The following is a 57,137-nucleotide window of genomic DNA, read 5'->3' as shown; positions in this document are numbered from 1 at the left end:
GGCGACCTGTCCGGCACGAGGGACACGCTGGCCCGGATCGTCCGGATCGAGGAACGCACGTCGGTGCTGCGGCGCACGGCCGACGACGACGACCCGTACGAGCGGGTGGTCGTGGCGAACGCGGACCAGCTGGCGATCGTCACGGCCCTGGCCGACCCGGAGCCCCGGCCCCGTCTGATCGACCGCTGTCTCGTCGCGGCCTTCGACGGCGGTCTGGAACCGCTGCTGGTGATGACCAAGTCGGACCTGGCCCCACCGGACAAGATGCTGGAGCTGTACGGCGCGCTCGACATCCCGTACGTCGTCACCAGCCGCGAGGAACTGGAGAACGGGGACGCGGCGGACCGGGTACGCGAGTACCTGGACGGCAGGGTCACCGCGTTCGTGGGTCACTCGGGCGTCGGCAAGACGACCCTCGTCAACGCGCTGGTGCCGCACGAGCGCCGGCGTATCACGGGCCATGTGAACGCGGTGACGGGCCGCGGCCGCCACACCACGACGTCCGCCCTCGCCCTGCCCCTGTCCGATGCGGACGGCTGGGTCATCGACACCCCCGGCGTCCGCTCCTTCGGCCTGGCGCACGTCGACCCCTCGCGCGTGATCCACGCCTTCCCGGACCTCGAACCCGGCACGGAGGGCTGCCCGCGCGCGTGCAGCCACGACGAGCCGGACTGCGCGCTGGACGCCTGGACCGAGGAGGGCCACGCGGATCCGGCGCGGCTGTACTCGCTGCGCCGGCTGCTGTCCACCCGGGAGCGCAGGGAAGGCGACTGACCTCCGCGTTGTTTGGCCGGGTGGGAGGCCGGTAAGTGCATAATCGCACCGAGCCGGAGATCCGGATCAACGGGAGGACAGCACATGGCGTGGCTGCTGGTCATGGTGGCCGGAGTTCTGGAGACCGGTTTCGCCGTGTGCCTGAAGCTCTCGCACGGCTTCACGCGCCTCTGGCCGACGATCGCCTTCGCCTCCTTCGCCCTCGGCAGCTTCGGCCTGCTGACCCTGTCCCTGAAGAAGCTCGACGTCGGCCCCGCGTACGCGGTGTGGACCGGCATCGGCGCGGCCGGCACCGCGATCTACGGCATGGTCTTCCTGGGCGACCTGGTGTCCACCCTGAAGATCGTCTCGATCAGCCTGGTCATCATCGGCGTGATCGGGCTGCAGTTGTCGGGCTCGGCACACTAGACAGGGCCCAAGCCCTGTAGCGGGCAGTCGTGCCGCGTCCGGAACCGGCAGCCGTCGTAGCGGCGGGCCGGGCTCGGTGGATCGCCGGGCCGGACTCCGGGTGGACTGCGCAGGAAACCGGGCAGCCCGGCGTCCCCGGCGTCCGGAACCGCCCGCGATCACACCGTCTGGTGCGGGACCACCGCTCGGACCAGTTCCGCCACGCCGCCCTCGCCCGGTGGGGCCGCGACGCAGGACAGGGCGAGACGTACGACCAGTTCGCAGGGGCGGGCCAGTTCGGCGGTGTCGGCGGGGGTGGCGGTGGGGCCCGCCAGAGCGCTGACCGCTCGGTCCCGCACGATCCGTACGAGGTCACGGGGCGTCGGCAGCGGCCCGTCCGCGCGGCGCTGGGCCGGCACCGAGGAGGAGGACGGCACGGCGGCGAGCGGCAGGGCGGGCAGCCGTTCGCTCCAGCAGCCGGTGAGCATGGCCCGGATCAGCGCGTTCTCCCGCGCGGCGGCGCTCGTCCACTCGACCACGGCGGTGAGCCGCTCCCTCGGCTCGCCCGGCCCGGCGAGGGCGCGCTCCACTCCGGCGAGATACCCGTCGGCCTCCCGCCGCACCAGCGCCCGCGCCAGCCCGTCCTTGCTGCCGAACTCGTTGTACAGGGTCTGCCGGGACACCCCGGCCGCCGCGGCCACGTCGACCATCCGCACCATGGACCACGGCCGGCGCGCGAGGGCCGTACAGGCGGCGTCCAGCAGAGACTCGCGGGCAGCAGGCATCCTCGCCTCCCTGACACAGAGCGGCTCTGCGCCCAGATTTGACGCTCTTGTATGCACTGTCAAGGGTTCGCGGGGGTTCGGGGGCGCACTTCCGCCAGGCGAGGTGGGGGCACCCCGACACCCCCCGCCCTGCTGGCCCCGCAGCAGCAGCTGCAGATACCGTTCCTCACATGCCGGACTACCTCGACGACCTGCGCCTCGCCCACGTCCTCGCGGACGCCGCGGACGCCGCCACCATGGCCCGCTTCAAGGCCCTCGACCTGAAGGTGGAGACGAAGCCGGACATGACGCCGGTCAGCGAAGCGGACAAGGCCGCGGAAGAGCTCATCCGCGGCCAGCTCCAGCGCGCCCGCCCCAGGGACGCCATCCTCGGCGAGGAGTACGGCATCGAGGGCACCGGCCCCCGCCGCTGGGTGATCGACCCCATCGACGGCACCAAGAACTACGTCCGCGGCGTCCCCGTCTGGGCGACCCTCATCGCCCTGATGGAAGCAGGCGAGGACGGCTACCAGCCCGTCGTCGGCGTCGTCTCCGCCCCCGCGCTGAGCCGCCGCTGGTGGGCCGCGAGGGGCTACGGCGCCTTCACCGGCCGCAGCCTGACCTCCGCGACCCGCATCCACGTCTCCGGTGTCGGCAAGCTCGCGGACGCGTCCTTCGCCTACTCCTCACTCTCCGGCTGGGAGGAGCGGGGCCACCTGGACGGCTTCCTGGACCTGACCCGCGAGGTGTGGCGCACGCGCGCGTACGGCGACTTCTGGCCCTACATGATGGTCGCCGAGGGGTCCGTGGACATGTGCGCCGAGCCGGAGCTGTCGCTCTGGGACATGGCCGCCACCGCGATCGTCGTCACCGAGGCCGGCGGCACCTTCACCGGCCTCGACGGCCGCCCGGGCCCGCACAGCGGCAACGCGGCCGCGTCCAACGGCCTGCTGCACGACGAGTTGCTGGGGTATCTCAACCAGCGCCAGTGAGACGCAGGAGAAGCCCGCGCACGCCCCCCAACTGGCGTCGCGCGCCCTCTTGTTGACCCGCCCTTCACCTGTCACTCTGATCCCACCCCCACTTGTGAAATTGTGAATCCCCGCCCGGGCGCGGGGATTCGTAGGAGGTGGCCCCTTCCATGCTCGTCCGAGACGCCATGAGCACGGTGATCCTCACCGTCGGCCCCGCCCACACCCTCCGCCAGGCAGCCGCCCTGATGTCCGCCCGCCGGGTCGGCGCCGCCGTGGTCCTCGACCCGGACGCCGGCGGCATCGGCATCCTCACCGAACGCGACATCCTGAACTCCGTCGGCCTCGGCCAGAACCCGGACACGGAACGCACCCACGCCCACACCACCACCGACGTCGTCTTCGCGGCCCCCGCCTGGACCCTGGAGGACGCCGCTCGCGCCATGGCCCACGGTGGCTTCCGGCACCTGGTCGTCCTCGACCGCGGCGAGGTCGCCGGCATCGTCTCGGTCCGCGACATCATCCGCTGCTGGGCCCCGGCCCGGGAGCACGCACCGGCCCTCTGAGCGCCCGGTCCTCCGCGCACACGGAACGGACCGGACCCCGAGCACCGTGGGGTCCGGCCCGCCTGGGAGCACCACCCAGGTCCTTGAGCACCGGGGCAAGCACAGGGCGCGCCGCCGGCTCAACCGCGCAGGACTCAACCGCGCAGGACTCAGCCGAGCAGGACTCAGCCGAGCAGCGCCTGCACCGCCGCCTCCAGCCGCTTGCCGAAGCCGGCGTCGGCGTTGCGGAAGTTGCCGATCGCCCGCTCGACGATGTCCTCGCGCGAGACCTTGGCGATGAAGCCCGCCAGGTTCGCGATCAGCCGCTCCTTCTCCTCCTCCGACATCAGCCGGTAGAGGTTGCCCGCCTGCACGAAGTCGTCGTCCTCGGCGTGCACCGGCGTCGGGTGGTTGGCCGTGGGGCCGTCGACGGAGGTGGACAGCCACAGCGGCCGGCCGGTCTGCTGCGGCCCGCCGAAGCTGTTCGGCTCGTAGTTCTTCGCCCCGCCGTGCCGGCCGTCGTACAGGAAGCCGTCACGGGAGTTCGTACGCGCCTCGGTGGCGTGCGGACGGTTCACCGGCAGGTGGTCGGCGTTGATGCCGACGCGGTAGCGGTGCGCGTCGCCGTAGGCGAACAGACGCCCCTGCAGCATCTTGTCGGGCGAGGGGCCGATGCCCGGCACGAAGTGGGCGGGGCTGAAGATCGACTGCTCGACCTCGGCGAAGACGTTCCGGGGGTTGCGGTTCAGCTCCAGCCTGCCGATCTCGATGACGGGGTAGTCCGCGTGCGGCCACACCTTGGTCAGGTCGAACGGGTTGAAGCGGTACGTCGCCGCGTCCGCCGCCGGCATGATCTGCACACCCACGGTCCAGCTCGGGAACTCGCCGCGCTCGATCGCCTCGCGCAGGTCTCGCTGGTGCGAGTCGGGGTCCTTGCCCGCGAGGACCTCGGCCTCCCGGGCGGTGAGGTTCTTGATCCCCTGGTCGGTCTTGAAGTGGTACTTGACCCAGAAGACCTCGCCGGACTCGTTGTTCCACTGGAAGGTGTGCGAGCCGAAGCCGTCCATGTGCCGGTACGACGCCGGGATGCCACGGTCGCCGAACAGCCAGGTCACCTGGTGGGTCGACTCCGGCGACAGCGACCAGAAGTCCCACACGTTGTCGGCTTCGGTGGAGCCGGTGTACGGGTCGCGCTTCTGGGTGTGGATGAAGTCGGGGAACTTGATCGCGTCCCGGATGAAGAACACCGGGGTGTTGTTGCCGACGAGGTCGTAGTTGCCCTCCTCGGTGTAGAACTTCACCGCGAAGCCCCGCGGGTCGCGGACGGCGTCCGCCGCGCCGAGGTTGCCGGCCACCGTGGAGAAGCGCAGGAAGACCTCGGTCTCCTTACCGATCCCGGAGAGGAAGGCGGCGCGGGTGTACGGCGTGACGTCGGCGGTCACCGTGAAGGTGCCGTACGCGCCCGCGCCGCGCGCATGCACGACCCGCTCGGGGATGCGCTCCCGGTTGAAGTGGGCCAGCTTCTCCAGCAGCAGCTGGTCCTGGACGAGGACCGGCCCGCCGACGCCCGCCGTCTCGCTGTTCTGGTTGTCGGCCACCGGAGCACCGGCCTCCGTGGTGAGCGGTCCCTGCGTCACGTGCGCCTCCTGCGTCATTGCTGACTAGTCCTGTCCCAGTCCTGTCCTGTGGCCAAAGCCGTTCTGGATCCTACATTGGACTAGTTCTAAGTCAAGCAGCGTTCCAAAGTCACACCTATTCCCGTCCTGGTACGTATTCCTGTTAGGCTGGTGGCCATGAGCGACCTTCTGGAACGGCTGCGTGGACGCGGATGGCGGATGACCGCGCAGCGGCGCGTCGTGGCCGAGGTCCTCGACGGCGAGCATGTGCACCTGACAGCCGACGAGGTCCACGCGCGGGCTGTCGCGAAGCTGCCCGAGATCTCCCGGGCGACCGTCTACAACACGCTGGGCGAGCTGGTCTCGCTCGGCGAGGTGCTGGAAGTCACGACGGACAAACGGGCCAAGCGCTACGACCCGAACGCACACCAGCCGCACCATCACCTGGTCTGCGCACGCTGCGGCGCGATCCGCGACGTCCGTCCGACGGGCAACCCGCTCGCCGATCTCCCCGACACGGAGCGCTTCGGCTTCACGGTGTCGGACGTCGAGCTGACGTACCGGGGGCTGTGCCCGGACTGCGCGAGGGCGTGACGCACCCTTCCCCTGAAGCCCCGGCACCCGCCGGGGCTTCTTCATGCATCCGCACAACGGCTGAGGGCCGGAACCCATCTCTGGATTCCGGCCCTCGGCCTTCAGTAGCGGGGACAGGATTTGAACCTGCGACCTCTGGGTTATGAGCCCAGCGAGCTACCGAGCTGCTCCACCCCGCGTCGGTGAACACGACATTACGTGAGGGAGGACGACGGAAGCAAATCAGTTCCCCGGGACGTGGCCTGGCTCACGCGTTCACGCTGAAAGTTCCTCCCGCAGCGCGTCCCGCAACCGCCCCGCCCGCTCCGCAACCTCCGCCGGCCCCAGCGCGACCGCCCGGTCCGCCCACTTCTGCCCTTCCGCCAGCTCCCCCCGACGCGCGTAGACAAGGGCCAGCCGAAGAGCCGCCCGGCCGTGGCCCGCATCGGCCGCCCGCGTCCACCACACCGCCGCCTCCGGCTCACTCCCCTCCCGCGCCAGCAGCAGCCCCAGATTGAAGGCGCCGTTGCGCGATCCGGCCTCCGCCGCCGCCCGGTACCACCGCGCCGCCTCGACCACGTCCCCCCGCGCCGCCGCGAGCATGCCGACCCGCACCTGCGCCCGCCGGTGTCCCTGGGTCGCCGCCCGCTCGTACCACTCCTCGCACTCGGTCTTCTCATGCACGATCTCGCCCAGCTCGTGCGCAGGCTCCGGCGGCCGGCGCGCGTCGAGCAGCGTGGCCAGCCGGTACGCCGCCTCCGCGCTGCCCGCGCCCGCCGCGCAGCGCAGATGCCGTTCGGCCTCCGGCTCGTCGCCCTCGCGCAGCCGGGCGATCCCGACCTGGAGCGCGGCCTCGGTGTGCCCGGCGGCGGCCGCCCGCTCGTACCAGCGCAGCGCCATCTCCTCCTGACCGCGCCCGGCGTAGAGGATCCCGAGGTTGAACGCGGCGTCCACGCTCCCGGCCTCGGCGGCCTTGGAGAACCACGGCTCGGCGCCGGTGGTGTCGCCGCCCTGGAGCAGCAGGATGGCGAGCGCGTTGGCGGCCTCCCGGTGCCCGGCGTAGGCGGCCCGCCGGTACCACTGCTCGGCCTGGGCGGTCCGCCCCTGCTCGGCGCAGAGCAGCCCGAGGTTGTACGCCCCGTTGTCGTCACCGGCGTCCAGCGCCGCCCGGTACCAGCGCTCGGCGGTCTGGGTCTCGCCGCGCTCGGCGTGCAGCGCGCCGAGCGCGTTGGCCGCGTTGCCGTCGCCCTCCTGGGCGGCGCGCAGCCACCACACGGCCGCGCTCTCGGTGTCCCCGGCGTCGCGCAGCAGGAAGCCGAGCGCGCAGGCGGCCCGCGGCTCGCCGTCCTTGGCGGAGGTCAGGTACCAGCGCCCGGCCTCCTTCAGTTCCCCGCGCTTCTCCAGGATCGCGCCGAGGTGCAGCGCGGCGCGCCGGTGCCCGCGGGCGGCGGCCTGCCGGTACCACTGTTCGGCCTCCGCGACAGCGTTGTCACCCCCGCTCTCGTCCTCGCGCCCGGCTCTGCGGTCGAGCGTGCGGGCGAGCCGGTAGGCGGCCTCCCGGTGGCCGCGCTCGGCCGCGGCCCGCATCCAGGGCTCGGCGCCGGCGTCCCCGCGGTGCTCCAGCAGGTCGGCGAGCGCGTAGGCACCGAGGACATGGCCCTGTTCGGCGGACTGGCGCAGCCAGTACTCGGCGGCGGGCTCGTCCCCGCGCTCACGGTGATGGCGGCCCAGCGCGTGCGCGGCGGCGGCGGAGCCGGCGACGGCGGCGACGCGCCACCAGCCGGCGGCCTCCTCGGGGTAGCCACGCTGATGCAGCAGGACACCGAGGTTGTTGGCGGCGGCCCGGTCGCCGGCCGCGGTGGCGGCCCGCAGATGGGATTCGGCTCCGTCGAGGTCGCCACGGCGCAGCAGCATGGCTCCGAGGACGCTCGCCGCCTCGGCGTCGCCGCTCTGCGCGGCCAGCCCGAGACGTACCTCTTCCGCGGCGTCCCCCATGTCGCTCAACTCGTCCCGGGACGGCTCTTCACCGGAAGACTGCACAAATCGCCCTGACTCGAACAGAGTTCCCTTGTCCCCCATAACGTCCATCGTCGCACCACCTGCAACCTGGGTACACCCGGTATACCGCAGCCCGTGAGGTCACTTCAGCGTTTTGTCGACATGCCCACAGGGAGACAAGTCAAACACACACCGCTCAACTCCCCACGGCGGCGCGGCCGTCCCTCCCCTCAGTACATGAGTTCGCACACCACGAAGGCCCGGATCCCTTGGGATCCGGGCCTTCGACTGCAGTAGCGGGGACAGGATTTGAACCTGCGACCTCTGGGTTATGAGCCCAGCGAGCTACCGAGCTGCTCCACCCCGCGCCGTTGCCCGGTAACCGTACCACGGCGCGGAGGGGTCTTGATCAACTCTTCTTCCCGCTCCCGTTCTTTCCGCTGCCGTTCTTGTCACCACTGTTCTTGTCACCGCCGGACTGGCCGGCCCTGGCCTCCGCGTCCTGCGCCCGCTTCAGCGCGTCCTTCAGCTCCTTCTGGGCCTTGTCGTACGCGGTCCAGTCCGGCCCGTCCCGCAGGGCCTTCTGTCCGGCGTCGTAGGCCTTCTGCGCGTCGTCCAGGGCCTGCTGGACGGTCGGGCTGGTGGGCGTGGGCGGAGTGGTGGTGCCGGTGTCCGGCGGGGTGGTGGTCGCCCCCTGCGTACCGAAGACCTTGTCGAGGGCCTCGCCGAGGGTGTTCTCGAACGCGGTCCTGCCCTCGTAGGTGACCAGCACCTTGCGCAGCAGCGGGTACTTCAGTCCGCCGCCGCGTACGTACACCGGCTCCACGTAGAGCAGTCCTCCGTCCAGCGGCACGGTCAGCAGGTTGCCGTACTCGACCTCCGAGTCGCCGCCCTTGAGGAGCTTGATCGCGGCGGCGATGTCCTGTTCGGAGTTGAACTGGCTCTGCACCTGTCTGGGCCCGTCGACCGTCGTGCTGGTCGGCAGTTTCAGGATTCTGATCTTGCCGTAGTCGCTGCTGCCGGCCTCGGCGTCGACCGACATGAAGGCGCTCAGGTTGTACCGCCCGTTGGGGGTGAACGTCGTCGACAGCGAGAACGCCTGGTTGCTCTGGTCCGGCATCTTCATGCTCAGGTAGTACGGCGGCACCGCGTTGCCCGACTTGTTCGTCGGGTCGTCCGGCACCTGCCACACCTCACTGCCGGTGAGGAACGTCTGCGCGTCGGTCACGTGGTAGCGGGTGAGCAGCTCGCGCTGGACCTTGAACAGGTCCTGCGGATAGCGCAGATGGGCCGTCAGCTCCCGGGAGATGGCCTTGCGCGGCTGGACCGTGCCGGGGAAGGCTTTCATCCAGGTCTTCAGCACCGGGTCCTTGGTGTCCCACTGGTAGAGCTTGACCTCGCCGGTGTACGCGTCGACGGTCGCCTTCACCGAGTTGCGGATGTAGTTGACCTGGTTCTGCTGGGCCACCACGGCACGGTTGTTGTTGGCGGCGGTCAGCGAGTCGGCGGTCGTGTCCCCGAGGGTCGTGCGGGAGGAGTACGGGTAGCCGTTCGACGTCGTGTAGGCGTCCACGATCCACTGGATACGGCCCTTGACGACCGCCGGGTAGGCGTCGCCGTCGATGGTCAGCCAGGGGGCGACCGCCTCGACGCGCTCCTTGGGCGTGCGGTTGTACAGGATCCGCGAGCCCTTGCCGATCGCGCCCGAGTAGAGGATCTGCGGCTCGTTGAACGCCACCGCGTACGCGGCCCGGTTGATGGGGTTGTCGAGGTTGACCCCGCTCTTGCCCGCGTAGCTGGTGGTCTTCTCACCGCTGTCGTCGGAGTAGTCGATCTCCTTCTGGGGACCGCCGACGATGGAGTAGGTGGTGGTCTTCTCGCCGTAGTAGATCCGCTGCTGGTACGTGGGCAGGTCGCCCCGGGACGGCAGGTCGTACTCGGTGAAGACCGGCTGGCCCTGGGAGTCGGCCTCGGTGCCCTTGGCGGCGACCACGCCGTAGCCGTGCGTGTAGCGGAAGTGGTCGTTGATCCAGTTGTTCTTCGGGACGCCGTCCAGGTTCAGTTCGCGCAGACCGATGACCGTGTCCTGGTCCTTGCCGTCCTTGGTGGTGCTGTACCGGTCGACGTCCAGGTTGGTCGGGAACCCGTAGTAGTTCTTCATCTGCTGCAGCTGCTGGAACGTCGGCGAGACGATGTTCGGGTCCATGATGCGGATGCTCGCCGCGGCGTCGGCGTCACCCCGCAGCCTGGCCTTGTCCGAGGCCGTGGCCTGGTCCGAGGTCGCGGACTTGCCCGCGTACTCGGAGACCTTGGTGTCGTCGATGCCGTACGCCTCGCGGGTCGCCTCGAGGTTCTTCTGGACGTACGGGGCTTCCTTGGCCTGTTCGTTGGGCTGGACCTGGAACTTCTGCACGATCGCCGGATACAGGCCGCCGATCAGGATCGCCGAGAGGACCATCAGGCCGAAGCCGATCACCGGCAGCTGCCAGGTGCGCCGCCACAGCGTGGCGAAGAAGAGCAGCGCGCAGATCACGGCGATGCAGAACAGGATCGTCTTCGCCGGCAGATAGGCGTTGGCGTCGACGTAGCGCAGACCGGTCCAGTCGCCGGTGGCCTTGAAGTCGCTGGACTTGACGGCCAGGCCGTACCGGTCGAGCCAGTAGGCGACCGCCTTCAGGGCGACGAAGATGCCGAGCAGCACCGACAGATGTCCGGTCGCGGCGGCCGTGGCGCGTGCGCCGGGGCTGGTGACGCGCAGTCCGCCGTACAGGTAGTGCGTGAGCGCGGCGGCGATCAGGCACAGGACGGCGGCGGCGAAGCCGAAGCCGAGCAGAAAGCGGTACCAGGGCAGGTCGAAGGCGTAGAAGGAGACGTCGAGGTGGAACTGCGGGTCCTTCTGGTGGAAGGGCACGCCGTTGACCCACATCAGCCAGGTCCGCCACTGGCCGGCCGCGGAGGCGCCGGCGATCAGCCCGACGAGCGCGGTGACGGCGAGCAGCAGCCACCTCTTGTACGGCGCGATGCCCATCCGGTAGCGGTCGAGGCTCTGCTGCTCCATGGACATGGCGCTCAGCGGGGGCCGCAGCCGGTGCGCGAGCCAGATGTTGACCCCCACGGCGACCGCCATCAGCAGACCGAAGACGAAGAAGAGACCGATCTTGGTCCACAGCACGGTCGTGAACACGGACGAGTAGTGCACCGACCGGTACCACAGCCAGTCCGTCCAGAAGCCCGCGAACATGGTGAACGCCATGCCGAGGACGGCCAGGACGCCCAGTGTCATGAGCAGGGTCCTGGCCGGCCGGGACGGACGGCCCGCTCTGATCCGCGGCCCTGTCGGGCCTCCGCCGCGGTCCGGCATCTGGAAAGCCAAGGTGTGCACCTCGAAGTTCGCTGTCGATCCGTCAGGCCCTCGTGTTCGCGGGCCCTCGGTTGCCCCCCGTGATCGCGGGCCAACACCTATGCAACTTACTCACGCACTGCTCGGTTCCCGATTCCGGCGGGGAACGAGGCAGGATTGTGACCATGTCCAACACTCCCATGGCAGCGAGCCCGCTCTCCCGGGCCGTACTCGAGATCGACGAGTACGTCTCCGGCCTCGGCTGGAACCAGCCCGCTCGCCTCTTCGCCCTTGTCGACACCGCACGGCTGCGGGCTCAGGAACCCTCGCTCGCGGCCCAGCTCGGCCTTGACGGGGACGAGTCCGAGACCGCCGGTCTCACCCCGATCGAGCAGGACGAGATCCCGTCCGGCAAGCCGCTGGACGAGTTCCTCGGCACCATCGCCTGGCCCGACGCGGTGGTCGGCTGCGCGCTCTCGGTGGAGCGCCTGATGCTGCCGCCGTCCGCCGAGGCGCAGGTCCCGCAGAACCTGAGCGAGGCCAAGCTGGCCAGGTGGGTCGCCGAGCACCCCGAGCGCCAGGAGGTGCGCATGACGGTCGCGGTGCTGCGTGACGGCGGCCGTGAGTCGGCGCTGCGGCTGCGCGAGAAGGACTCCCCGACGGAGGTCCTGACGGGCCCGGACCTGGTCCCCGGCCTGGCGGCGGCCCTGGCGGCGACGTTCGAGGCCTGATCCCGCCCGGTGCGGTACGGCGATGGGGGCGCCCCTGCTCTGCGGGGCGCCCCCAGCCGTGTCACACGGGCGTGCCGGTCAGCCCTTGGTGGTGCACTGGGGCAGCGCCGCGGTGTTCCCGCTGCGGATGTCCTTCAGCGCACCGAGCGCGTCCCCGATCGTCTTGACCTTCACCAGCCGGAGCCCGCTCGGCGTGTCCTTGGCGGCGGCCGCGCAGTTGTCGGCGGGCGTCAGGAAGTACTGGGCGCCCTTGTCGCGCGCGCCGACGGTCTTCATCTCGATGCCGCCGATCGGTCCGACGGTGCCGTTGTCGTCGATGGTGCCGGTGCCGGCGACGAACCTGCCGCCGGTCAGGCTGCCCGGGGTCAGCTTGTCGTAGATGCCGAGGGCGAACATCAGGCCGGCGCTCGGCCCGCCGACGTCGGCGAGCTTGATGTCGATGGTGAACGGGAAGGTGTGGTCGGTCCCGGCGGAGATCCCGACGATGGCCCGCTTGGCGCCGGTGTCGTCGGAGGTGGTCGTGGTGATGGTGACGTCCTGGGTCTTCGTCGCCGTCCTGTGCGCCTTCTCGGCGGCGGCCTGCTCCTTGGCCGGGACGACGGTGAACACGACCTTCTGCCCGGGCTTGTGCGCGGTGACGAACTTGGCCACGTCGGAGGGCTGCTTCACGGCCGTACCGTCCACGGTCTTGATCACGTCACCGGCGTGCAGCCTGCTCTCGGCCGGTGAGCCCTTGACGACGGTGGAGACGATCACCCAGGACTTCACGGGGACGCCCAGTTCCTTCAGGGCGGCGACCTTGGCGCTCTCCTGGGACTGGCTGAACTCCTCGGCGTTCTCCTGGGTGGACTGCTGCTCGGTCTTGCCGTCCGGGTAGAGCGTGTCGTGCGGCACGATCTTGCTGTCGGGCGCCAGCCAGCCGTACACCGCCTCTACCAGGTTCATCCGGAAGTCCGCGCTGGTCACTCGGACGGTCGTCATGTTCAGGTGACCATCGGCCGGGTACGTCTTGTGCCCGGTGATCTGCAGCACCGGCTCGCCGTCGTGGTCCCCCAGCGTGTTCACGGTCGGGCCGGGAGACATCTCCGCGTACGGCACGGGGATGAGCACTCCCGCGCACAGGAGCGCGATCAGCATCAGGGTGGAGGCGAGCATCGTCGCGGTGCGGCGTGGCATGACACGACAGTACGGGACGCCTGTGTCAGCGGACCGTCAGGGCATCCGTCACGCACCGCCGGCACCCGTGCGGGACCGCTCCATGGCTTCACGGAACCGGGCATAGCCGTCCAGCTCGGGGCCGTCGCCGCGCACCTTGCGTGTTCTGTTGGCCCAACTGCCCCACAGCCCGCCGCCGATCGCGGCCAAGAGCGGAATCAGCAGCCAGACAAGCGCCCCCATGCCGACCTCCCAACGCCATGAGCGTCCGCAACTGACTGATCAGCAGATTAACCATCCGCACTGACAACGCTCACGCGAGGGGGCCGGTTACGCAACCTGGGGGGCCCAGATGCCCCGAGTGACGGACGTCAACAGGCCCCGACCCATTCTTCCGTCCCGTCCGAGAACTTCTGGTGCTTCCAGATGGGCACCTCGTGCTTGAGGTCGTCGATCAGCTTGCGGCAGGCCTCGAAGGCCTCGGCCCGGTGCGGACACGCCACGCCGACGACCACGGCGAGATCCCCCACGTTCAGGTCGCCCACGCGGTGCACGGCGGCCAGCGCCCGCACCGGATACTCGGCCACCACCTTCTCGGCGATCCGCCGCATCTCGGCTTCGGCACTGGGGTGGCAGGAGTACCCGAGGGCGTCCACGTCGGCGCCCCCGTCGTGGTTCCGCACGGTCCCCACGAACAGCGCGATGCCCCCGGCCGCGTCGTCCCCGACGGCCTGGAAGACCTCGTCCACGGAGAGCGCGGTCTCCCGGACACCGATCAGCTTGATGGGATCCTGCGCCGCCTGCTCACCGGGGTGCTCGTTCGCATGTGCCATGCCCCCATCGTGCCGCACGCGCGTGACACGCGGGTATACGAGATTCACCAGGCACGCGCGTGGGGCGTCTTGGAGGCTTGTACGACGCGGCGGCTTGTACGACGTGGCGGCGGCCTGTCGACGTGGCGGCCTGTACGACGTGCGCCCCCGGCGCGGCACGCCTCACACCCGCCGCCGAGCCTTCCGAGCCCGCCGGACCACAGCGGCAGCGCCCAGCAGAGCCACCGTCGCCCCCGCGGCTCCCGCCGCCGTCGCGTCCTTGCGCCCCAGCCGCCGCCCCGCCACCGTATGCCGTCCGGAAACCTCCTCCAGCAGTTCCGCGAGCACCTCCTCGTTGGTCCACTGCGGCCGCCATCCGGCGTCGTGCAACCGGCTGCCGCTGACCACCCACGGGTACATCGTGTACGCCAGATCCCCCGCGGGAGAGGGCGTGAGCCCGATCCGGTGCAGCCGGGCCGCCGCGCCGAGCGCGACCGCCGACGGCAGCTCCATCCGCCGGATCCCGCTGAGCTCCTCGACCTCCTCCTGCTCCAGCCACCCGTCGCAGCCGACGGCCAGTTCCCCGTCGACCTTCTCCAGGACGGCGTACTCCAGAGCACCGCACAGGTCCTCGACGTGGCAGAACTGCCACGCGGGCCGTGACCCGGCGACGACGAGCAGCCGCGGGGACTCGAAGTACCGGGTCAGCGCGGTGTCCGTGCCGCCGACCAGCACCGCGGGCCGTACGACGGTCACGTTCAGCCCCGGGTGCGCCCGCGGCGCCCGCCGCGCCAGCCGCTCGATCTCCAGCAGGTCCCCGACGCCGGTGGCCTCGGCTGTCGCCCGCAGCTCGGCGTCCTCCGAGAGAGGCAGCTCGTTGTCCGGCAGCGCGCCGTAGACCATCGCCGAGGTGCACAGCACGACCCGGTGCACGCCGGCCGCCGCGGCGGCCGTGAGGACGGTCTGTGTCCCCCGGACGTTGTAAGCGGTACGAGCCGCCGCATCGGTCTCCAGATCGAGGTCGAGCGCGAGGTGGACGACCACGTCGGCGCCCCGCAGCTTGTCCGCGATGGCGGGGTCGCGCACGTCGAGGATGTGCCAGCTGGCGGCGGCACACTCGCCTCGCCGCTCGTCGATGGCGATGACCTGCTTGATCTCCTCGGAGGCGGCGAGCCGCTCGGTGAGCAGGGCACCGACCCCGCCGGCGGCTCCGGTGACCGCGACGACGGGTCCGCGCAGGGCAGTCGTCTCGCCGGCGCGAAGCGCCGTCGTTGAGGGGCGGTGGTCGGGCGACGGGTGGGCTGTGGGGTTTCGCGCTGCGCGAACCTGCGGATCTGGGGAACTCACCGGGCGTCTCCAGCGGTTGTCTTCAGTACGAGCGCGGGGGACGCGTACGTACCAGGTGCATCCATCCTGCCGCAGGCCTGCCGTGGGCGAAGCACCGAGGCCCGATCGGGTCCGGGTGTCTAGGCTGGGTGGTGTTGTCGGGCAGCCGCGCCGCCGGAGAGAACCGGCGGCCTTACCAGCCGAGGAATCCCGTGAGTGACACCCCATTCGGTTTCGGCCTTCCGCCGGAGGAGCCGGAAGACGGCGACGAGGGCAAGAAGAAGGACCAGCAGAGCGGTGGTGAGCAGGGACCGGCCAACCCGTTCGGCTTCGGCGGCCTGCCCGGAGCCGGGGGCTTTGGCGGCCCCGGCGCCGACAATCCGCTCGCAGCCATGTTCGGATCCCTGAACCCCACCGACCTGGGCGCCGCGTTCCAGCAGCTGGGCCAGATGCTCTCCTACGAGGGCGGTCCGGTGAACTGGGACATGGCCAAGCAGATCGCCCGCCAGACGGTCGCCCAGGGCGCCCCGGACGGCACGAAGGACGCCAGTGTCGGGCCGGCCGAGCGCAAGGCGGTCGAGGAGGCCGTCCGCCTGGCCGACCTGTGGCTGGACGACGCCACGTCCCTGCCGTCGGGCTCGGCCTCGGCGGTGGCCTGGTCCCGCGCGGAGTGGGTGGAGGCGACCCTGCCCGCCTGGCAGGAGCTGGTCGACCCGGTCGCCGAGCGGGTCGGCGCGGCCATGGGCGACGTCCTGCCGGAGGAGATGCAGGCCATGGCGGGCCCGCTGATCGGCATGATGCGCTCGATGGGCGGCGCCATGTTCGGCACGCAGATCGGGCAGGCCGTCGGCGTGCTCGCGGGCGAGGTCGTCGGCTCCACCGACGTCGGCCTGCCGCTCGCCCCGGCCCGCAAGGCCGCGCTGCTCCCCGCCAACGTGGAGGCCTTCGGCAAGGACCTCGGCGTACCCCAGGAGGAGGTGCGGCTCTACCTGGCCCTGCGCGAGGCGGCCCACCAGCGCCTGTTCGCGCATGTGCCGTGGCTGCGCTCGCACCTGTTCGGCGCGGTCGACGGCTACGCGCGCGGGATCAAGGTCGACACGGCCAAGCTGGAGGACGTGGTCGGCCAGTTCGACCCGCAGAACCCCGAGCAGCTGCAGGACGCGCTGCAGCAGGGCATGTTCCAGCCGGAGGACACCCCGGAGCAGAAGGCCGCCCTGGCCCGTCTGGAGACCGCTCTGGCGCTCGTCGAGGGCTGGGTGGACGCGGTGGTGCACGCGGCGGCGAAGCCGCGGCTGTCCTCCGCCGACGCGCTGCGCGAGACCCTGCGCCGGCGCCGCGCGACCGGCGGCCCGGCGGAGCAGACGTTCGCCACGCTGATCGGCCTGGAGCTGCGCCCCCGCCGGCTGCGCGACGCCTCCCGCCTGTGGGCCTCGCTCACGGACGCGCGCGGGGTCGACGGCCGGGACGGCCTGTGGGCCCACCCCGACATGCTCCCGACCGCGACCGACCTGGACGACCCGGACGGTTTCGTGCACCGCGAGCAGCTGGACTTCTCCGAGCTGGACAAGATGCTCGGCGAGGCGGCGGGCGGCTCGCAGGGCAAGCCCGACCTGCGCAAGAAGGACGACGACACCAGGGGCGACGACGCCGAGTGAGCCTGTACGACGACGCGGTCCTCGTACTCAAGGGGTACGAGGACCAGGACGAGCTGCGCCAGGCCTATCTCGACCACCTGCAGGCGCACCCCGACGGCATGTGGAAGGCCTGTACGCCCGGGCATGTCACGGCGAGCGCGCTGGTGATCGACCCGGCGCGGGAGCGGGTGCTGCTGACCCTCCACAAGAAGATGCGGATGTGGCTGCAGATGGGCGGCCACTGCGAGCCCGCCGACGCCACGCTGGCGCAGGCGGCCCTGCGGGAGGCGACGGAGGAGTCGGGCATCGCCGGGCTGGCCCTGCTGTCCGGTGGCCCGGTGCGCCTGGACCGCCACCACACCCCGTGCGCCTGGCACCTCGACGTCCAGTACGCGGCGCTCGCTCCGGCCGGCGCCGTCGAGGCGATCAGCGACGAGTCGCTCGACCTGCGCTGGTTCGCCTACACCGAGGTGCCGGACGTGGCGGACGAGTCGGTCGTACGGCTGCTGGACGCGACCCGCGCCAGGCTGTGAACGTGTAAGGGGCGGCCGCATTGGGTGGCCGCCCCTTACCTCTGTCTCCGGACGGTCAGTTCCAGACATTCCCCTGGTTCTGCCCGCGCGCCCCGTGCTGCCCCATGCCGAACTGGGCGGCGAGGCCCTGGCCGATCACCGCGTTCTGCGGCGGCAGCAGCTCGCTGGGCTGGACCAGCGCGAACCCGGACCCCATGAAGCTCAGCTCCCAGCCCTCACCGGTGCTGCCGCGCCTGCGCCACACCCCCGAGGAGTGCGTCTGGGCCTGCATCTGCACACGCAGCCCGGTGGACCAGGCGACGATCGCGTCCGCGTCGCAGTTGACGTACCTGTCGGGCGTGACCTGCATCAGCAGCGGCGCACCGGAGGTCATCAGGGCGACCCTGCCGCGCCCGGTGATGTTCAGCTGGTACTTCCCGGAGCCGGAGATGCCGTAGAGGCTGTCCACGGCGATGACCTCGTGGTGCAGCGAGGAGTCCATGGCGAGGACGTAGGAGCTGTCGACGGTCAGCCCGTCCTGCTCGACGTCCATGATGTGCACGTGCTGGCCGAGGTTGGCGAGGTACACCGTGCCCTGTCCGTGACAGCGCATCAGGTCCAGGCCCTCGCCGGTGTGCGCACGCGCGCGTGCCTGGTTGTTGCTGCGGTACTCGGCGTCGAACTCGACCAGGCCCTGGTAGGCGACCATGGTGCCCTTGCGGGCCAGGATGTCGTCGTGGCCCTCCAGGGTGACGCGGAGCATCTGCTTGTTCTGCAGGCTCCAGCGCTCCTGGGTCTGGACGTCGTTGTGTGCGAAAAGCGGGCTCTGCATGGCGTTCTGGCTCCCCCTCAGCCCCGGATCCGGAGGCGGTCGGTGCTGTCCTCGCTGGGCTGGACGACGACGATGCCCTGGCCGGAGAAGGCCATCTGGTAGGCCTCGCCGCTGCCGCGGCCGATCAGCGACTGCGCCTTGAAGCTGCGTTTGCCCTTCACCCTCAGGTTCGGCGACCAGGCGACGAGCGCGTCGGGGTCGACGTACGTCTCGTCCTCGCCGCCGCCGCAGTCGACGACGATCGGCGTGCCCCGGGAGGTCAGCGCGACCCAGCCCTGCCCGGAGATCCTGGTGTTCCACAGCCCCTGCCCGGCGAACTTCGCGAGTCCCTTGACCCGCTCGACACCCCACGTCAGATGGGCGTCGAAGGCGAGCAGGTTGGTGGCGTTGACGGAGATGCCGTCGCCGTTGAGGTTGATCACGACGACGTTCGCGCCGTAGTCGGCGAGGTAGAGCAGTCCGTCACCGGTGCACTTCATCAGCGGGGCGCCCTCGCCGGTGATCCAGTCGCGGGCGATCTGGCGGACGGCCGGCGGGTTGGGCTCGTACTGGACGAAGCCTTCGTAGGCGACCATCGAGCCCACGCGCGCGAGGAGGTCGTTTCCGGTCTGCATGGCGACCTTCAGCATGTGCTCGCCGTGGTTCTCCATGCGGGCGGTGACGGGTGCGGGGGCGTAGCCCGCGAGCGGCTGGTTCATGACGGGCTCCCCTTAGACCTCGTACGGCTGGACGACGATGAAGTTGCCGGGTGCGCCCCGGAACTGGAGGTTGACGCTCTCGCCGGTGTCGCCCGGGTAGGCGTTGCGGCGCATGCGGACCTGGCTGGAGACGATCACCTGGGCGGCGGCCGACCAGGCGACGACGGCGTTGCAGTCGGCGAAGGTGGTCGGTGTGACCGGCAGGACCACGGGCGTGCCGTGCGTCTTGACGACGATGGTGCCGGTGCCCTGGAACTGCATGGTGAACAGCGCGCCGCCGGGGATGCCATGGCCCTCGATGCGGCGGACCTCGTACTGCAGGGTCTCGTCGAAGGCGAGGACGTTCTCCGCGGACACGCAGATCGCGTCACCCTGGAGTTCCACGGGGTGCACGTGGGTGGAGTTCTCGGCGAGGAACACCTGGCCGTTGCCGGTGCAGCGCATCAGCTGCATCTCCTGGCCGGTGGCGCTGCCGACGATCCGCCCGGCGAAACCGGCGCCCTTGTAGCTGAAGTCGACCTTGCCCTGGTAGAGCACCATGCTGCCCTGCTTGGCCAGCACGGGCTGGCCGCCGATGCCGAGGTCGACGCGGATGAGCTTCTTGTTCTGCTGCGTCCAGCGCTGTCCGGTCGGCGTCTCCTTGAACGCCTGGAGCGCGGCCGTCACACCGGCACCGCCCTGCGGGAGGCCCTGCGGCACTCCGTAGCCGGCGGGCTGCTGGCCCGGGACCTGGCCGTAGCCCGGAGGCATGGGCGGGGCGGGCTGACCGCCGTAGGAGGGCGGCTGCTGGCCGTAGCCCGGAGGCATCTGCGCGGTCGGCTGGCCACCGTACGACGGCTGCTGGGGCGGCTGGCCGTACGGCTGCTGCTGGGGCTGACCGTACGGCGCGGGAGCCGGGGCCGGCGGGTGGACGGTGCCGCCGGCGGGCGGGGTCAGGGGGGCGATGACCGTCGGCGCGGCATGCACGTTCGGCGCCGGGGACGGGGGCGGGGTGTGGCCGGGCGCCGGGGACGGGGTCTGGCCGGGCGGGGTGAAGCCTTGCGGCGGAGTGCCGCCGGCCGGCGGGGCGAAGCTCTGCGCGGCGGACTGCGGCGCGGGGGCCTGGGCGGCGGGCGCGGGCGCGGGGGCCGTGGGGGCGGCGAAGGCCGGCGGGGCGGCGGCCTGGGCGGGCGGGGCGAAGCCGGGGGCGGCGCCGGGCTGTGGCTGCTGCGGGGCGGCGGGAGCCTCCTCCTCCTGCTCCAGCACCTCGCCGCCGAAGTTCTTCAGCAGGGCTTCCAGACCGCCGTCGAAGCCCTGCCCGACGGCGGCGAACCGCCACACGTCCTTCAGGTAGATGTCGCCGAGCATCACGGCCCGCTCGGTGGAGAACTCCGCGCCGGTGAAGGAATACCGCGCGACCTCCTCGCCGCCGGCCACGATGCGCAGATGGCCGGGCGCGACCTGCGACATCTGCCCGGCGCCGTCGATGGTCGCCGTGAAGGACAGCTTGCGGATGTGCGAGGGGATCCGGTCCAGCGTGACCCGGAACGACTCCGTGTCGCCCGCCTGGGCACCCAGCAGCTGGACGGACCCCTCCGGGGACTTCGGCTGGTTGAAGAAGACGAAGTACCGGTCGTCCGAGAGGCGCTCGTCGGCGTCCAGACCGAAGCAGCTGATGTCGAAGGTGAGCCCGGGAGCGGAGATCTGTACGCCTACGTACAGATCCGTGCCCGCCGTGAGGTCACTGATCCTGGCCTTGTGGCCGCGTTGGAATTCCCTGGCCATGCGTAACGACCGTCCCCCATCCCGAATGTGAGTGCGTCGCGCCAGGCTAACGGCAAAGACCGACATCACCCGCAGCCGGTACAGACCCGGTACACAACCGCACCCCGAGGCGGACGGACGGCGCGCGGCTCACTCCCCGCGCGTCCCCGGCGCATGCGGCAGCCGCTCGGCGGCGACGACCCCTTCGAGATAGCCCCGCGCCCGCTCGGTGCGCGGGTACGCCTCCAGCAGCCGCCAGAAGTCGGGCCCGTGACCGGGGACCAGCAGATGCGCCAGCTCATGGCAGAGGACGTAGTCGATGACGTACTCGGGCATCCCCTGCAGCCGGTGCGAGAGCCGGATGCTGCCCTCGGCCGGGGTGCACGAACCCCAGCGGGTGTTCTGGTTGGTGACCCAGCGCACGGAGGCGGGCCGCGCCCGGCCGTCGAAGTACTGCGCCGACAGCCGCTCGGCGCGCTCGCCCAGCTCGGCGTCGCCCAGTTTCCGTTTGCTCTCCTGGGCGGCGAGTTTGTCGAGCATGACGGTGATCCAGCGCTGTTCCTCCGCCTTCGACATCCGGGCGGGGATCAGTACGACGGTGCGATCGCCCTCGCGGTACGCGGAGACCGTCCGGCGGCGCCGGGTGCTCCTGCGGACCTCGATCGCGCTCGCCCCCGAGCCGCCGGGCGGCTGGCTCGTCGTGCTGCGCTGTGGCTTTCCGGCGCGGTGCAGTGGGTCGGCGGGCACGCCCCGACGTTACCCGCTGGGCAGGGCCGAAGTCCCGGCTCCGGAACGGTTCGATGCCGATCCCCCACCATGCGTTTGATTCTTATGACTCCTCCGACCGATCCGCACATCCGCTTTATGCCAGTTACACCTAAAAATGACGCTCTTTACCAACAGGCTTATATGACAAACATGCCCGACCTGTGGATAACTCTCGGCGCCTGACGGACCGGCGCGGCATGCTGGCAGGTGTCGGCGGAGCACGACCGCCTCCGCAGACGACGAGAGGTGGAAATGCCTTCAACGGATACGGGGGGCCAGTCATGCATCCGGTGCTGAAACCCGCGCTGCGGCGCGGCTGGCGTGATCGCGACACCGTGCAGTTCGGGATGACACCGGCGCACGCGCTGACGCTGGGCCCGATGGACCCGGCGACGAGCGGCTTCCTGGATTTGCTCAACGGCACGCGCGGGCTGCCGCTGCTGCGCGAGGAGGGCCGCCGCGTCCACCTGCCGGCCGGCCGTGTCGACACCCTGCTGGCACGGCTGACCCGCGCGGGCCTGGTCGACGACGCGCGCGGCGGCGGACCGGCCGCGGACGCCCTGCGCGAGAAGCCGGACGTCCTGCGGCGGCTGCGCCCCGACCTCGCCGCACTGTCCCTGACCACGGCCGAGCCGGGCGCCGCACTCGCCCGGCTCGCCGCCCGCCGCGCGCTGCGCGTGCAGGTGCGGGGCGCGGGACGGGTCGGCGCCGTGCTGGCGTCGGTGCTGTCCGGCGCCGGAGTCGGCGAGGTCGACGTGCGCGACTCGGGACACGTCGAACCGTGGGACCTGGCCCCGGGCGGACTGGCCGCCGAGTCGCTCGGCGAGCGCCGCGAGACGGCGGCGCGAGCCGCCGTGCGCCGCGCGGCACCCGACCACCCACCGCGCCACGCCCACTCCCCCGGATCCGGCGCCCAGGACGCCGGGCTCTCCCTGGTGATCCTCGCCCCCCGCGACGACGTGGCCGTGCACGCACCCGACCCGGCCGACGCCGAGCCGCTCATGACCGCCGGAACACCGCACCTGTACGCCGGTGTGGCCGAGGGCACAGGCGTCGTGGGCCCGCTCGTCCTGCCCGGCGAGTCGGGCTGCGCCGGCTGCCTGCACCTCGACCGCGGCGACCGGGACCCTGCCTGGCCCCGGCTGACCGCCCAGTGGCGGTCCCCGAAGGCCCGCCGGGTCGGCGCCTGCGATCTGACGCTGGCCACCACGGTCGCGGGACTGGCCGCGGCGCACGCGCTGGCCTTCCTCGACAGCCAGACGCCGTCCGGCCTGGACACCCGCTGGGAGGTGTCCCTGCCCGGTCTGGACTGGCGCAGCCGGCCGGTCCGGCCGCATCCGGCATGCGGGTGCGGAGCGGCGGAGAGAGGTAAGAAGGGGGAGCACTCCTCAACGGGCGGCGAACGGCGCGCGACAATGGCGGTGCAACGGCCGTCGGCGAAGCGACGACGCAAGGCAGGCGAGGCGCGGCCGACTGGGACTTGGAGGGCGCATGTCTGATCTTCCCCGGAAGGCGGTCACCCGTACCGCCAAGCTCGCCGCGCTCCCGCTCGGCTTCGCCGGCCGGGCGACCTGGGGGCTGGGCAAGCGGATCGTGGGCGAGTCCGCGGAGATCGTCGGCCGGGAGCTGCAACAGCGCACGGCGGAGCAGCTGTTCAAGGTGCTCGGCGAGCTGAAGGGCGGCGCGATGAAGTTCGGGCAGGCCCTGTCCGTCTTCGAGTCGGCGCTGCCCGAGGAGATCGCCGGCCCCTACCGCGCGGCCCTGACCAGGCTCCAGGAGGCGGCACCGCCCATGCCGACCCGCACCGTGCACGCGGTGCTCCAGGAGCGGCTGGGTCCGGACTGGCGCGACCTGTTCGAGGAGTTCGAGGACAAACCGGCCGCCGCGGCCTCGATCGGGCAGGTGCACCGGGCCGTGTGGCACGACGGCCGCGAGGTGGCGGTCAAGGTGCAGTACCCGGGCGCCGGCGAGGCCCTGCTCTCCGACCTGGGACAACTGAGCCGCTTCGCCCGCCTGTTGGGGCCGCTGATCCCCGGCATGGACATCAAGCCGCTGATCGCGGAGCTGAAGGACCGCGTCTCCGAGGAGCTGGACTACGGACTGGAGGCGCAGGCCCAGTCCGCCCACGCGGAGGAGTTCGCGGACGACCCGGACGTAGTGGTCCCCGCGGTGGTGCACCAGTGCGAGCAGGTCCTGGTGACCGAGTGGATCGACGGCATCCCGCTGTCGGAGGTGATCTCGGACGGCACCCAGGAGCAGCGCGACCGGGCCGGCCAGCTCCTGGCCCGCTTCCTCTTCTCGGGCCCGGCCCGCACCGGCCTGCTCCACGCCGACCCCCACCCGGGCAACTTCCGGCTGCTGCCCGGCGGCCCGGACGGCGAGGACGACTGGCGCCTCGGAGTCCTCGACTTCGGCACGGTCGACCGGCTGCCCGGGGGCCTGCCCCTGCCGATCGGCACCTCCCTCCGCATGACGCTGGACAGCGACGCCGAGTCGGTCTACGACATGCTCTGCGCCGAAGGTTTCGTGAAGGAGTCCATAGAGCTGGACCCCGACGCGGTCCTCGACTACCTGCTGCCGATCATCGAACCGGCCCGGGTCGAGGCGTTCACCTTCACCCGCACCTGGATGCGCAGCCAGGCGGCCCGTATCGCCGACCCCCGCTCCCCCGCCTACCAACTGGGCAAGCGGCTGAACCTGCCGCCGGCCTATCTGCTGATCCACCGGGTGACCCTGAGCACCATCGGCGTCCTGTGCCAGCTGGGCGCCACGGTGCGGCTGCGCGCGGAACTGGAGGAGTGGCTGCCGGGATTCGTGCCCGAGGACGACCTGAGCGAGGAGGAGCCGGCGGCGGAGGCTTGATCCGTGGTGCCTTGAAGTTGGGGCGGGGTGGGGAGGGAGGGGGGAGGGGGAGGGGGAGGGAGGGGGGCCCACCCCCCAGGAAGCCTCAAGGAAGCCCCAAGGAAGAGCTCACCACCAAGCCGAGTCCAGACGCCCCTCGATCGCCCGTAGGTTCTCCCTGGAGCAGGTGTCGCAGAAGTACTGGCGGATGCCGTTCTCCACGGAGCAGGTCCAGGTGGTCGGCGGGGCGCCATCGGCGGGGATGCCGCAGTGGGCGCACACGAGCACGCGGCGCTCCGGAGTAGAGCCGCCCTGATCACTTCTCCCGGGAAGACTCGTCACCCGGCGACGATAACTCCGCCGACGGCCGATCGCCGTGCACAACGCACCGCGGGGGCCGGTCCGTTCAGCCGGACCGGCCCCCGCGCAGAAGGCTCCGCCTCCCCGACGGGCCGGGAGGCCACCGCTTCGTCAGGTGTGATCGTTACTGCATGACCGCCATGGCGAGCGCGCGCCGGGCGCGCAGCGAGGCCCGCTCGGCCCGGCGCTGCATCCGCTGGGCGACCGCCAGGCGCACGGCCCGGCGTTCCCGCACGGCGTAATCGAGTCGCTCGTGCATATGCGCACGAGCCAGGGCTTCTTGCATGAGTTGCATCTCCCGGGTCCGGTTCTGGCGCGCTTCGGTCGCGCTGGTGGTGGTGACGTCTGGGATCGCGGAGCCTGCGAGCTCGCTGGTGGACGGCTTCATCGGGGCCTGCTTCTTGGGGTCGTGCGTGAGGGGACGGTCGATCGTTCCTGCGGTGTTCATGCCGTGACCGGGTTCTTCCGCGGGCGACCACGCGGCCGCTTCCGGGCGACGACGACACCCTGGACGAACAGCTCGCCACCCCAGACGCCCCAGGGCTCACGCCGCTCCTTGGCACCGGCGAGGCAGGCCTCGATCAGCGGGCAGGTGCGGCAGAGGGACTTGGCGTACTCGACGTCCGCCGGCGACTCGGCGAAGAAGACCTCCGGGTCGTAGGAGCGGCAGGGGACGGGTACGCCGAGGTTCTCGATGGCGTCGTCGAGCGCGGTGAGCGCGGTGAGGGGGGTCAAGGTGGAGTCCTCCGTGAGGCCGGGCGGGGGGATCGTTTGCGAAGGCGGTACGGACGGGGCGTGCGCTTCGAGTTGCACGGTTTGTCTTCCTCGTCTGGTCGTTCCGGCCGGTTGACCGGGTGTCGGCTTGGTACCGGGTTCTTTTCTTGTCCCGGGGCCCCTTCGCTCCGTCGTCCCCGATTCGGGGAAAACAGAAGGGCCGCGGATCCCGGATGGGGTTCCGCGGCCCTGAAGGCGCCGGCCTGATCGGATCAGGCTGGATCACTCCAGGGTTCTGGCCCACGGAAGGCCCACATCAGGTGGTGCTGCGTCGTCTGCTTCCGGAATCCGGCACCGGCCGCCGCAAAGGCATAGGCCTGCGCCTGTGCCGCTACCGCTTCCAGTGCCTTGGTCGGTCGCTCATTGCGCTCACGGACAGGAAGGTCCGTGAGAACGGGGGAGGACGCCGGACGCGCGGCACGGATGCCGGACAGACCGGTGCCCTGGGAGGAGGCGCCGAGCATGCACAGGGAGACGGCCGAGCGATCGGTCAGTTTGGCCGTGCTGATGGTGCTGGTGTTGATGCTGATCACTGGACTCGCCTCCTCTCGGCGTCTCTGGGACTGGGGTGAGCCAGTCCGTTCGGATATGCAAGTACAACACGGAGTTGCGGCCTTCGAGAAGGCCGCTGCTTCCGTGCCTAGAACCTATGGGGATTGCTGGGGCATGCGCAAACTATTTTTTCGACGAGTTCGCATCAGTCGTCCTCGTCGGCTTCCCCGGCCTTCTGGCCTGCGCAGATGGCCAGCACGTCGGTTCCGTAGCTGCGCAGCTTGCGGCTGAGGACACCGGGGATGCGGGAGAGTTCGGCGGAACTGTCGGGCCGCGCCTCGGCGATGGCCATCAAGGTGCGGTCGGTGAAGACGCAGAAGTCGGGCTGCCCGCTGCGCTCGGCCTGGACTGCGCGCCATTCCCGCAGCCGTTCGTAGAGCCCTTCGTCCATGTCCGACGGGCAGTCCTCGCAGCGCATCAGCTTCATCTCGCCCGCGTCGGTGAGGGTGCGGCCGCAGACCCGGCAGCGGGCGGGGATGCGCTGGGCACGCCGGGGAGCGGCGCCGCCACCGCGGGCGGTCCCGTGCTCGACGCCTCCGCCGGCACCGGTGCCGGTGCGGCCGACCGTGGCGGTGGTGCCCGGACGCAGCCCGTCGAGGAAGCGGCTCGGTCTGCGGCTCGGCCGACCGCCCGGGGAGCGGGACAGGGCCCAGGAGAGGTGGAGCCGTTCCCGCGCGCGGGTGACGCCGACGTAGAGGAGCCGGCGTTCCTCCTCGATCTGCTCGTCGGTCCTGGCGTAGGTGATGGGCAGCATGCCCTCGGCGATGCCGGCCAGGAAGACGACATCCCACTCCAGGCCCTTGGCCGCGTGCAGGGAGGCGAGGGTGACGCCCTGGACGGTCGGGGCGTGCTGGGCGTTCGCCCGCTCGTCCAGTTCCGCCACGAAGTCGCCGAGGGTGGCGCCGGGCCGGGCGGCGGCGAGGTCGTGGGCGAGGTTGACGAGAGCGGCAAGGGACTCCCAGCGCTCTCTGACGGCGCCGGAGCCGGCCGGGGGCACGATGGTCCAGCCTTCCCCGGACAGGACGGCACGCACCTGGGAAGGCAGGTCGACGGCGTCGTCCAGCAGCGAGTCGTTGCCGCCGAAGCGGGCCGCGCCGCGCAGGGCGACGCCGGCCTTGCGCACCTCGGGCCGGTCGAAGAAGCGCTCGGCGCCCCGCAGCTGGTAGGGGACGCCCGCGTCGGCGAGGGCCTGCTCGTACGTCTCGGACTGGGCGTTCGTACGGAACAGGACGGCGATCTCGGAGGCCGGGACGCCGGCGTCGATCAGCTCGCGGATGCGGCGGGCGGCGCCTTCGGCCTCGGCGGGCTCGTCGGTGTACTCGGTGTAGACGGGCTCGGGGCCGGGGGCGCGCTGGGAGACCAGTTCCAGCCGGTGGTCGGCGGCGCGGCCCCGCGCCTGGGCGAGCAGGCCGTTGGCGAGGTGGACCACCTGGGGGGTGGAGCGGTAGTCGCGGACGAGTTTGACGACGGTGGCGCCCGGGTGCCGGGCACGGAAGTCGAGGAGGTGGTCGGGCGTCGCACCGGTGAAGGAGTAGATGGTCTGGCTGGCGTCGCCGACGACGCACAGGTCGTCGCGGTCGCCGAGCCACAGGTCCAGCAGCCGCTGCTGCAAGGGGCTGACGTCCTGGTACTCGTCGACGACGAAGTGCTGGTACTGGGCGCGGACCTGTTCGGCGATGTCGTGCCGGTCCTGCAGGATGGCGACGGTCAGCAGCAGGACGTCCTCGAAGTCGATCAGGGCGCGGTCGCGCTTGAGGTCTTCGTAGGCGGCGTAGAGGTGGGCGATCTCGGCAGGGTCGCGCGGGGCCTCGCGGCCGGCCTTCACGGCCGCGTGCGGGTAGTCGGCGGGGATGGTCTGGGTGACCTTGGACCATTCGATCTCGGCGGTGACGTCCCGCAGCTCGCCCCGGTCGAGCCGGGTGCCCAGGCTTGCGGCCGCCTCGGCGACGAGCTGGATCTTGCGGTCGATCAGCCGGGGCATGCCGCCACCGATCGCTTTCGGCCAGAAGTACTGCAGCTGGCGCAGGGCGGCGGAGTGGAAGGTGCGGGCCTGGACGCCGTGGGCGCCGAGCTGGCGGAGCCGGCCGCGCATCTCTCCGGCGGCGCGGTTGGTGAAGGTGACGGCGAGCACGCTGGACGGCTGGAGGAGGCCGGCCCGCACTCCGTAAGCGATGCGGTGGGTGATCGCCCGGGTCTTGCCCGTGCCCGCTCCGGCCAGGACGCACACCGGGCCGCGCAGGGCGGTGGCCACCGCGCGCTGCTCGGGGTCGAGCCCTTCGAGCACCGCGTCGGCCGAGTCCGGTGTCTGCGGGAAAAGGGTGGAATGCGTTGCTGCTGTCACATGGCCATGCTGCCAGGTCGTAAGGGACTGCCGTGTCGGTTGTCCACAGGCGGGCACCCATAGTCGTATTAATGCGGCAGGCGTCACAGTCCCCCTGTGGACACCGGGAATGACCGACGACTCGCGTACGTTCCTCCCCCGGACGATTTTTCCCAGCTGCCCGAGGAGCACGAGAGACATGCAGGGGACTGTGACGATGTACAGCACCACTTGGTGCGGCTACTGCCGGCGGCTGAAGAGCCAGCTGGAGCGGGAGGGCATCGCCTACACCGAGATCAACATCGAGCAGGACCCCGAGTCCGCGGCTTTCGTGGAGAAGGCGAATGGCGGAAACCAGACGGTCCCGACCGTTCTCTTCGCGGACGGCACGACGCTCACGAACCCGTCGCTGGCCCAGGTGAAGCAGAAGATCGCCGCGTGACACTCCGCGGGTTTCCCGCGGTGACGGCAGCAGGGCGGCCCCTGATGGGATCAGGGGCCGCCCTGCTGTGTTCCGGTCGAGGCTGGGCTCAGACGAAGCTGCGCGTCGGCAGCGGCTTGCCGTACCACATCTCGATCAGGCGGGCCGCGATGGAGATGCCGTAGGGCGGCACCACCTCGCCGGACTCGAAGGCCTCGTGGAGTTCCTCGCGGGAGAACCAGCGGGCCTCGTGGATCTCGTCGCCGTCGACGTCGATCTCGGTGGAGGTGGCGCGGGCGAGGAAGCCGAGCATCAGGCTGGACGGGAACGGCCACGGCTGGCTGGCCACGTACTCCACGGGGCCGACGGTCACACCGACCTCCTCGGACACCTCGCGGCGCACCGCCTGCTCGATGGACTCGCCGGGTTCGACGAAGCCGGCGAGCGTCGAGAAGCGGCCCTCGGGCCAGTGGACCTGGCGGCCGAGCAGGATGCGGTCGTCGGCGTCGGTGACGGCCATGATCACGGCCGGGTCGGTGCGCGGGTAGTGCTCGGCGCCGCAGGCGGGACAGCGGCGGATGTGACCGGCGGCGGCGATGACCGTGCGCTCGCCGCAGCGGGAGCAGAAGCGGTGGGTGCGCTGCCAGTTCTCCAGGCCGACGGCGTGCACCATGAGCCCGGCGTCGCGCGGCGAGAGCAGCAGGCCTGCCTCGCGCAGCCCGGCGGGGCGCGCGGACTGGTCGATACGGCCGGGCAGCGCGTCCTTCTGGAGCGCGAAGTAGCTGACGCCGTCCTCGTCGATGCCGAGGAAGTAGCGGTGCGCCTCGGTGAGCGGGGCCTCGAAGGACGGCGTCATGACGAGTTCGGTCCTGCCGTCCGGTGTCTCGTCGATGAGCGCCTGGCCGCCGGAGACCACGAAGCAGCGGGTGGTGGGGTGGCTCCACGCCGCCGCGAGCCAGGCCTCGTCGAGCCGGTGGTGGGCGGCGCGGTCGATGCCGCTCGGGGCGGTCAGCGAGATGGGTCGATCGGCTGTGTCGTCGGTGCAGGTGGTCACGGGTGCTTCCAACTCCCCCAGGGCAGCGGTTCGTTCGGCGGGCGGTTCGGCGGGACGTACGGCGGGAGGGCACCGGGCCGGGGCGCGGGCGGGTCGGCGGGGCGGTGCTTCCAGTGTGCCCCGCCTGCGGTGTCCGCCCGTGCGGCGTCGGCCGGTCAGGGCGTGGGGCGCCAGTGCTCGGCCAGGTCACCCCAGAGGTAGGCGCTGGTCTCGACGCCCTTGAGGAGGAGGTCCAGCTCGACCTTTTCGTTCGGGGCGTGCCAGCCGTCGGAGGGGACGGAGATGCCCAGGAAGAGCACGGGGGCGGCGAGGACCTCCTGGAGGTCGGCGGCTGGTCCTGAGCCGCCCTCACGGGTGAAGCGGACCGACTTCTCGAAGGCGCGGCCCATGGCGCGGACCACGGACTGCAGTGCGGGGTGGTCGAGCGGGGTCAGGCACGGGCGCGTGGCCGAGCCGAAGCTGATCTCGTACCGGATCCCGGCGGGCACCTGCGTCTCGGCCCAGGTGCGGACGGCCTTCTCGAGGTGGTCGGGGTCCTGGCCCGCGACCAGCCGGAAGGAGAGCTTGACCATGGCCGAGGACGGAATGATCGTCTTGCTGCCGGGGCCCTGGTAGCCGCCGCCGATGCCGTTGACCTCGGCGGTCGGGCGGGCCCAGATGCGTTCGAGGGTGCTGTGGCCGGCCTCGCCGTGGGTGGCGCGGGACTTGGCGGTGTCCAGCCAGCGCTGCTCGTCGAAGGGCAGCTCGGCGAGCAGCTCGCGCTCGCGGTCGGTCAGCTCGACGATGCCGTCGTAGAAGCCGGGGACGGCCACGCGCGCGTGCTCGTCGTGCAGGGCGGCGACCAGGCGGGCGGCGGCGGTGGCCGGGTTGGGTACGGCGCCGCCGAAGGAGCCGGAGTGGATGTCCTGGTCGGGGCCGTAGAGCCGGATCTCGCACTCGGCGAGGCCGCGCATGCCGGTGCACACGGTCGGGGTGTCCTCGGACCACATGCCGGTGTCGGAGACGATCACGGCGTCGGCGGCGAGCCGTCCCGCGTGCTCCTCGACCAGGGCCCGGAAGTGCGGGGAGCCGGACTCCTCCTCGCCCTCGATCAACAGCTTCAGGTTGACGGCGGGGGCGGTGCGGCCGGTGGCGGCGAGGTGGGCGCGGACGCCGAGTGTGTGGAAGAACACCTGGCCCTTGTCGTCGGCGGCCCCGCGCGCGTAGAGCCTGTTTCCGCGGACGACCGGCTCGAAGGGGTCGCTGTTCCAGCCGTCCTCGCGGGCGGCGGGCTGTACGTCGTGGTGGCCGTATACGAGGACGGTGGGCGCCTCGGGGTCGCCGGAGGGCCACTCGGCGAAGACGGCCGGGGCACCCGGGGTCGGCCAGACCTCGGCGGTCGGGAAGCCGGTCTCCTTGAGCTTGGCGGCGAGCCAGTCGGCGCTGCGTCGTACGTCGGGCGCGTGGTCGGGCTGGGCCGACACGGAGGGGATGCGCAGCCATGCGGCGAGGTCGTCGAGGAAGGCGGCGCGGTGCTGCTCGATGTACGTGCGGACGGCGCTGTCCGGGGTCTGGCTCATGCTCACGAGCCTATCGGCCCGCACCGACATCCTCGGCGGGCGGTTCGTCACACTCGGGTCGACTGGTGTGCCGCTTCGGCGTCTTCCGCTTCGGCGTCTTCCGTTCCGGGATCTCCTGTTCCGGGGTCTTCTGGTCAGGAGTCTTCTGGTCAGGAGTCTTCTGTTCCGGAGTCTTCTGTTCCGGGGTCCTCCGTGAGGAGCCGTTCCAGGGCGGCCCGGTCCGGCAGGTCGCGGGGTCGTACGACCTCGCCGCTGCGCACGTACAGGAAGGCGGCCGTCACGGACTCCGGCGGCACGCCCTGCTGCTCGGCCCAGGCCAGCCGGTACACGGCGAGCTGCAGCGGGTCGGCGCTGCGGGTGCGGCTGGTCTTCCAGTCGACGATCTCGTACGTCGCCCCGTCGCCGTCGCCGTGCCGGTAGACCGCGTCGATGCGGCCCCGCACGACGCGGCCGGCGAGGGTGAGCTGGAAGGGGGCCTCGACCCGGTGGGGGGTGCGCCGGGCGTACTCGCTGCGTTCGAAGGCCTCCTTCAGGGCTTTCAGGTCGTGTTCGTCGGCGATCTCGGCGTCGCTGCCGGGCAGCTCGTCCGGTTCCAGCAGGGGCAGGGTCAGTTCCTCGAAGCGGGCTTCGACCCAGGCGTGGAACCGGGTGCCACGGCGCGCGGCCGGTTGCGGGGGGCGGGGCATGGGGCGTGCGAGTTCGCGCGCGAGCCCGTCCGGGTCCTCGGCCAGGCGCAGCAGCTGGGTCGCGCTGAGCGTGGCGGGCAGCGGGACGTCGGTGACGGCCTGCCGGGCCCGCAGGAGCTCTCCGGAGAGCGCGTCAAGGTCACGGTCCCAGGAGGCGATCGTGCGGGCCTCCTCGGGGGTGAGGGAGGTATCGGGCGCGGGGTCGCCGGGGGTGCGCGGGGCGTGGGCGCCGGGCGGGGGGGACTGGTGGGGGACGGTCGGCCGCTCGGCGCCCCAGGAGTCCCATCCGTCGGGATCCTGCGCGTCGGGGCCCCCTCCGTCGTGGGGGGGCTGGTCCCCGTACAGGTCCTCCTCATACGGGTCCTCGTCGTACAGGACCTCGGAGTACGAGCCCTCGGAGTACGAGCCCTCGGAGTACGGGCCCTCGGCGTAGGGCTCGTCCTCGTGCGGTTCCCCGCCGTACAGGTCTTGGCCGTCGCCGTCCTCGTCCTCCGGCGGTGCGGGCCAGTCCGGGTCGTCGAGGGCGGCCGGGTCGTGCGCGGCCGGCGGATGGCCGGGATCCTCGGCGGCGAGGGCGTCCAGGTGGGCGAGGACGGTGTCGGCGGCTGCGCGGCGGCGGGCCAGGGCGGCGGCGTCCAGCGGGAGCGGCCACACCTGGTCGGCGCCGGCCGTGTGCAGGGCGGGGTTCTCCTCGTCCTCGGCGGGCTCCTCGGCCCACACCTCGATCTCGCCGTACCCGGCGGCGCAGTGGTCGTGGAGGTCCTTGAGGAAGTCGGAGGGGCCGCGCGGCTTCTTCTGGCTGGGCCCCCACCAGTGGCCGGAGCCGAGCAGCAGGGAGCGGGGGCGGGTGAAGGTGACGTAGCCGAGGCGGAGCTCCTCGGTGTGCTGGTGGTCCTTCATGGCCTCGTGGAAGGCCTTCATGCCGCGCGCGTCCCAGCTGTCGACGTCGGGCAGGGTGTCCGTGTCGCCGCGCAGGGCGTGCGGCACCACCTTGGCCTGCGCCGTCCACTTCTCGCGGCCCTGTGCGCTGGGGAACGTGCCCTTGACCAGTCCGGGAACGGCGACGACGTCCCACTCCAGGCCCTTGGACTTGTGGGCGGTGAGCACCTTGACGGTGTTCTCGCCGCCGGGCAGGGCGTTGTCGAGGCCCTTCTCGTACTGTGCGGCGGTGCGCAGGAAGCCGAGGAAGGCGAGCAGGGTCGCTTCTGCGTCGTTCGCCGCGAAGGAGGCGGCGATGTCCAGGAAGTTGGACAGGGTCTCGCGGCGGCGGGCGGCCAGGGCGTGCGGGGACGCCGACAGCTCCACCTCCAGGCCGGTGACGGCGAGGACGCGGTGCAGGACGTCCATGAGCGGGTCGGACAGTGAGCGGCGCAGGTCACGCAGCTCGGCGGCCAGCCGGGCGAACCGCACGCGCGCGTCGGGCGAGAACGGCAGCCCGTCGTCCGCGCCTTCCCGGAAGTGCCCCTCCATCGGTGACTCGAGGAAGGTGTCGAGGGCGTCCGCGAGCGATATCACCTCGGCCGGGTCGACCCCTTCGACGGCGGCGGCGAGCCGGTGGTCGGGGTCGTCGGGGTCGTCCCCTCGCGCGTGGACGACGAGCAGGCGGGCGCGGCGGCCCAGCAGGGCCAGGTCGCGGGGGCCGATGCGCCAGCGCGGGCCGGTCAGCAGGCGCACCAGGGAGGCGTTGGCGCCGGGGTCCTGGAGGACTTCGCAGACGGCGACGAGGTCGGCGATCTCGGGCAGGTGCAGCAGCCCGGACAGGCCGACGACCTCGACGGGGATGTCGCGGGCCACGAGGGCGCCCTGGATCTCGGCGAAGTCGGTCGCCGTACGGCACAGGACGGCGATCTCGCCGGGGGCCGTGCCGGTGTGCACGAGGTGGGCGATCGAGTCAGCGATCCAGGCGGTCTCCTCGGCGTGGGTGCGCAGCAGGGCGCAGCGGACCGTGCCGTCGTGCTCGGCGCCGGGGGCCGGGCGGAGGGCCTCCACGCCCGCGTGCATGGCGCGCAGCGGCTCGGCGAGGCCGTTGGCGAGGTCGAGGAGGCGGCCACCGCTGCGCCGGTTCTCGCTGAGTGCCTGCCGGGTGGCGGGCCGGCCGTCGGGGTGCGCGAAGTGCGCCGGGAAGTCGTCCAGGTTGGCGACGGACGCGCCGCGCCAGCCGTAGATCGCCTGGCAGGGGTCGCCGACCGCGGTCACCGGATGGCCCGTACCGCCGCCGAACAGACCCGCCAGCAGGACGCGCTGGGCCACCGAGGTGTCCTGGTACTCGTCCAGGAGCACCACGCGGAACTCCTCGCGCAGCAGCCGGCCCACCTCGGGGATGCCGGCGAGGCGGGCGGACAGGGCGATCTGGTCGCCGAAGTCGAGCAGGTCACGCTCGCGCTTGGCGGCCCGGTAGCGCCGGACGAGGTCGGTCAGTTCCCGGCGGGCTGCGGCCGTCTCGGGGACCTTGCGCAGATCGGCGTTGGTGAGCTTGGCGCCCTCCAGGGTGTGCAGCAGGTCCGCGTCCCAGGCGCGCAGTTCCTCGGGCTCGACGAGGTGTTCGGCGAGCTCCGAGTCGAGCGCGAGCAGGTCGCTGACGAGGTCGGCGAAGGAGCGGGTCAGCGCCGGGTAGGAGCCGGGGGCCTCGCGCAGCACGCGCGCGGCGAGCTGGTAGCGGGTGGCGTCGGCGAGCAGCCGGGAGGTGGGCTCCAGGCCGAGGCGCAGACCGTGGTCGGTGAGCAGCCGGCCCGCGAAGGAGTGGTACGTCGAGATCACCGGTTCGCCGGGAGGGTTGTCCGGGTCGATGACGTCCGGGTCGGTGACACCCGCCTTGATCAGGGCCTTCCGGACGCGTTCGGCCAGCTCACCGGCGGCCTTGTTGGTGAAGGTGAGGCCGAGGACCTGTTCGGGGGCGACCTGGCCGGTGCCGACCAGCCAGACCACGCGGGCGGCCATCACGGTGGTCTTGCCCGACCCGGCTCCGGCCACGATCACCTGCGGGGCGGTCGGCGCGGTGATGCAGGCCGTCTGCTCCGGGGTGAACGGGATGCCGAGGAGCTCTTTGAGCTGCTCGGGGTCGGTGATACGGGCGGGCATGTCGGGAAGGCTAGCGGCGGGGACTGACAGTCGAGGACAAACCAGCCCCCCGGGAAGGAAGAAGCGCAGGTCAGCCCATGTGGTGCCGTACGTCACCCACGCACCCGCAGGCACTCACTCGACCACGTGCCGTCCCTCGGGCCGTGCGCTGCACGAGGCGCGGAACGCGCAGTGGGTGCAGTGCTGGCCGGTGTTCGGCGCGAACCGTTCGTCGAGGACCTTGCCGGCGGCGGTGGCCAGCAGCTCGCCGACCCACTCCCCCGTCACCGGGTCCTGCGTCTGCACCTTGGGCAGGCTGTCGCCTCCGTCGCGTTTGGCGGCGCCTTGCCTGAGGTGCACCAGTTCCGCGCCGCCGGGTTCGGGGCGTACGCCGTCGAAGGCCTCGTCGACGGCGCCTTCGCGGACGGCGAGCTGGTAGACGGCGAGCTGGGGGTGGCGGGCCACCTCGGCGGCGCTGGGTGCCTGTTTGCCGGTCTTGAAGTCCACCACGTAGGCGCGGCCCTCGCTGTCCGTCTCGACGCGGTCCATCTGGCCGCGGATGCGGACCTGGTAGTCGCCCGCTTCGAGGGTGACGTCGAAGTCCTGCTCGCTGGCCACCGGAGTGCGCCCGGTACGGCGGTCCAGCACATGCCAGTTCAGGAAGCGTTCGAGCGCCACGCGCGCGTTGTCCTTCTCCTGCTGCGACTTCCAGGGCGCGTCGAAGGCGAGCGCGTTCCACACCGTGTCCAGGCGTTCCATCAGGACGTCGAGGTCGGCCGGGCTGCGGCCGGAGGCGACCTCGTCGGCGAGGACGTGGACGACGTTGCCGAAGCCCTGGGCGGCGGTGGCGGGGGCGTCGGCCTTCACTTCCCGGCCCAGGAACCACTGGAGGGCACAGGTGTTGGCGAGCTGGTCGAGAGCGCTGCCGGAGAGTACGACCGGCTGGTCGCGGTGGCGCAGCGGCACCTTGCTCTCGGTCGGGTCGTACATGCCCCACCAGCGGTAGGGGTGCGCGGACGGCACCAGCGGGCGGCCGTCCTCGTCGGCGAGTGCGGCGAGCCGGGCCAGGCGGCGGGCGGCGGCCTGGCGCAGGGCGGCGGACGCGCGCGGGTCGACCGTGGTGGCGCGCAGTTCGGCGACGAGCGCGGCCACGGACAGCGGGCGCCGGGGGCGGCCGGTGACGTCGCGGGGTTCCACGCCGAGTTCGGTCAGGAATCGGGACGGCTGGTCACCGTCGTCGGCCGGTGCCTTCACCGCGGTCACGACGAGACGTTCACGCGCGCGTGTGGCGGCGACGTAGAACAGCCGGCGTTCCTCGGCGAGCAGCGCGCCCGGGGTGAGCGGTTCGGCGAGGCCGTCCCGGCCGATGCGGTCGGCCTCCAGGAGGGAGCCGCGGCGGCGCAGGTCGGGCCACAGGCCCTCCTGGACGCCGGCGACGACGACCAGCCGCCACTCCAGGCCCTTGGCGCGGTGCGCGGTCATCAGACGGACGGCGTCCGGGCGCACCGTGCGGCGCATGAGCGTGTCGGCGGCGATGTCCTCGGCCTCGATCTCCTCCAGGAAGTTCAGCGCGCCGCGCCCCCCGGTGCGCTCCTCGGCGCGCGCGGCGGTGGCGAACAGCGCGCACACGGCGTCCAGGTCCCGGTCGGCGTTGCGGCCGGCCGCGCCGCCGCGCCGGGCGGCCCGCTCCAGGCGTGCGGGCCAGGGTGTGCCCTCCCACAGGTCCCACAGCGCCTCCTCGGCCGTACCGCCGCCGGCCAGCCGTTCGCGGGCCTTGCGGAGCAGCGCGCCGAGGCGCTGTGCCCCGCGCGCGTACGCCGGGTCGTGCACGGCCAGGCGCTCGGGTTCGGCGAGCGCCTGTGCGAGCAGTACGTCGGAGGGCGGCGGCAACGGGTTGCCGGCCGCCCGCTCCTCCTCGCGCAGGGCACGCCCGAGGCGGCGCAGGTCGGCGGGGTCCATGCCGGCGAGGGGCGAGGCGAGCAGGGTGAGCGCGGTCTCGGTGTCGAGCCAGGAGGTGTCCGGGGGGTGTTCCCCAGTTACGTCGGGGTGTTCCCCGGTTGCTTCGGGGTCTTCCCCGGTCGCTTCGGGGTCTTCCCCGGTCGCTTCGGGGTGTTCCCCGGTTGCTTCGGCGACCTCGTCCGGGCCGGGTGCGGCCCGGTCCTCCTCCCGCCCGCGGGCCTCCGCCCCGGCCACCGCGCGCAGGGCCGTCAGCAGCGGGGTCACCGCCGGCTCGTGGCGCAGGGGCAGGTCGTCGCCGTCGATGTCCAGCGGGACGCCGGCCGCGGTGAGGGCGCGGCGCAGGGTCGGCAGGGTGCGGGAGCCGGCCCGGACCAGGACGGCCATGTCGCTCCAGGCGACGCCGTCCTCCAGGTGTGCGCGGCGCAGGATGTCCGCGATGTTGTCCAGTTCTGTACCTGCTGTCGGGTACGTGTAGACCTCGACGCGACCGCCGTCCCGTACGGCGGCCGGCTCGCGGTGGGCGCGGACCTTCTCGGCGGGCAGCCGGGGCAGCGGCATGCGCCGGGTGATCAGGCGGGTGGCGGCCAGCAGGGCGGCACCGGAGCGGCGGGAGGTGCGCAGCACCTCGACGGGGGCGGGGCGGCCGTCCACGCGCGGGAAAGCCGCCGGGAAGTCGAGGATGCCGTTCACGTCGGCACCGCGGAAGGCGTAGACCGACTGGTCGGGGTCGCCGAGGGCGACCAGGGTGCGTCCGTCGCCGGCCAGCGCGTGCAGGAGCCGTACCTGGGCGGGATCGGTGTCCTGGTACTCGTCGACGTACACGGCGTCGTACTGGGCGGCGAGCCGGGCGGCGGTCTCCGGGCGGCGGGCGAGCAGGACCGCGCGGTGGACCAGTTCCGCGTAGTCGATCACGCCCTGCAGGTCGAGCACGTCGAGGTACTCGGCTAGGAAGGCGGCGGCGGCGCGCCAGTCCGGGCGCCCGATACGGCGGGCGAAGGCGTCCAGCGCGTCGGGGCCGAGGCCCAGCTCGCGGCTGCGGGCGAGGACCGCGCGGACCTCGTCGGCGAAGCCGCGTGTGGTCAGGCAGGCGCGCAGTTCGTCGGGCCAGCGGACATGGGTGAGCCCGAGCCGCTCCAGCTCCGGCTGCCCGGCGAGCAGCTCGCGGACGGCGACGTCCTGCTCGGGGCCGGAGAGCAGGCGCAGCGGCTCGGCGAACAGGCCGCTGTCCTGGTGGGCGCGGACCAGGGCGTAGCAGTACGAGTGGAAGGTGGTCGCCCGGGGTGCGCGGGCGGCGCCGATGCGCAGGGCCATGCGGTCGCGCAGGTCGACGGCGGCCTTGCGGCTGAACGTCAGCACCAGGATGCGCTCGGGGTCGGCGCCCCGGGCGATCCGCGCGGCCACCGACTCGACGAGGGTGGTGGTCTTGCCGGTGCCGGGTCCGGCGAGGACGAGCAGGGGTCCGCTGCGGTGGTCGACCACGGCGCGCTGTGCCGCGTCCAGGCGAGGGGGGGCCGTGGCGGCCGGCGGGGTACGGACCAGCCGGTAAGCGCCACGGCCCCCCTGCCGCACCTGGGGGTGCGGCAGACGCCTGGTGGTGGAGGAGGAGCTCACGTGATCGGCCGGTCCTGTGGTCGTGCTGGTGGGCGGGCGGTCACGCGTACATGGCGGTGGCCGCGGGGTGAGGGGGACGTGCGCAGCAGACGCTACGCCGCCGCACCGGACGGAAGCCGGGCTTCGGCTTCTTCTCTTGCGGCGCCGGCGTCACGCCGGTCCCTCGTCTCCCGAACGTACGCCATGCCACGGAGGTCCCCGATGTCACCCGTACGGGCCATGGGCGCTCCCTGGAGGCATCCGATGGCGGAAGCTGTCAGATGTGACCCTCCGCGCCCGCCCCGCCGTCCCAACGGGCCCGCCGCATGTCCAGTCGCGGCAGATGGCCCTCGGTGCTCCTGGCCGCCTCCTTCAGCGGTGTGCCCTCCGCGCGGTAGTGGGCCAGTGCGCGCAGCTCGTGGCCGGGCAGCAGCAGCCCGTCGGCGCGGACGACCCGCCACCACGGCACGGCGCCTCCGTAGAGGGACATCACCCGGCCGACCTGGCGCGGTCCCCCTTCCTCGAGCCACTCGGCGACATCGCCGTACGTCATGACCCGGCCCGGCGGAATCCGCTCGGCGACCTCGAGGACCCGCTCGGCGTACTCCGGCAGGGCGTTCGCGTACTCCTCCGCGACGTCCTCGGCAGCGCTCTGCTCGCTCATTCGTCCCATCCTGCCGCACCCCACCGACATCACGGCGCGGACCACGAGGAGCGGCCCTCTCGCCCCAGGGCGCCGCTTCCGGCAGACTGTGCGCCCACGCATCCGCACCCTGATGCCCGCGTGTGCCGGCGAGGCATGCCACCATCGTGCGGGCGGTGACTGGTGATACGAGACCAAGAAGAGACCATGAAGCAGCAGGGCGTGCACCCCGAGGGCGGGGCGGGCACCCCTGACGCCGGCGTGCGCCCCGGCACCGGTCCGCGCCGGCACGACGGCACCGAAGACGCCGGTCCGCCCAAGGACGACGGCACGCGCGCGGGTGAGGACGACGACCGCGCGCGCGACGGCGGCGACGACACCGAGGGGGCGCACGTCCCGGAGAACACGCCCCCCGGCCGCGGTCCGGGCGCAGACGACGACCCGCACGCCGAGGCCGTGGAGGGCGACGAACCGCTGCTCCCCGCGCGCGTGCACCGCCCCTCCGACCTGATGCGTCTCCTGGTGGGCCTGCTCGCCATCGTGGTGCTGCTCGCGATCTCCGCGTTCGCGCACGGCACCACCTCGGGCCTCGAACAGGACATCAACAAGGGCACCGGGCAGGCCCCCGACCTGCTCATCAGGTTCGCGGGCCTGGCGTCCAGCATCGCGATCCTGCTGGTACCGGTCGCCTTCGCGATCGAACGGCTGATCAAACGCGACGGGCTGCGCATCGCCGACGGCGTCCTCGCGGCCGTCCTCGCCCACGGAGTGACCCTCGCGACCGACCTGTGGGTCGCCAGGGCCGCCCCGGACTCGATCCAGGAGGCGCTCACCCAGCCCTCGCCGGGTGACATCCACGCCCTGACCGACCCGGTGCACGGCTACCTGGCCCCGGTCATCGCCTACATGACGGCCGTCGGCATGTCCCGCAGACCCCGATGGCGCGCAGTGCTGTGGATCGTCCTGCTGCTCGACGCGTTCTCGATGCTGGTCACCGGCTACACGACCCCGTTCTCGATCATCCTGACCGTGCTGATCGGCTGGACCATCGCCTACGGCACGCTGTACGCGGTCGGCTCCCCCAACGTCCGCCCCACCGGGCAGACCCTGATGGCGGGCCTCAGGCACGTCGGCTTCCACCCCGTCAGCGCGGCCCGCGAGGAGGTCGTGGACACGGAGAACGGCGACCGCGGCCGGCGCTACTTCGTCACCCTGGAGGACGGCCCGCCGCTGGACGTCACGGTCGTCGACCGTGAGCAGCAGGCCCAGGGCTTCTTCTACCGCGCGTGGCGCAATCTCACGCTGCGCGGTTTCGCCACCCGCTCCAGCCTGCAGTCGCTGCGCCAGGCGCTGGAGCAGGAGGCACTGCTGGCCTACGCGGCGATCGCGGCCGGCGCCCACGCGCCCAAGCTCATCGCCACCTCCGAACTCGGCCCCGACGCGGTCATGCTCGTCTACGAGCACACCGGAGGGCGCACGCTGGATTCGCTCACCGATGCCGAGATCACCGACGAGCTGCTGCGCAACACCTGGCACCAGGTGCTGGCGCTGCAGTCGCGGCGCATCGCCCACCGCAGACTCGCGGGTGACGCGATCCTGGTGGATCGTTCCGGCAGAGTGATCCTCACCGAGCTGCGCGGCGGCGAGATCGCGGCCGGGGAGCTGCTGCTGCGCATGGACGTGGCCCAGCTGGTCACGACGCTCGGCCTGCGGGTGGGGGCCGAGCGGGCCGTGGCCTCGGCGGTCGGGGTGCTCGGACCCGACGCGGTCGCCGACTGCCTGCCGATGCTGCAGCCGATCGCGCTGACGCGCTCCACGCGCGCGACGCTGCGCCGGCTGGCCCGGGAGCGCGCCGAGCGCGAACGGGAAGCGGTCCTGGAGGCGTCCCGGCAGGCCAAGCAGGCCCGCCTGGAGGAGGCCTCCGAGACGAACCCGGCCGCCCTGGAAAAGCCCGACAAGAAGACGGTCCGGGCCGAGCAGCGCGCGGAGCGGCGGGCCATCGACGAAGCCCTGGACGAGGCCCGCGAGGAGGACCTGCTCACGCAGATCCGGCACGAGGTGCTGCGGATCAGGCCGCAGGCCCCCGTGGAGCCGGCGCGGCTGGAGCGCGTGCGGCCGCGCACGCTGATCAGCTTCATCGCGGGTGCGATCGGCGCGTACTACCTGCTGACACAGCTCACCCACATCAAGTTCGGCACGCTGTTCGCGCAGGCCCAGTGGGGCTGGGTGATCGCCGCGGTGGCGTTCTCCGCGCTCAGCTATGTCGCCGCGGCGATGGCGCTGCTGGGGTTCGTGCCGGAGCGGGTGCCGTTCCTGAGGACGGTGGCGGCACAGGTCGCCGGGTCCTTCGTGAAGATCGTGGCGCCGGCCGCGGTCGGCGGTGTCGCCCTCAACACGCGCTTTCTGCAGCGCGCCGGCGTGCGCGCGGGGCTCGCGGTGGCGAGCGTCGGCGCGTCGCAGCTGTTCGGGCTCGGCTGCCACATCCTGATGCTGCTGTCCTTCGGCTATCTGACCGGCACCGAGAAGACCCCGTCGCTGTCGCCGTCCCGGACGGTCATCGCGGGTCTGCTGACCGTGGCGGTGCTGGTGCTCGTGGTGACGTCGGTGCCGTTCCTGCGGAAATTCGTCGTCACGCGCGTGAGGTCGCTGTTCGCCGGTGTCGTACCGCGCATGCTCGACGTGCTGCAGCGGCCGCAGAAGCTCGTCACCGGCATCGGCGGCATGCTCCTGCTGACGGCCTGTTTCGTGATGTGCCTGGACGCCTCCGTCCGGGCGTTCGGCGACGGCACGACCTCGCTGAGCATCGCCAGCGTCGCGGTCGTCTTCCTCGCCGGCAACGCGCTCGGGTCCGCGGCGCCCACCCCCGGCGGCGTGGGCGCGGTGGAGGCGAGCCTCACACTGGGCCTGATCGCCTTCGGCCTGCCCAAGGAGGTCGCCGCTCCGGCCGTCCTGCTGTTCCGCCTGCTGACGCTCTGGCTGCCGGTGCTGCCGGGGTGGCTGGCCTTCAACCAGCTCACTCGTAAGGGAGCCCTGTAAGCACACTCCGCACGGCAGGGCGCGCGTACCTCGTACGGCCCGCGCCCCGCGCGGGCCTCGGCGTGCGCCCCCAGGATGGGAGCATGGCGAACCCCTCCCCGCTGCGCGCCGCCGCGCTGATCACCACGGCCGTGCTGCTGTCCGCCCTGCTGGCCGGATGCGGCGACGGCAGCCCCAAGGACGGCGACCTCACGGCGCAGAAGCTGGACTGGAAGGACTGCCCGGCTCCGTCCGAGGCGGAGGGCGGCGGCAGCGCGCCCTCTCCGCTGCCGAACGGCACCACCTGGCAGTGCGCCACCATGCAGGCGCCGCTGGACTGGAACAGACCGAAGGGCGACACCATCGGCATCGCCCTGATCCGCGCCAAGGCCACCGGTCCCGCGAACCAGCGGATCGGCTCGCTCGTGTTCAACTTCGGCGGCCCCGGCGGCAGCGGCGTCAGCACGCTGCCCGCGTTCGGCGCGGACTACGCCGCTCTGGGCGCCCGCTACGACCTGGTCAGCTTCGATCCGCGCGGGGTCGGCCGCAGCGCGCCGGTGAAGTGCGAGAGCGACGCCCAGCTGGACGCGTACTTCCAACAGGACGCGACCCCGGACGACAGCGCCGAGCGCAGCGCGCTCCTGGACCGCACCAAGCAGTTCAACACGGCCTGCGAGAAGAACTCCAGGAAGATCCTGCCGCATGTGGCGACCACCGACGCGGCCCGCGACATGGACCTGATGCGCCAGGTCCTCGGCGACGCCAAGCTGCACTACTTCGGCATCTCCTACGGCACCGAACTCGGCGGCGTGTACGCCCACCTGTTCCCCAAGAACGTCGGCAGGGCCGTGCTCGACGCCGTCGTCGACCCCACGCAGAACCCCGAACAGAGCGCGCTGGGACAGGCCAGGGGATTCCAGCTGGCGCTCGACAACTTCGCCGCGGACTGCACCTCGAAGACCACGGAATGCCCGATCGGCGACACCGCGCAGGACGTGAAGAACCGCATCGCGAAACTCCTGAACGACCTGGAGAAGAAGCCGATCTCCGGCATCACACCGCGGCAGCTGACCCAGACCACCGCGACGAACGGCATCGCGCAGGCCCTGTACTCAAAGGACTTCTGGGAGTACCTCACCGAGGGCCTCGAACAGGCCTACGCGGGCGACGGCAAGATCCTGATGCTGCTGTCCGACTCGTTGAACGGCCGCAGCGAGAACGGCGAGTACAGCAACATCACGGCGGCGAACATCGCCATCAACTGCGCCGACGACAAACCGCGGTACACCGCCGACTACGTCCAGCAGAAGCTGCCCGAGTTCCGCGCCGCCTCCCCGCTGTTCGGGGACTACCTGGCCTGGGGCATGGTCAGCTGCACCGACTGGGCCGTGCCGGGCGCCGCCGACCATCCCGACGTCAGCGCGCCCGGCTCGGCCCCCATCCTCGTCGTCGGCAACACCGGCGACCCGGCCACGCCCTACGAGGGCGCGAAGAAGATGGTGGACGCACTCGGCAAGGGTGTCGCCGTCGAGCTGACGTACAAGGGCCAGGGGCATGGTGCGTACGACAGCAAGAACAAGTGCGTGCAGAGCGCGGTGAACGGCTACCTGCTCGACGGCAGGGAACCGAAGGCCGGCACGGTCTGCTCCTGACAGGGACGGGGCCCCGGACGCGTGCTGCTGCCCGGGGCCCCTGCTCCACGACTCAGCCGGGAGCGACTTCAAAACTCAGCCCCAGCGCTGAGCCTTGATACCGCCGTCGTAGTTCGTGTAGAGCACGCTCTCGTACTGGCCGAGCGTGAGCTTGGTCGCCTTGTCCTGGAGCCGCCAGCCGAAGGAGTCCTTGATCTCGTACCACTTCTGGTTGTCACCGCCGTTGCAGTGCACTACGTAGACCTTGCCGTCCTTGTTGCTGTCCAGGCAGTAGTCATAGCTGGTCTTGAGCGTCCAGGTCCCGTCGGACTGCTTCGTCTCGATCCACTTGGAGGGCGTCGAGCCGCAGTCCGCCGCTGCCATGGGGATGTTGTTGATGACGCCCAGGCACTTGCCGTTGCCCTTGTTCTGCCAGGTGACGGTGCCGTCGGCGAATGCCTCGCCGGCGCCCACCAGGATCACGGCCGGGGCCAGGATCATCGCCGCGAGCCTGCCCATCAAACGCTTCTTCATCGAAACTCCCCGTATCTTCTGTCGAGCGTGACGACAGCGGCGACACAAGATCGCGAGGTGGTCATGCCTCGCTCATGGCCGGACAACCGCTGTGACTGTGATCACGCATGGGACGTCAACCTCAACGCGCCGACACGCGCGCAAAGTTGACCCCAAGCTAGCTGAAAGGATCATCGCACCGCAATGCACATATCCCAACGCCGGACAGAGGTCACGAACCGTCACATGGCCCTCACCGTCGGCGCGGCGGGAGCTCACCGGTGAGGTCACACGGGGAGACAGCCGACCACGACAGAGGCCCACGGCGTCCGAACCGGTCGGAGCCGTGGGCCTCTTCAGTGCCGCTGGCCGGTGGGCAAGCCGGTCAGTAGGTCAGTAGACGGGCTTGTGCGGTTCGATCTGGTTGACCCAGCCGATGACGCCGCCGCCGACGTGGACGGCGTCGGCGAAGCCCGCGGACTTCAGGACGGCCAGGACTTCCGCACTGCGGACACCCGTCTTGCAATGCAGGACGATCTTCTTGTCCTGCGGGAGGGTCTCCAGGGCGGTGCCCATGAGGAACTCGTTCTTCGGGATCAGCCTGGCGCCCGGGATGGAGACGATCTCGTACTCGTTCGGCTCGCGGACGTCGATGATCTCGATGCTCTCGCCGTCGTCGATCCACTCCTTGAGCTGCTTCGGAGTGATCGTCGAGCCGGCGGCCGCCGCCTGGGCCTCCTCGGAGACGACGCCGCAGAAGGCCTCGTAGTCGATGAGCTCGGTGACGGTCGGGTTCTCGCCGCAGACCGCGCAGTTCGGGTCCTTGCGGACCTTGACCTGGCGGTAGGTCATCTCCAGGGCGTCATAGATCATCAGGCGGCCGACCAGCGGCTCGCCGATGCCGGCGAGGAGCTTGATGGCCTCGTTGACCTGGATGGAGCCGATGGACGCGCACAGCACGCCCAGGACGCCGCCCTCGGCGCAGGAGGGGACCATGCCGGGGGGCGGGGGCTCCGGGTAGAGGCAGCGGTAGCAGGGGCCGTGCTCGGACCAGAAGACGGAGGCCTGGCCGTCGAAGCGGTAGATCGAACCCCACACGTACGGCTTGTTCAGCAGCACGCACGCGTCGTTGACCAGGTAGCGGGTCGCGAAGTTGTCCGTGCCGTCGACGATCAGGTCGTACTGGCCGAAGATGTCCATCACGTTGTCGGCTTCCAGCCGCTCCTCGTGCAGGACCACGTTCACGTACGGGTTGATGCCCTTGACCGTGTCACGCGCGGACTCGCCCTTGGAGCGGCCGATGTCCGACTGGCTGTGGATGATCTGGCGCTGCAGGTTCGACTCGTCGACCTCGTCGAACTCCACGATGCCGAGGGTGCCCACGCCCGCGGCGGCCAGGTACATCAGCGCCGGCGAGCCCAGGCCGCCGGCGCCCACACAGAGCACCTTGGCGTTCTTCAGCCGCTTCTGCCCGTCCATGCCCACGTCGGGGATGATCAGGTGGCGGGAGTACCTGCGGACCTCGTCTACGGTGAGCTCAGGAGCTGGCTCGACCAGGGGTGGCAGCGACACGGGGACTCCGTTGGTCGGTCAAACAGTACGGTTGTTCTCCCCGTAACACTGCCACGGCCTTTTTCATTCCGAGACACCTGTTCCGATACGCGAGACGATGTCGTCCCAGTAGCCGGGCATCGTCTCCCACGGATCGGCGCGGGCACGGTGGTCCGTGCGGTCGGTGAAGTAGATCGTCGCCGCTCCCTGCCAGCGGGCGATGCGCAGCGCCTCCTCCAGATGGCCGCGGGGCACACCGTGCACGAAGTGGCAGAAGCGGTCCGGCGGATAGTCGGCGGTCCACTCCGCGACCTGCGACCAGCGGTAGTCGGACCAGGAGCCGGAGAAGGTGACCAGCTGGTCGGCGTTCTCGGCATAGCCATGGTGCGGGTGGGTGCCGTGGCCGAGGACGATGTGGGCGGTGTCACTGATCGCCCGCAGGGTGGTGACCGCGCGGCGGACCTCGGGGAGTGCCGCGCGGTCGGTGGGGCAGCGGTCCAGCAGGAAGCCGTCGACGCGGTACCAGTCGAGGTGGCGGTGGGCGTCGGAGATCAGATCGGCGAAGGCGCGGGCGCCGTGGGTGAGGTCCAGGTGGCCAAGGACCCGTACGCCCGCGCCGCGCAGCCTCGCCGCCGCTTCCAGGCAGTGCGGGTCGGGGCGGGTGCCCGGTCCGGCGGCCACATTGAGGACCACCCAGTCCAGCGGGGTGCCGGGACGGGCCAGTTCGGCCCACTGGGCGGGGGCGACCAGCGGATGGGCGTAGCCGGGGATGCCGAGGGCGGTGCGCAGGCCGGTGCCCGTGGCGCCTGCTGTGGTGCTGGTCAGATGCGGCATGCCGCCTCCATCCAGATGTCTGCCAGGGATTCTTCGAGGTTGATGCGGGGCCGCCAGCCGAGCCGGTCGCGTGCGGTGCGCACGTCGGCCTGCTGCCAGCTGCCGCAGCCGTCCGGGTAGGGGTACGCGACCGGCGCCGCGTGGTCGGGGTCGGTGCGGGGGTGGCCGATGGTGCTGCGCAGCGGGCCGGGCGGGGCGTCGAGTTCGTGCAGGGCGCCGCCGTAACCGGCCACGCGCGCGAGGACGGCGGCGGCGTCGCGCAGGCGCACGGCACGGCCGGAGCCGATGTTGATGACGCCCTGCGCGGCGGAGAGCGAGGCGGCGTGCACGGCGCGGGCGACGTCGCGTACGTCGACGAAGTCGCGCTGGGCGCCGAGGCCGCCGAGCTTGAGTTCGCCGTCGCCGGACTGCATGGCGCGCCGCATGGCCTCGGCGAGCCGGCCCAGCGGGGAGCCGGCCGGGGTGCCGGGGCCGGCCGGCGAGAAGACCCGCAGCACGACGGCGTCCAGGCCGGAGCCGAGGACCAGTTCGGTCGCGGCGAGCTTGCTGACGCCGTACGGGCCGCCGGGGCGCGGTACGGCGTCCTCGGCGGTGGAGGAGCCGGGCTGGCTCGGCCCGTACTCGGCGCTGCACCCGATCTGCACCAGACGGGCGCCGCAGCCGCTGCGGCGCAGTGCCTCGCAGACGGTGGCGACGGCGACGGTGTTGTGCCGGGTGAGTTCGCGGGCGCCGCCGCGGATGGCGCCGGCGCAGTTGATGACGACCCCGGGGTGCACCGCGTCGAGGAAACGGGTGAGTGCGCCCGGGCTGCCGGTGGCCAGGTCGAAGCGGACGTCGGCGTCGTCGCCGCGGCCGAGCGCGGTGAGCTGGACGGCCGGGTCGGCGAGCAGACGGTCGGCGACGAACCGGCCGATGTATCCGTTGGCTCCGATCAGCAGGACCCTCATCGGGCGGCTCCCGGGGTGTGGGCGCCGGCCTGAGCGGCGATACCGGCGTGGCGGGCGGGGCTTGTATGGCCTGTGGACCCGGCGTGGCAGACGGGTCTGCCGGCGGATCCGGTCGTTCCCCGGACTCCGGCTCCGGCGGTCCCGGGGGCTCCGGACGTTCCGGGTCGGGAGGTGGTCATCTGGTGTTCTCCTTCAACAGGGGCGGTGCGGTCGCCTCCGGCGGTCCGGGCCGGCGGCGGGAGGTTCAGTCGGGAGCTCCCGTGGGCGCGTGTGCCGAGGCCCGGGTCAGCGTGCGGGCGGCGTGGAGCAGGAGGGCCAGCGCCGCGGTGCCGCAGGCGAGGGCCGGGACGGCGGCCTCGCCCCAGGCGTGCACGAGGGCGCGGACGGGGGCCGCCAGGACGGCGCAGCCGGGCAGCCTCGCGGCCGGCGGCAGGGCGAGGGCCGCCGCCTCCGTGACCGCCGCGGCGCCGAGCAGCACGGCCGGGGCGTGCCGGTGGTGGTGCACGGTGAGCAGCCGGGCGAGCAGGAGCAGGGCGCCCAGGGCGAGGGTCTGCGGGTAGGCCGCGGGTTCGTGCAGGACGGTGCCGCACACCAGGAGCAGTGCGGTGAGCGCGCCGAGGAAGAGCGCGAACGTGCCGAACAGCAACGGTCGGGCGGCGGCCGTGAAGTCCTCCAGGCCCCTGCTGCCGGCGAGCCTGCGGCGGGCGCCCGCGGTGAGCAGGTGGGCGCACCAGGCAGCCGGGGCGCAGGCCAGGGTGAGGGCGAGGGCGGGCGCGTCGGCCGTGGGCCAGGGGCCGTCCGGGGCGCCGGTCGGCAGGGCGTCGGGGCCGCCCGTCAGGACGGCGTGCAGCAGGCCGTCGCCGAGGAGGGCGTATCCGAGGAGCCAGAGCGTCCACGCGCGTGTGCCGTGTGCCGTGTGCCGCACGCGCGTGCCGTGCGCCGTCCGCCACGCGTGTGTGCCGGACGGGCCGGCGAGGGGGCCGCGGCGCAGTGCGGCCCGCGTGGCGAGGGCGAGGGCGACGATGCCGGCGAGGGCGACCAGGAGGCGGGGGTGGCCGCCGGTGAGGCGCAGTCCTGCCACGGTGGCCGCGCCGAGGGCGCCGGGCAGGAGGGTGAGCAGCATGCGGTCCGGGCGGACACGGGGTGCGGGCGGTGACTCCGTCTCGGGGCCGCGCTCACCGGTGCGCGGCACGCGCGCGTACAGCTCCTCGGCGAGCGCGAAGACGTCGCGGTGGCGGAAGCGGGCGGCGGTCCGGTCGGTGACACCGTGCGCCTCCAGCCCGGCGGCGATCTCCAGCGGGTCCACGGCCCGCTCGCACAGCTCCCGGTGCCGGTGCAACAGGGCCTTCACGGGGTCGGCGGCACCGCGCCGGGGTACGGCGACGCGCCGCCGGCTCGGTTCGGCGCTGGCCGAATGCCCGTCACCGGCCGGCGGGTTGCCCCACTCGTCCGACCGCACGTCCCAGGGCTCGGCGCCGCCGGGCATCCCGGGCCGGTCCAGCCCGACCGACGTACCGTCCTCGTTCGGCTCACCCACCGCGCTGCTCCCGTGTCCGTCCCGTACGCCCATCACGCCCCCTCCGCAGCGGCCAGCGGTGTCGCGCGCACCGGTGGGGCCGTGGCCCAGCCGGGCGCGGTCCGGGGCAGGACACGGGCCGTGGGGCCGGTCCAGCGGCCGGGGACGCGGGACTCGGCGGGGGTGGCGAACGGCCGTGGCTCGCCGGCCTCGTCGAGGACGACCCGGCGGACCGGACAGTGCGAGACGATCTGCAGGTAGATGCCGTGGAACGCCGCGATGTTCTGCTCGACGGTGAACAGTTCGAGCGCGCGGGCGCGCGCGGCGGCGCCGAGGCGCGCACGGCGCTCGGGGTCGCGCAGCAATGCCACGCACGCCTCCGCGAGCGCCCTCGGATTGCGCGGGGGTACGACGAGTCCCGTGCCCCCGATGACCTCGACCACCGCGCCGACGTCGGTGGACACCGTGGCCCGGCCGCAGAACATGGCTTCGATGAGGCCGATCGGGAAGCCCTCGACCACGCTGGACAGCACGACGACCGCGCCGGCGGCGTACGCGTCGGGCAGCGTGGGGGCCTCCGGGCCGCCGATCTCCTCGAAGGAGACCGGGTTGTCGCCGACCGAGTGCACGCCCTCCGCCTCGTCCGGGAAGAGCTGCGCGGCGAGCGCGCGGCAGTGGCCGAGGTAGGCCGCGCCCTCGGGGCCGGCGGGCGCGCCGACGATCCTGAGGCGGGTCCTGGGTTCCTCCTTGCGTACCTCGGCGAAGGCGTGCAGCAGCGAGATCAGGTCCTTGGCGGGCTCCACGCGCCCGACCCACACCAGTGTGTCCGGGGCGGCGTGGTCCGGGGCCTCGCCGACGTCCGAGAAGCGGGTGGCGTCCATGCCGGGGTGGACCGTGCGGATCCTGGCCCGGTCGGCGCCGCACCGTTCCTGCCAGCGGCGGGCGTGGGCGTTGCCGGGGGTGAGGATCTCGGCCCGCCGGTAGACCTCGGTGGCGAGCCGGCCGTGGAAGGCGCCGAGCAGCGCGCGTACCGCGGGGGCGGCGGTGCCGGGGCCGAGGGCCAGGTAGTGCGAGCGCAGGGGGACGCCGTACTCGGTGACGAGCAGCGGTACGTCGGCGAAGTGCCGGGCGAGCAGTCCGGGGACGGCGGCCGAGCCGCCGGCGGTGGCGTGACAGAGGTCGGCCGCGCCCAGGCCGTCGTCGCCGTACCAGTCGAGGGAGAGCGGGCGCAGGGCGCGTTCGAGGTGTGCGGTGACGGTGAGCAGGTCGGGTACGCGCGCCTCGTGCGCCGTGCGCAGCGCACCGGGGGTGCGGCAGACGCGTTCGAGGGTGCGCACGGCGGCGTCCGAGCGCAGCGCGCCGACCAGTCCGCCCTTGTCACGGGCGAGTTCGGCGAGTCCGTACAGCGCGCTGCCGAAACGGTCCGCCAGAGCAGCGGCCCCCTCCTCGGAGGCGGCATCGGCGCAGGTCCCCGCGCACACCGCCGCGACCAGTTCGCCGTAGCACTCGGTGAAGCGCCGGCGCGCACGCCGCCCGTGGGCGACCCCGTCGTCCTCGGCTGTCCACAGCGGCGCCGTACGCACCCCGCTGACCTGCGGTGGGAGCGCGACCCAGCCGTCGTCCTCCTGCTGTCGGCTGCGGCTGAGCGCGTAGACGTCGAACTCGTGCTGCTCCAGCCCGCGCACGAGCCGGTCGCACCAGAGTCCGGCGTCACCGTCCACAAACGGGTAGCCACCCTCGGTAAGCAGTCCGATACGCACGTGTGCACCCCCGATCTCCCGTCCGGTGAGCCGCACTGGTCCCAGCGGCTCGCAGCGGGATGAACGTAAGGGGACAAGGCGGTGGCGCGACGGACGGTTGTCCATCACGCCACCAAAAGGGGTGAACGGTCGTAACTTTCCCGTGCGGGTGGCGTTCGGCCGCGCTAGGGCTTCACACCGCGATCAACCACGCACGAAACGTTACGCCACGGCCGGTTCCCGGCGGGCTGCACGGCGCTGGGCCGCCAGGTCCGGGTCGAGGGCCGGTACGGCGGCCAGGAGCTGCCGGGTGTAAGGCTCGCGCGGGCTGTCGTACACCTCGTCCGCCGGCCCGTACTCGACGACCCGGCCCCGGCGCATCACCGCGACGCGGTCGCTGACCTGCCGGACGACGGCGAGGTCGTGCGCGATGAAGACGAGCGCGAGGCCGAGTTCCCGCTGGAGTTCGCCGAGCAGCTCGACCACCTGGGCCTGTGTGGTGACGTCGAGCGCGGAGACGGGCTCGTCGCAGACGATGACGCGCGGTTCGGCGGCGAGTGCGCGGGCGATGCCGATGCGCTGGCGCTGGCCGCCGCTGAACTCGTGCGGGTAGCGGTCGTAGTGCGCCGGTTCGAGCCCCACACGCTTGAGCAGTTCCGTCACGCGCCCCTTGATGCGCTCCTCGTCGCTCCCCCACTCCCGGCTTCGCTCGAGCGGGGGGACCCCCATCCCACGCGCGCGTAGCGGATCGGCGATCGACTCGCCCACGCTGCGGCGGGGGTTGAGGGAGGAGACGGGGTCCTGGAAGACCATCTGGACGGCCGGGTTCACGCCGGTGTGCGGGCGGTCCTCGTAGCGGATCGTGCCCGCGGTCGGATCCAGCAGCCCGACGAGCATGCGGCCGAGGGTGGTCTTGCCGCTGCCGCTCTCGCCGACCACGCCGAGGGTCTCGCCGCGCCGGACGGTCACCGACACGTCGTCGACGGCCGCGAACGCCCGCTTGCCGCGCCCGAACTCGCGCCGCACGCCGGTGGCCTCCAGCACGACCTCGTCGGTGGCCGGGGAGCCGGTACGGCGCGCGTCCACGCGCGGGACCGCATCGAGGAGTTCGCGGGTGTACGCCTCGGCGGGCGCCGCGAGGACCGTGCCGACGGGGCCGTGCTCGACGGCCCTGCCGTGCCGCATGACGAGGATGTCGTCCACGCTCTCGGCGGCGACGCCCACGTCATGGGTGACCAGCAGCAGACCCGTGCCGGTCTCCTCGCGCAGAGTGTGCAGCAGGTCGAGGATCTGGGCCTGGACGGTGACGTCGAGGGCGGTGGTCGGCTCGTCGGCGATCAGCAGCTCCGGTTCGCAGGCGAGGGCCATGGCGATCAGCGCGCGCTGGCGCATGCCGCCGCTGAACTCGTGCGGGCGGGACCGGGAGCGCCGTGCCGCGTCCGGGATTCCGACGCGCTCCAGTACCTGCACGGCACGCGCGCGTGCGCTACGACGCGACACGCGCGCGTGGACGCGGTAGACCTCGGCGATCTGGTCGCCGATCGCGTAGTACGGGTCCAGCGAGGACAGCGGGTCCTGGAAGACCATGGCGGCCTTGGCGCCGCGCAGCCGCCGCAGTTCCTCGTCGGAGGCCCCCTGCACGTCGGTGCCGGCGACGCGCACCGAGCCGGCGACCCGTGCCCCGGTGCCCCGGTGCAGGCCCAGCAGGGCGCCCGCGACCGTGGACTTGCCGGAGCCGGACTCGCCGACGAGGGCCAGCGCGGCGCCCTTCGCCAGGCTGAAGGAGAGACTGTCCACGGCCCGCAGCGAACCGAACTCGACGGTCAGGTCCGTCACTTCCACCAGGCTCATGCGAGCACCACCCGTCGGTCGGCCACCGCGTACAGAACGTCCGCGACGGCGTTGGCGAGGACCACGAAGAAGCCGATGACGAGGACCATGCCGACGACCACCGGCAGATCGACGACCTTCACGGCGTGCACCAGCTCCTGGCCGATGCCGGGCAGGCCGAAGAGGGTCTCGGTGAGGACGGCGCCGCCGACGGCCGAGCCGAAGGTGACCGCGTTGAGCGCGATCACGGAGGCGGTCGCGCCGCGCAGGGCGTGCCGGGCGATCACCGCCCGCTCGCTGACGCCGTACGCACGGAAGGTCCGGATGTGGTCCTCGGCGAGGGTCTCCAGCATCGACGCCCGGGTCAGCCGGGCGAAGTTGGCCGACTCGACGAGGGCGAGGGAGAGCCAGGGCAGCAGCAGGTTCCACGCCCACTGTTCGGGGTCGTCGGTGAAGTTCACGTACTGCGGGAAGGGCAGCAGCTGGAGTTCGCCGCAGACGACGATCATCAGGACCAGGCCGATGACGAAGACGGGCGTGGCGACGCCCGCCAGCGTGATCGCGGTCAGCACGCGCTCGCTGAGCCGGCCGCGCCGCCAGGCGGACAGCACGCCGGTGCCGACGCCGAGCAGCAGCCAGATCACCATCGCGCCGAGCACCAGCGAGAAGCTCACCGGCAGCTTGGTCAGGATGATGTCGGTGACCTGCTGGTCGGTCTGGTACGACTGGCCGAGGCAGGGCGCCGGGCAGTGCTCCACGGACGTGCCGGTGGAAAAGTTTTGGCCGGCGAACAGGCCCTGCAGGAAGTGCCAGTAGCGCACGTACAGCGGGTCGTCGAGGTGCAGCTGCTGGGCCACCTGGTGGACCTGGGGTGGGGAGCAGCGCGGGCCGCAGGTGATCTGGGCGACGTTGCCGGGGGTGACGTAGAAGACGACGTAGATGATCACCGAGAGAGCGAACAGGGTGACCACGGCGCCGATCACGCGGCGCAGGACGAACCCGGTGAGGCCTTTCATGCCCGGTCCTCCTTCTTCGGTACGGCCGTCACCGCATCCGGTACGGCCGTCACCGCATCCGGTACGGCCGTCTCCGCATCCGGTACGGCCTTCTCCGCCTTCGGTACGGCCTTCTCCGCGCGGGCCTCGCGTTTGCGGCCCGTGCCGACGCGCAGGCGGGAGGCCGCGCGCGGGTCGAGGGCGACGCGGACGCCGTCGCCGAGGACGGTCATCGCGAAGACGGTCACGAACAGGGCACCGGCGGGCAGCAGCAGGTACTGCGGGGCCGCCTGGTACCAGACGTCGGCGGAGGTGAGCATCTGCCCCCAGGACGGCGTCGGCGGCTTCACACCGACGCCGAGGAAGGACAGGGCCGCCTCGGCGCTGATGTTCGCCGGAATCAGCAGCGCCGCGTAGGTGATGACCGGCGCGGCCAGCCCCGGCAGCAGCTCGCGCACGGCGGTCCGCGAGGTGCTCCAGCCGCTGAGCCGGGACGCGGCGACATAGTCGAGGTTCTTCAGGGTGAGGGTCTGGGCGCGCACCATCTTCGCCGTCGTGCTCCAGCCGGAGACCAGGGCGATGACAAGGGCGACGAGCACGGGCCGCGGGAAGCTGTTCGGGACGATGGCGAGCAGCGCGAGCGCCATGATCATCAGCGGCATCGACACGAAGATGTCGGTGATCCGGCTCAGGACGAGGTCGACCCAGCGGTTGCCCAGCCCTGCGGCGACGCCCATGAGGACGCCGATGACGACCTGCGCCACCGTCGCCGCCAGCGCCACCCCCAGGGACACCCGCGCCCCGTACACCAGTCGCGCGAACATGTCGCGGCCGGTCTGGGGTTCGACACCCAGCCAGTGGTCGGCGCTCATGCCGCCGAAGGAGCCGACGGGCACGCCACCGCGCGCGGAGTCGATCAGGGACGGGTGGTACGTGGTGGGGTCCTGGCCCTCCAGCGCGGTGAGCAGCGGCGCGGCGAGCGCGATCAGGACGAGCAGCGCGACGACGGCCGCGGCGACCAGGGCGGCGCGCTGCGCCCGCAGCCGCCGCCAGAACTGACGTGCCCCCGAGGCCGCCGGGACGGCAGTGTCCGTCCCGGCGGGCTCGATGGCGACAAGTGCCTCGCTCACAGTGCTACTTCACCGCGACCTGGGAGATGTCGAGGACGCCGGTCCAGTCGCTGATGACGATGTTCTTGACGTCCTTGCCGTACAGGCGCTTGTAGACCGGGTGGAACAGCGGCACGACGAGGGCCTTCTCGCCGATCTTCCTGTCCAGTGCGCCCCATCGCTTGGCGGCCGCGTCAAGGTCGGTCAACTTGTTGATCGCATCAATCTCGTCATTGACCGACTTGTCGTTGAGCAGGCCCGTGTTGAAGTTCGCGCCGTCCTTGACGATCTGCCGGCCGTCGAAGACCGGGGCGAGGAAGGGACCGCCGGAGGGCCAGTCGGCACCCCAGTGCGCGAGGAAGAAACCGGGCTCGGTCTTCACGCTGTGGACCTTGTCCCGGTAGTCGTTGTCCTCCAGGCCCTGCAGCCTGACCGTGATGCCGGCCTTCTTGAGCGCGTCCTGGACGGCGGTGGCGATCTCCGGGCTGGTCTCGAAGTCCTTGGCGTTGGAGTGGGTCAGGGTCACCGTGAGCCCGCTCTTGTAACCGGCCTGGGCGAGCAGTTCCCTGGCCTTGGCCGGGTTGCCCGAGGCACCGGCGGGGAACGGGTCGTACGGCGTGTGGCCGAAGGACTTCTGGTCGGGCAGGAAGGTGGTGGCGGGCTCGGCGAGCGCGCTGCCGCCGGCCGCGTTGACCACCGAGGACCGGTCGATGGCGTAGGCGATGGCCTCACGCACCTTGGGGTTGTCGAACGGCTTCACGGTCGGGTTGAACGCGATGTAGTTGGTGTAGCCGAAGTGGCCGGTGCCCACGCGCGTGGCCAGTTCCTTGTCGCCGCCGACCTTGGCGAGCTCGGCCGGACCGAGGTTGGTGTCCGTGGTGACCGCGGCCGCGTCCGCACCCTGGGACGCGGACAGCCGCTGGTTGATCACGGAGGAGTCCAGCCCGGAGCGGACGTCGATGGTGTCCGGGTAGGCCTTGCGCTCGTCGTCGGTGGCCGCCGACCAGTTCGCGTTACGCGTGAGGAGCACGTGCTCGCCGTCGTTCTCGTTCTTGACGACCTTGTAGGGGCCGGACGAGACCGGGTGCTCCTCGTACTTGGTGCCGTTGTCCTTGCCCTTGGGCACCGGGGCGAACTGCGTCTGTGTGGCGAGGAACGGGAACTCGCCCTCGGGCTTGTTCAGATGGAAGACGATGGTCCGCGCATCCGGCGTCTCGATCGCCGAGAGGCCCTTCTTGTCCTTGTAGGGCCCCTGGTAGTCGGCCGCGTCGGCCAGCCAGTCGCGCAGATAGGGCGCACCGCCGGAGAGTTCGGGGGCGAAGGAGCGCTCGATGCCGTACTTGATGTCGGCCGAGGTGATCGGCGTGCCGTCCTCGAACTTCAGTCCCTTCTTCAAGGTGTACGTCCACACGGTCGCGTTCTTGCTGGGGCGTCCGGTGTCGGTGGCGAGGTCGGGGACGACCTTGGCGCCGGCCGCGCCGTTCTCGCGGTTGCGCGTGGTGAGGGTGCGGAAGACCAGCGAAGGGACGTTTCCGCCGCCGGAGGTGTAGAGGCGGGCGGGGTCGAAGTCGGTCTGCGGCTGGGAGTTCAGCACCGTCAGCGTGCCGCCCTTGTGGGGCGTCGAGTCGCCACCGGACCCCTTGGCATCGTTGTCCTTCGGGCCGCAGGCGGCGGCGCCCGCTGCCACGACCAGGCTGACGGATGCCGCTGCCACGCGGCGCGCTGTGACGGACGGTTGACGCATCGGAATGACGACCTCTCGAATACTGAGACTGATGGACGAGGAGTGAGACGCTTGCGGGCAGACGTCAGCCTCGGCGTCGGGTCGTCGGAAAATCAGCGTCGAAGAATTCGTGACTCCGTCACGGACGCAGAAAGAGCAAAGGGGTCGCGACGCGAACGCCAGGGAGGCGGCGTCAGCGACAGTGGATGTCGGACACGCAGAGCGCGGTCACACCGATGAGCGCCAGCTCGATGGCGGCGCTCTCACAGACGGTATGACCAGACCACATGCGCAGAAATATGAACGAACTTACGACTCATGTCAATGTGACATGAGCGGCGCCTGTCAACTCCGGGGATAGGGCCAGGGGTTGGGCAGACAGTGGATTCCGTCATGGTTCAGGAACTTGGTCTGCTGTTGCATGACGGGGGCGAGTTCGCCGTCCTTCTGGCATGTCACATGGCCGTGGCCGAGCCGGTGCCCGACCTCGTGGTTGATCAGCATCTGCCGATAGGCATGGATTTTGTCGCCATATGTCTTGCTGCCCTGGGCCCATCTGTACGCATTGATCATCACGCGTTCGGTGGCGGCCGAGTCGCAGGAGACGTTGTCCTCCGTGGTGTCCAGCCCGGACTTGGCGCACCACTTGGCGGTCGTACCGGGACTGGCCAACGTGATCACGAAGTCGGGCTTGCCGGAGGAGATCCGCTCGAAGGTACGGGCACCGCCGTGGGCCCAA

At 71.8% G+C, this 57,137-nt stretch carries 47 protein-coding genes and 2 tRNA genes (2 of these 49 only partly in view); 13 read left to right on the top strand and 36 right to left on the bottom strand.

Going from position 1 to position 57,137, the window contains the following annotated elements; translation table 11 throughout:
- On the top strand, positions 1-774 hold the 3' portion of the coding sequence (rsgA, locus tag ABZ624_RS14860; RefSeq protein ID WP_360087364.1) for a ribosome small subunit-dependent GTPase A. The gene continues 237 nt to the left of window position 1, outside the view; the window shows 774 of its 1,011 coding nt (coding positions 238-1,011); its start codon lies beyond the left edge, outside the window; its stop codon occupies positions 772-774.
- Between the two features lie 84 nt (positions 775-858).
- On the top strand, positions 859-1,182 hold the full coding sequence (locus tag ABZ624_RS14855; protein ID WP_360087361.1) for a multidrug efflux SMR transporter: 324 nt from the start codon (positions 859-861) through the stop codon (positions 1,180-1,182).
- Positions 1,183-1,340: 158 nt separating this feature from the next.
- Here the strand turns inward: ABZ624_RS14855 and ABZ624_RS14850 are convergent, their stop codons facing one another.
- Complete coding sequence (locus ABZ624_RS14850; RefSeq protein ID WP_360087358.1) at positions 1,341-1,946, bottom strand: TetR/AcrR family transcriptional regulator; 606 nt, start codon at positions 1,944-1,946, stop codon at positions 1,341-1,343.
- Between the two features lie 170 nt (positions 1,947-2,116).
- On the opposite strand from ABZ624_RS14850, the gene hisN reads away from it, so the two are divergent.
- Positions 2,117-2,917 (top strand): histidinol-phosphatase, encoded by an 801-nt coding sequence (gene hisN, locus ABZ624_RS14845; RefSeq protein ID WP_360087355.1) that lies wholly within the window; start codon positions 2,117-2,119, stop codon positions 2,915-2,917.
- Between the two features lie 149 nt (positions 2,918-3,066).
- Positions 3,067-3,462: a CBS domain-containing protein gene (locus ABZ624_RS14840; protein ID WP_360087352.1), complete on the top strand. Its 396-nt coding sequence runs from the start codon at positions 3,067-3,069 to the stop codon at positions 3,460-3,462.
- Positions 3,463-3,626: 164 nt separating this feature from the next.
- On the opposite strand, the gene ABZ624_RS14835 is transcribed toward ABZ624_RS14840, so the two are convergent.
- On the bottom strand, positions 3,627-5,078 hold the full coding sequence (locus ABZ624_RS14835; protein WP_360087349.1) for a catalase: 1,452 nt from the start codon (positions 5,076-5,078) through the stop codon (positions 3,627-3,629).
- A 156-nt stretch (positions 5,079-5,234) separates the two neighbouring features.
- Between ABZ624_RS14835 and ABZ624_RS14830 the strand changes: the two genes are divergently transcribed.
- Complete coding sequence (locus ABZ624_RS14830; protein WP_360087346.1) at positions 5,235-5,651, top strand: Fur family transcriptional regulator; 417 nt, start codon at positions 5,235-5,237, stop codon at positions 5,649-5,651.
- A 105-nt stretch (positions 5,652-5,756) separates the two neighbouring features.
- Here the strand turns inward: ABZ624_RS14830 and ABZ624_RS14825 are convergent.
- From ABZ624_RS14825 to ABZ624_RS14810, 4 genes are all read right to left on the bottom strand, one after another.
- Positions 5,757-5,830: transfer RNA gene (locus ABZ624_RS14825), tRNA-Met, on the bottom strand.
- Positions 5,831-5,906: 76 nt separating this feature from the next.
- A complete protein-coding gene (locus ABZ624_RS14820; RefSeq protein WP_360087343.1) occupies positions 5,907-7,718 on the bottom strand; it encodes a tetratricopeptide repeat protein in 1,812 nt (603 codons plus the stop codon).
- 204 nt (positions 7,719-7,922) lie between these two features.
- Positions 7,923-7,996: transfer RNA gene (locus tag ABZ624_RS14815), tRNA-Met, on the bottom strand.
- Between the two features lie 41 nt (positions 7,997-8,037).
- A complete protein-coding gene (locus ABZ624_RS14810) occupies positions 8,038-10,989 on the bottom strand; it encodes a UPF0182 family protein (RefSeq protein ID WP_360087815.1) in 2,952 nt (983 codons plus the stop codon).
- 164 nt (positions 10,990-11,153) lie between these two features.
- On the opposite strand from ABZ624_RS14810, the gene ABZ624_RS14805 reads away from it, so the two are divergent.
- Positions 11,154-11,699, top strand: coding sequence for a PPA1309 family protein (locus ABZ624_RS14805; protein WP_360087340.1), 546 nt, complete (start codon positions 11,154-11,156; stop codon positions 11,697-11,699).
- Positions 11,700-11,777: 78 nt separating this feature from the next.
- Here the strand turns inward: ABZ624_RS14805 and ABZ624_RS14800 are convergent, their stop codons facing one another.
- The 4 genes from ABZ624_RS14800 to ABZ624_RS14785 form a co-directional block, all read right to left on the bottom strand.
- Entirely contained in the window at positions 11,778-12,875 is a 1,098-nt protein-coding gene (locus tag ABZ624_RS14800) for a PDZ domain-containing protein (RefSeq protein ID WP_360087337.1), read from the bottom strand.
- 48 nt (positions 12,876-12,923) lie between these two features.
- The gene (locus tag ABZ624_RS14795) at positions 12,924-13,097 is read right to left on the bottom strand and encodes a hypothetical protein (protein ID WP_351238236.1); all 174 of its coding nucleotides are present in this window, start codon (positions 13,095-13,097) and stop codon (positions 12,924-12,926) included.
- A 128-nt stretch (positions 13,098-13,225) separates the two neighbouring features.
- Positions 13,226-13,687, bottom strand: coding sequence for a molybdenum cofactor biosynthesis protein MoaE (locus ABZ624_RS14790; RefSeq protein WP_360087334.1), 462 nt, complete (start codon positions 13,685-13,687; stop codon positions 13,226-13,228).
- 162 nt (positions 13,688-13,849) lie between these two features.
- The gene (locus ABZ624_RS14785; protein ID WP_360087331.1) at positions 13,850-15,013 is read right to left on the bottom strand and encodes an SDR family oxidoreductase; all 1,164 of its coding nucleotides are present in this window, start codon (positions 15,011-15,013) and stop codon (positions 13,850-13,852) included.
- 191 nt (positions 15,014-15,204) lie between these two features.
- On the opposite strand from ABZ624_RS14785, the gene ABZ624_RS14780 reads away from it, so the two are divergent.
- Positions 15,205-16,647, top strand: coding sequence for a zinc-dependent metalloprotease (locus tag ABZ624_RS14780; protein ID WP_360087328.1), 1,443 nt, complete (start codon positions 15,205-15,207; stop codon positions 16,645-16,647).
- Complete coding sequence (locus ABZ624_RS14775) at positions 16,644-17,159, top strand: NUDIX hydrolase (protein WP_360087326.1); 516 nt, start codon at positions 16,644-16,646, stop codon at positions 17,157-17,159. The genes ABZ624_RS14780 and ABZ624_RS14775 overlap by 4 nt, the downstream gene beginning before the upstream one ends.
- 55 nt (positions 17,160-17,214) lie before the next feature.
- On the opposite strand, the gene ABZ624_RS14770 is transcribed toward ABZ624_RS14775, so the two are convergent.
- The 4 genes from ABZ624_RS14770 to ABZ624_RS14755 all read right to left on the bottom strand — a co-directional run bounded on the left by ABZ624_RS14770 (position 17,215) and on the right by ABZ624_RS14755 (position 21,158).
- Positions 17,215-17,970 carry an AIM24 family protein gene (locus ABZ624_RS14770; RefSeq protein WP_360087323.1) on the bottom strand — a complete coding sequence of 252 codons (756 nt, stop codon included), beginning with the start codon at positions 17,968-17,970 and terminating at the stop codon, positions 17,215-17,217.
- Between the two features lie 17 nt (positions 17,971-17,987).
- Positions 17,988-18,668 (bottom strand): AIM24 family protein, encoded by a 681-nt coding sequence (locus ABZ624_RS14765; protein ID WP_360087320.1) that lies wholly within the window; start codon positions 18,666-18,668, stop codon positions 17,988-17,990.
- A 12-nt stretch (positions 18,669-18,680) separates the two neighbouring features.
- Positions 18,681-20,432 carry a TerD family protein gene (locus tag ABZ624_RS14760; protein ID WP_360087317.1) on the bottom strand — a complete coding sequence of 584 codons (1,752 nt, stop codon included), beginning with the start codon at positions 20,430-20,432 and terminating at the stop codon, positions 18,681-18,683.
- 129 nt (positions 20,433-20,561) lie between these two features.
- Positions 20,562-21,158 (bottom strand): M48 family metallopeptidase, encoded by a 597-nt coding sequence (locus ABZ624_RS14755; protein ID WP_360087314.1) that lies wholly within the window; start codon positions 21,156-21,158, stop codon positions 20,562-20,564.
- A 302-nt stretch (positions 21,159-21,460) separates the two neighbouring features.
- On the opposite strand from ABZ624_RS14755, the gene ABZ624_RS14750 reads away from it, so the two are divergent.
- On the top strand, positions 21,461-22,678 hold the full coding sequence (locus ABZ624_RS14750) for a TOMM precursor leader peptide-binding protein (protein WP_360087311.1): 1,218 nt from the start codon (positions 21,461-21,463) through the stop codon (positions 22,676-22,678).
- Positions 22,671-24,041 carry an AarF/ABC1/UbiB kinase family protein gene (locus tag ABZ624_RS14745; protein WP_360087309.1) on the top strand — a complete coding sequence of 457 codons (1,371 nt, stop codon included), beginning with the start codon at positions 22,671-22,673 and terminating at the stop codon, positions 24,039-24,041. The genes ABZ624_RS14750 and ABZ624_RS14745 overlap by 8 nt, the downstream gene beginning before the upstream one ends.
- Positions 24,042-24,149: 108 nt before the next feature.
- Here the strand turns inward: ABZ624_RS14745 and ABZ624_RS14740 are convergent, their stop codons facing one another.
- From ABZ624_RS14740 to ABZ624_RS14720, 5 genes are all read right to left on the bottom strand, one after another.
- Positions 24,150-24,362 carry a hypothetical protein gene (locus ABZ624_RS14740; RefSeq protein ID WP_360087307.1) on the bottom strand — a complete coding sequence of 71 codons (213 nt, stop codon included), beginning with the start codon at positions 24,360-24,362 and terminating at the stop codon, positions 24,150-24,152.
- A gap of 142 nt (positions 24,363-24,504) precedes the next feature.
- Positions 24,505-24,828, bottom strand: a complete 324-nt coding sequence (locus ABZ624_RS14735) for a hypothetical protein (RefSeq protein ID WP_360087304.1) — start codon at positions 24,826-24,828, stop codon at positions 24,505-24,507.
- Positions 24,825-25,193 carry a WhiB family transcriptional regulator gene (locus ABZ624_RS14730; RefSeq protein WP_023546912.1) on the bottom strand — a complete coding sequence of 123 codons (369 nt, stop codon included), beginning with the start codon at positions 25,191-25,193 and terminating at the stop codon, positions 24,825-24,827. The genes ABZ624_RS14735 and ABZ624_RS14730 overlap by 4 nt, the downstream gene beginning before the upstream one ends.
- A gap of 173 nt (positions 25,194-25,366) precedes the next feature.
- The gene (locus ABZ624_RS14725) at positions 25,367-25,687 is read right to left on the bottom strand and encodes a hypothetical protein (RefSeq protein WP_360087301.1); all 321 of its coding nucleotides are present in this window, start codon (positions 25,685-25,687) and stop codon (positions 25,367-25,369) included.
- A gap of 164 nt (positions 25,688-25,851) precedes the next feature.
- Positions 25,852-28,104 (bottom strand): ATP-dependent DNA helicase UvrD2, encoded by a 2,253-nt coding sequence (locus ABZ624_RS14720; protein ID WP_360087298.1) that lies wholly within the window; start codon positions 28,102-28,104, stop codon positions 25,852-25,854.
- 121 nt (positions 28,105-28,225) lie between these two features.
- On the opposite strand from ABZ624_RS14720, the gene ABZ624_RS14715 reads away from it, so the two are divergent.
- The gene (locus ABZ624_RS14715; protein ID WP_360087295.1) at positions 28,226-28,468 is read left to right on the top strand and encodes a mycoredoxin; all 243 of its coding nucleotides are present in this window, start codon (positions 28,226-28,228) and stop codon (positions 28,466-28,468) included.
- 88 nt (positions 28,469-28,556) lie between these two features.
- On the opposite strand, the gene nudC is transcribed toward ABZ624_RS14715, so the two are convergent.
- From nudC to ABZ624_RS14690, 5 genes are all read right to left on the bottom strand, one after another.
- Complete coding sequence (nudC, locus tag ABZ624_RS14710; protein WP_360087292.1) at positions 28,557-29,501, bottom strand: NAD(+) diphosphatase; 945 nt, start codon at positions 29,499-29,501, stop codon at positions 28,557-28,559.
- Between the two features lie 155 nt (positions 29,502-29,656).
- Positions 29,657-31,060, bottom strand: a complete 1,404-nt coding sequence (locus ABZ624_RS14705; RefSeq protein WP_360087289.1) for a dipeptidase — start codon at positions 31,058-31,060, stop codon at positions 29,657-29,659.
- A gap of 149 nt (positions 31,061-31,209) precedes the next feature.
- Positions 31,210-34,824, bottom strand: a complete 3,615-nt coding sequence (locus ABZ624_RS14700) for a UvrD-helicase domain-containing protein (RefSeq protein ID WP_360087286.1) — start codon at positions 34,822-34,824, stop codon at positions 31,210-31,212.
- A 114-nt stretch (positions 34,825-34,938) separates the two neighbouring features.
- A complete protein-coding gene (locus tag ABZ624_RS14695; protein ID WP_360087283.1) occupies positions 34,939-38,373 on the bottom strand; it encodes an ATP-dependent DNA helicase in 3,435 nt (1,144 codons plus the stop codon).
- A gap of 256 nt (positions 38,374-38,629) precedes the next feature.
- Positions 38,630-39,016, bottom strand: coding sequence for an MGMT family protein (locus ABZ624_RS14690; protein WP_360087280.1), 387 nt, complete (start codon positions 39,014-39,016; stop codon positions 38,630-38,632).
- A 186-nt stretch (positions 39,017-39,202) separates the two neighbouring features.
- On the opposite strand from ABZ624_RS14690, the gene ABZ624_RS14685 reads away from it, so the two are divergent.
- Positions 39,203-42,031: a lysylphosphatidylglycerol synthase transmembrane domain-containing protein gene (locus ABZ624_RS14685; protein ID WP_360087277.1), complete on the top strand. Its 2,829-nt coding sequence runs from the start codon at positions 39,203-39,205 to the stop codon at positions 42,029-42,031.
- Positions 42,032-42,114: 83 nt separating this feature from the next.
- A complete protein-coding gene (locus ABZ624_RS14680; protein WP_360087274.1) occupies positions 42,115-43,662 on the top strand; it encodes an alpha/beta hydrolase in 1,548 nt (515 codons plus the stop codon).
- Between the two features lie 75 nt (positions 43,663-43,737).
- Here the strand turns inward: ABZ624_RS14680 and ABZ624_RS14675 are convergent, their stop codons facing one another.
- The 12 genes from ABZ624_RS14675 to ABZ624_RS14620 all read right to left on the bottom strand — a co-directional run.
- Positions 43,738-44,175: a hypothetical protein gene (locus ABZ624_RS14675; RefSeq protein ID WP_360087271.1), complete on the bottom strand. Its 438-nt coding sequence runs from the start codon at positions 44,173-44,175 to the stop codon at positions 43,738-43,740.
- A 372-nt stretch (positions 44,176-44,547) separates the two neighbouring features.
- Positions 44,548-45,726, bottom strand: coding sequence for an adenylyltransferase/sulfurtransferase MoeZ (gene moeZ / locus ABZ624_RS14670; protein WP_360087268.1), 1,179 nt, complete (start codon positions 45,724-45,726; stop codon positions 44,548-44,550).
- A 63-nt stretch (positions 45,727-45,789) separates the two neighbouring features.
- Positions 45,790-46,539, bottom strand: coding sequence for a spherulation-specific family 4 protein (locus tag ABZ624_RS14665; RefSeq protein WP_360087265.1), 750 nt, complete (start codon positions 46,537-46,539; stop codon positions 45,790-45,792).
- On the bottom strand, positions 46,527-47,486 hold the full coding sequence (locus tag ABZ624_RS14660; RefSeq protein WP_360087262.1) for an NAD-dependent epimerase/dehydratase family protein: 960 nt from the start codon (positions 47,484-47,486) through the stop codon (positions 46,527-46,529). Before ABZ624_RS14660 ends, ABZ624_RS14665 begins: the two co-directional genes overlap by 13 nt.
- Before the next feature lie 244 nt (positions 47,487-47,730).
- Positions 47,731-48,972: a hypothetical protein gene (locus tag ABZ624_RS14655; RefSeq protein WP_360087812.1), complete on the bottom strand. Its 1,242-nt coding sequence runs from the start codon at positions 48,970-48,972 to the stop codon at positions 47,731-47,733.
- 83 nt (positions 48,973-49,055) lie between these two features.
- Entirely contained in the window at positions 49,056-50,762 is a 1,707-nt protein-coding gene (locus ABZ624_RS14650; RefSeq protein WP_360087259.1) for a DUF3492 domain-containing protein, read from the bottom strand.
- Positions 50,763-50,963: 201 nt separating this feature from the next.
- Positions 50,964-52,592 carry an ABC transporter ATP-binding protein gene (locus ABZ624_RS14645; protein WP_360087256.1) on the bottom strand — a complete coding sequence of 543 codons (1,629 nt, stop codon included), beginning with the start codon at positions 52,590-52,592 and terminating at the stop codon, positions 50,964-50,966.
- Positions 52,589-53,587, bottom strand: coding sequence for an ABC transporter permease (locus ABZ624_RS14640; protein ID WP_360087253.1), 999 nt, complete (start codon positions 53,585-53,587; stop codon positions 52,589-52,591). The genes ABZ624_RS14645 and ABZ624_RS14640 overlap by 4 nt, the downstream gene beginning before the upstream one ends.
- Positions 53,584-54,696 carry an ABC transporter permease gene (locus tag ABZ624_RS14635; protein ID WP_360087250.1) on the bottom strand — a complete coding sequence of 371 codons (1,113 nt, stop codon included), beginning with the start codon at positions 54,694-54,696 and terminating at the stop codon, positions 53,584-53,586. The genes ABZ624_RS14640 and ABZ624_RS14635 overlap by 4 nt, the downstream gene beginning before the upstream one ends.
- 4 nt (positions 54,697-54,700) lie before the next feature.
- Positions 54,701-56,419 carry an ABC transporter substrate-binding protein gene (locus ABZ624_RS14630; RefSeq protein ID WP_360087247.1) on the bottom strand — a complete coding sequence of 573 codons (1,719 nt, stop codon included), beginning with the start codon at positions 56,417-56,419 and terminating at the stop codon, positions 54,701-54,703.
- Positions 56,420-56,591: 172 nt separating this feature from the next.
- On the bottom strand, positions 56,592-56,687 hold the full coding sequence (locus ABZ624_RS14625) for an Ms4533A family Cys-rich leader peptide (RefSeq protein ID WP_360087244.1): 96 nt from the start codon (positions 56,685-56,687) through the stop codon (positions 56,592-56,594).
- A 56-nt stretch (positions 56,688-56,743) separates the two neighbouring features.
- Positions 56,744-57,137 carry the 3' end of a DUF3152 domain-containing protein gene (locus ABZ624_RS14620; RefSeq protein ID WP_360087241.1) on the bottom strand. 1,154 nt of this gene lie beyond the right edge of the window, so 394 of the gene's 1,548 nt are visible here — the last part of the coding sequence; its start codon lies beyond the right edge, outside the window; the stop codon is at positions 56,744-56,746.

This window comes from Streptomyces sp. NPDC007205 (genome assembly GCF_040634095.1).
Classification (GTDB): domain Bacteria; phylum Actinomycetota; class Actinomycetes; order Streptomycetales; family Streptomycetaceae; genus Streptomyces.
The sequence above is the reverse complement of the archived record's forward strand: the minus strand, read 5'-3'. Positions and strand labels throughout refer to the sequence as shown.

Coding starts and splice junctions, on each gene's coding strand:
- ABZ624_RS14700 (WP_360087286.1), bottom strand. CDS start 34,824: ATGCCCGCCCGTATCACCGACCCCGAGCAGCTCAAAGAGCTCCTCGGC.
- ABZ624_RS14675 (WP_360087271.1), bottom strand. CDS start 44,175: ATGAAGAAGCGTTTGATGGGCAGGCTCGCGGCGATGATCCTGGCCCCG.
- ABZ624_RS14805 (WP_360087340.1), top strand. CDS start 11,154: ATGTCCAACACTCCCATGGCAGCGAGCCCGCTCTCCCGGGCCGTACTC.
- ABZ624_RS14630 (WP_360087247.1), bottom strand. CDS start 56,419: ATGCGTCAACCGTCCGTCACAGCGCGCCGCGTGGCAGCGGCATCCGTC.
- ABZ624_RS14665 (WP_360087265.1), bottom strand. CDS start 46,539: ATGCCGCATCTGACCAGCACCACAGCAGGCGCCACGGGCACCGGCCTG.
- ABZ624_RS14640 (WP_360087253.1), bottom strand. CDS start 53,587: ATGAAAGGCCTCACCGGGTTCGTCCTGCGCCGCGTGATCGGCGCCGTG.
- ABZ624_RS14660 (WP_360087262.1), bottom strand. CDS start 47,486: ATGAGGGTCCTGCTGATCGGAGCCAACGGATACATCGGCCGGTTCGTC.
- ABZ624_RS14770 (WP_360087323.1), bottom strand. CDS start 17,970: ATGCAGAGCCCGCTTTTCGCACACAACGACGTCCAGACCCAGGAGCGC.
- hisN (WP_360087355.1), top strand. CDS start 2,117: ATGCCGGACTACCTCGACGACCTGCGCCTCGCCCACGTCCTCGCGGAC.
- ABZ624_RS14795 (WP_351238236.1), bottom strand. CDS start 13,097: ATGGGGGCGCTTGTCTGGCTGCTGATTCCGCTCTTGGCCGCGATCGGC.
- ABZ624_RS14850 (WP_360087358.1), bottom strand. CDS start 1,946: ATGCCTGCTGCCCGCGAGTCTCTGCTGGACGCCGCCTGTACGGCCCTC.
- ABZ624_RS14745 (WP_360087309.1), top strand. CDS start 22,671: ATGTCTGATCTTCCCCGGAAGGCGGTCACCCGTACCGCCAAGCTCGCC.
- ABZ624_RS14645 (WP_360087256.1), bottom strand. CDS start 52,592: ATGAGCCTGGTGGAAGTGACGGACCTGACCGTCGAGTTCGGTTCGCTG.
- ABZ624_RS14765 (WP_360087320.1), bottom strand. CDS start 18,668: ATGAACCAGCCGCTCGCGGGCTACGCCCCCGCACCCGTCACCGCCCGC.
- ABZ624_RS14820 (WP_360087343.1), bottom strand. CDS start 7,718: ATGGACGTTATGGGGGACAAGGGAACTCTGTTCGAGTCAGGGCGATTT.
- ABZ624_RS14800 (WP_360087337.1), bottom strand. CDS start 12,875: ATGCCACGCCGCACCGCGACGATGCTCGCCTCCACCCTGATGCTGATC.
- ABZ624_RS14690 (WP_360087280.1), bottom strand. CDS start 39,016: ATGAGCGAGCAGAGCGCTGCCGAGGACGTCGCGGAGGAGTACGCGAAC.
- ABZ624_RS14715 (WP_360087295.1), top strand. CDS start 28,226: ATGCAGGGGACTGTGACGATGTACAGCACCACTTGGTGCGGCTACTGC.
- ABZ624_RS14655 (WP_360087812.1), bottom strand. CDS start 48,972: ATGCCCGGCGGCGCCGAGCCCTGGGACGTGCGGTCGGACGAGTGGGGC.
- ABZ624_RS14855 (WP_360087361.1), top strand. CDS start 859: ATGGCGTGGCTGCTGGTCATGGTGGCCGGAGTTCTGGAGACCGGTTTC.
- ABZ624_RS14680 (WP_360087274.1), top strand. CDS start 42,115: ATGGCGAACCCCTCCCCGCTGCGCGCCGCCGCGCTGATCACCACGGCC.
- ABZ624_RS14840 (WP_360087352.1), top strand. CDS start 3,067: ATGCTCGTCCGAGACGCCATGAGCACGGTGATCCTCACCGTCGGCCCC.
- ABZ624_RS14625 (WP_360087244.1), bottom strand. CDS start 56,687: ATGTGGTCTGGTCATACCGTCTGTGAGAGCGCCGCCATCGAGCTGGCG.
- ABZ624_RS14760 (WP_360087317.1), bottom strand. CDS start 20,432: ATGGCCAGGGAATTCCAACGCGGCCACAAGGCCAGGATCAGTGACCTC.
- ABZ624_RS14790 (WP_360087334.1), bottom strand. CDS start 13,687: ATGGCACATGCGAACGAGCACCCCGGTGAGCAGGCGGCGCAGGATCCC.
- ABZ624_RS14810 (WP_360087815.1), bottom strand. CDS start 10,989: ATGCCGGACCGCGGCGGAGGCCCGACAGGGCCGCGGATCAGAGCGGGC.
- ABZ624_RS14830 (WP_360087346.1), top strand. CDS start 5,235: ATGAGCGACCTTCTGGAACGGCTGCGTGGACGCGGATGGCGGATGACC.
- ABZ624_RS14685 (WP_360087277.1), top strand. CDS start 39,203: ATGAAGCAGCAGGGCGTGCACCCCGAGGGCGGGGCGGGCACCCCTGAC.
- ABZ624_RS14735 (WP_360087304.1), bottom strand. CDS start 24,828: ATGAACACCGCAGGAACGATCGACCGTCCCCTCACGCACGACCCCAAG.
- ABZ624_RS14705 (WP_360087289.1), bottom strand. CDS start 31,060: ATGAGCCAGACCCCGGACAGCGCCGTCCGCACGTACATCGAGCAGCAC.
- ABZ624_RS14750 (WP_360087311.1), top strand. CDS start 21,461: ATGCATCCGGTGCTGAAACCCGCGCTGCGGCGCGGCTGGCGTGATCGC.